The following is a 57671-nucleotide window of genomic DNA, read 5'->3' on the forward strand; positions in this document are numbered from 1 at the left end:
CTGGGGCTTCAATGGCGCTGGCGCGTAGGTTTAGCGTGCATAACTTTTGGCAAGACATACGCCAATATAATGCAACTAGTTTTGTGTATATTGGTGAGGTGTGCCGCTATTTATTAAATATGCCAGAGCAGCAAAATGATCGCGACCACCCCATTCGCGTAATGGTGGGTAATGGTTTGCGGGCAGAAATATGGGATGAATTTCAACAGCGCTTTGGTATTCGGCGAATTTGTGAGTTGTATGGCGCCAGTGAAGGTAACATAGGTTTTGTGAACGCCTTTAATTTAAAGCGCACGGTTGGTTTTTCGCCCATGAATTTTCGTGTGGTTAGCTTCGATGTAGACAACGAAACACCTATTGTTGGCGACAACGGCTACATGCAACAAGTACAGAAGGGCGAGGTTGGGCTGCTATTAAGTGAAGTTTCTAAAAAAGCCCCTTTCGACGGTTACACCAAAAAGGAAGCAAACGAAGAAAAATTGTTGCGCAATGTATTTAAACCTGGCGACTGCTGGTTTAACACCGGTGATTTAGTACGTTTGCAGGGCTTTCGCCATGTTGCCTTCGTTGATCGAGTAGGCGACACCTTTCGTTGGAAGGCAGAAAACGTTGCTACTACGGAAGTGGAAGCGGAAATACATTCTTTCCAAAACATTGTAGAAGCTGTTGTTTATGGGGTAAAAGTGCCGAACACCGACGGCCGAGCAGGCATGGCGTCGCTAATTATTGAGCAAGGCCGCCGTTTCGACCCAAGCGAATTCTATCAGCATATAAAACGTAAACTGCCTGATTATGCAGTACCGCTTTTTGTGCGCTTAAGTCAGTACCACGAAACCACCACCACATTCAAAGTTAAAAAAACCGAACTGAAAAAAGAAAGCTTTAGGCCCGTACAACCAGAAGATGCCATTTACGTTTTAATTGACCGAGCATTAGGTTACGTGCCGTTAAATGCCGAAATACTGGCCGATATAGAGTCAGGCAACATCCGTTTTTAAAGGTTGTTGCCTAACTTTATAGTTACTGCGATGGCTTTTCTGCAATGCTGAACACGCCAGGAATACGCTTATTACCGTTATAAGAGCCTATCCAAATACTGTAAATGCCAGTAGGGGCATTTTTAAACGCCATTGCGGGGTTAACGGAGTTCATATCAGCGTCGTCGTTACAATATAATTGGCCGTTTGGTGCAGCAATAATAAGCGAAGGGTCGTCGCCTTCGCGGGTCGCCTGAAAGTGCATAAACAGAGGGCTGTTACTTCCGGCCCAATGTAATTTCAAATCGGGGGCGGAAGCAGTAAAACCGACACATGGAAACAAGTTAAAAGAAAATAAGTTAACCAGCCCGCCGCCACTGATTTCTACTTTGCCTTGTTCAACTGCAAACCCTGAGGCCAGTTTTAGTACGCCATATTGTGGCTCGGCTTGTTGGTTTAAACCGCCACGAGCGTTTAGCACACTGGCTATTTCTAAGGTGCCGTCATGAATGGTACCTTCGCTATAGTTGCCAACCCAAACATCGTATTGGCCGGCGGGTGCTTGGTTAAAGTTAACTCGTGGGTTCATGCCGTCGGCGTCGTCGTTACAATGCCAACGCGAGTCGGGAGTGCTAATTACCAGCGTAGCGTCAGAACCTTGTAGCTGAGCTTTAAAAGCAACCGACAACTGGCTTAAGGGCTCGGCCAAATGAAAACGGAAGTTGGGTGCTTGCTGGGTGTAACCAACACATTCACCGCCTAAATAACTAGCGTCAATTGCGCCACCAGAGGAAGTGACATGGCGAATGTCGGCGCTAAGCGAGTTAGAATTCAAGTGAATTTCACTTTGAGATGGTGGCTGAGTAAAGTCGAGTATTTGTTGGCGCATATTACGGAATAGTTCCCAGTCGGTTACCAGCAAGCTGGGATTGTTTAACATGGCCAATACAACAGGTGCCGCGAGTATATTGCTTAGCCGCCCGCCGGTGTCGTAGTCATAATTCACGCTAGTAGGAATACCAACGAACTGGCCTTGACTATTAACCGCTAAACCACCGCTGTTACCCTGCGATATGGTGGCGTCGGTACGGTACCATAAGGGTACCCGAGTGTTATTTAAAGACTCATACCTTACCGATGCGATATTGCCGACACTATAAATTAGTTCGTTTTGGGCAAGTGCAGGGTAGCCAAAAATGGCGATTGAATCGCCTCGGTTTAAGTGAGTGCCTTGGCTTATATTTAAAGTGGGTAACTGAAAACCGTACTCGCCATTGCGTAGTTTATCGAGGCTAAACGCAGGTAACTCACTACTGGATAGGGGCAGTTGGTCGGTTTTGTGCGCTAATTCGTGCGTAAGCTCAAGGTAAGCGAAATCGTACTCCATTGAAAAGCCACGCACTTCAGCCCGGAAAAGTGCTTGTGCTGGCTTGGTAGTGTCGACTAACACCGCAACATGAACATCGGTTAAGTTTTCTACCACATGGCGGTTGGTTAACACCAAAGCTCGATTGTTACGCACAATAAGGGTGCCAGACGCCAAACCGTCGGCAACTAGCAGTTGTACTGCCGCGTGCGACAATTGGTCAACGCTATAGTCGCTAGCGTAGGCTTTCGGTGCTATAAAAACGGCAGTGATAAATGTAGCAAGCAAAAAATATAGCGTGTGTGAGTTCACGTTAGCTCCTATAGCTACCATAAGTAGGTAGCCGGATTGGTTAGTGCGATCTTTCGTCACTAAGAGTAAACTACCTTTTGTTGACTATCTACTATCAAAGGAGTGTGTAATGACGCATGTTGAACAGCATCGCTCTCATCGAGCGGGTTGGTTAAGGGCTTCGGTACTTGGCGCCAATGACGGCATTGTTTCCACCGCCAGTTTAGTAATTGGGGTTGCATCGGCGGGGGCAAGCCAAGAAAGTATACTTTTAGCGGGAGTCGCAGGTGTTGCCGCAGGGGCATTGTCGATGGCCGCGGGAGAATATGTGTCGGTAAGTTCGCAAGCTGACACGGAGCAAGCCGACTTGGCCATGGAGGCTCAGTCTTTAATTGATCACCCAGAAAGTGAACTAAAAGAATTAAAAAACATTTATATTGATCGCGGCTTACAACCAGCATTGGCTAAGCAGGTAGCGGTTGAACTAACCGAGCACGACGCTTTAGGTGCCCATGCGCGCGACGATATAGGTATTGGTGAAATAACCACAGCTAAGCCATTGCAGGCGGCTATTTACTCAGCCATTTCTTTTGTACTAGGGGCATTTGCACCATTGCTTCTGGTATGGTTCTTTAATGCCGATTATCAAGTTACAGCCATTGCCGTAGGGTCGTTGGTGTATCTTGCGGCTTTAGGTGCGCTGGCCGCGCGGCTTGGGGGTGCATCAATAATACGGGGCGCAGTGCGGGTAATGTTCTGGGGCGCGCTGGCGATGTTTTTAACAGCACTGGTTGGATATGCGTTCGATATGCTTGTTTAGCTAGGCTACTAAAATAGGTTGATATGGATATTAAAAATAACCCTTGGCACCGTATCATAGGCCCGTTAATGGTTGCCTTGGCTGCGTTGCTTATGTTTAGCACTGCAGCTTTAGCTTGGGACGACTTGAGCGTTGACGAAATTAAACAGCTAGCTAGCGAGGGCAATGTTAGTGCGCAATATCAAATGGCTGTTATGTTTCAAAACGGCACTAGGGTACCTCAGTCTTATGCAGACGCAGCAATTTATTATCGGCTGGCGGCAGAGCAGGGCAACGAATTTGCTGCCACAAACTTAGGGGTGCTTTATGAACAGGGTTTGGGGGTACCCCAGTCGGCAACCGAAGCCGCCTATTTTTATGCTATAGGAGCTGAAAAAGGGGTTGCTACTGCCCAAGCGGTCTTGGGCTTTATGTACCAAAATGGCCAAGGGGTAGAGCAAAGCGACACCCAAGCAGCACATTGGTATCAAGCTGCGGCAGAACAAGGTGACGCGGGGGCCCAAGCCAGCTTAGGTTACTTGTATCGCAGTGGCCGTGGGGTGACTCAGTCAAACCAACAAGCGGCTTACTGGTATTTACAAGCGGCTGAACAAGGGAATGCTTGGGCGCAACATAACCTTGCTTTAATGTATGACTATGGCCGTGGTGTTGAGCCTTCAGACAGCGAGGCAGTGCGTTGGTATCAAGCGGCCGCTGAGCAGGGCTATGCGCCGGCACAAAGTAATTTAGCCTATATGATTGAACATAGTCGTGGTATTGACCATGTTGCTAGCAATGCTGCCCACTGGTATTTATTAGCGGCTGAACAAGGCCATGTAGAAGCGCAAAGTAATATCGCTTTAATGTATCAGGCTGGCCGCGGTGTAACTGCTTCGAAAACAGAAGCAGCACGCTGGTTCCAGGCCGCAGCAGCAGGAGGTAGCCTGGTGGCTCAGGCCCACTTAGGAGAAGCGTACTTAATTGGTGCGGGCCTTGAGCAGTCCGACAGTTTAGCTTTTAAGTGGTTAAAGCTGGCTGCTGAGCAAGCCGATGTTAATGCGCAAGTATTGATTGCTACCATGTACGAGCAAGGCCGTGGTACAGCCGTTGATATAGCAGCCGCTGCCCACTACTACCAGCTGGCGGCAGAGCAAAACAATATAAGCGCCCAGCATAAAATAGGCACTATGTATGAACTTGGAGAGGGAGTGCCACAATCTTACAGCTTGGCTGTGCAGTGGTATAAACAAGCAGCGGAAGCAGGCTTGGTTGCGGCGCAGAATAATTTAGCGCTGTTATATGAACATGGCCATGGTGTAGAGCACTCGTTCCCTTTGGCGGCGCATTGGTATACGGCCGCAGCCGAGCAAGGCCATGTGAATGCTCAAGTAAGTTTGGCGGCAATGTTAGCAAAGGGCCAGGGCGTTGAACAAAACATGAGCGCAGCCTTAGGCTGGTACCAAGCTGCGGCAGAACAAGGGCATGTAGCTGCGCAAGCACGTTTAGGCGACTTATATAGCCAGGAAGAAGGTGTAGCAGGCAATAATACGGAAGCAGCGCGCTGGTATGCAATGGCCGCAGCACAGGGCCATATGTGGGCGCAAGCAAGGTTAGCCCTGTTCTATGAAGAAGGCCGGGGAGTTCAGTCTTCTGCCCAGGAAGCGGCCAAGTGGTATACCAAGGCAGCCGAGCAAGGCCATGTAGGCGCGCAAAATAATTTAGCCTTGTTGTATCGCTCTGGCTCAGGGGTGCAACAGTCAGACCAAGAAGCGGTTCGTTGGTATCGGGCAGCTGCAGAACAAGGCCATGTAAATGCCCAAATGAGCTTGGCCTTTATGCTTGAAAGTGGCTTAGGCGTTGCTGTATCTGAAGCCAATGCAGCAATTTGGTATGAAAAAGCTGCGGTGCAAAACCACCATGGTGCACAATACAATTTAGCTATTTTATACGAGCAAGGCCGTGGTGTGGCGCAAAACCATGAGGAAGCATTGCGTTTATATCACTTAGCTGCAGAGGCAGGCCATGCAGAGGCGCAAAATAATTTGGGCCTAATGTATTACCATGGGTTAGGTACTCCGGTGTCTGATCGCGACGCCAAACATTGGTTTTCTGCTGCTTCAGCGCAAGGCCATGAAGGCGCTTTAAATAACTTAGCTGTAATGAACAAAGCAGGTCGCTAAGCATAAGCAACATCTTATTTTAGTTTAATCGGTTATAGGTGTTGCTATTCGAAAATATAGCTGTAGAATACGTCTCGTGCTTGAAAAAGAATATCGATTTAAATCTCCATCACGTTGCAAGATGTCTACGTTCTGAAGTTCCTTAAGTTTGAATTTGTTTTTCCTGCATAACTCGGCCAAGAGTAATGTTGCTTGCGGCTTTTCAAATTAAGAAATTTCAGGATTAAAAAAATATGTCAGATACAATTACTGGTACAGTGAAGTGGTTCAACGAGTCTAAAGGTTTTGGTTTCATCGAGCGTGAAGGTGGCCCAGACGTTTTCGCACACTTCAGTGCAATTACCGGTAACGGTTTCAAAACCTTAGCTGAAGGCCAAAAGGTTTCTTTCACCGTAACTCAGGGCCAAAAAGGTCCACAAGCTGAAAACATCGTTGCTCTATAAGCAATAGTTTAAGCTAAAAGATTCTTAAGGCAGCCCAAGGGCTGCCTTTTTCTTTGCTTGTTTTTCAGTAGCCTGTCATAGTTTACCTGCCCTTTTCAATAATAAAACTCGAACCTAATTATTAACGATGGACTTGCTATGTTTCGTTTGCGCTTAATAGATCGTCTCAAATATATGATGGAACGCATGCTCGACGGCGGGCCTTTTGGGCAGTTGTTGTTAGTAGGCGCGGTGGTGGCTTTTGTTGCCCTAGGGGGTGGTGTGCTGGCATTTTGGTTTGCTCCCGCAGGCGTGCTAGCTGAAGAAGTATGGTGGTCGTTCTTAAGGCTAACCGACCCAGGTTACTTAGGCGACGATGAAGGGCTATGGCGCAGGGGTATTTCTACCTTGTTAACCGTATTAGGTTATGTGCTTTTTATGGGTACTTTAGTGGCTATCATGACCCAATGGTTATTTCGCCAAATGCGCCACTTAGAACAAGGGCACACACCAATAACATTTAAGTCGCATCGGGTTATTTTGGGCTGGACTTCGCGTACGTTACCGGTTTTACGTGAGCTGCTTGAACATGGTAAAAGCCGCGGGCCAGAAAGTCGTATTGCAGTGTTAGCCGACGATATTACCGAAGGGCCGGTGAGCGAAGTATTAAACGAGCGCTGGAGCCACTCCGAGCGGCGTCGAGTGGTGTTGCGGTCTGGCTCAACGCTTAACCCTGAACACTTGCATCGCGTTGCTATTGAACAAGCCAATTGCATATTAATACCGCGGCGAAGTAATACCAGTGAATCGGTGCTAAATGCCGACGCCGACATTATTAAAATGCTGTTGTCGCTTGATACCCAAACCGCCTATTTAAAACAGCGTCCATTTGTAGTGGCAGAGCTGCTCGACGCTAATAAAATACCAGTGGCGCTACACACCTATAAGGGCCCGCTGCAAATTATTCCAAGCGACACAGTTATTGCGCGCATTATTGCCCGTAGTGTTATTTATAGCGGTTTGCTAAGGGCGTTAAACGCGTTACTTATTGATGTAGAGCAGCCATTGCTTATTCCGCACCATTACCCCGGTTTAACTGGCAAAAGCTGGCGTGAGGTATTTAACTATTTTGACCAAGCCACTCCATGTGGGGTTATACAGGTGCAGGGCGGGCAACGCAAAACTATGCTGGCACCACCTTTAGACTATGTGTTAACCGAGCATGATCTTGTGGTCATTCTTGCTCACCGAAACGATAAACAGCAGCCATTAAACCAGCCCCAAAAAATGCTTTCGTTACAAGAGCCGGCCAAACTAATACAAAAAGCTCATGCGAGCCGTCATCGCTTACTTGTTTTAGGCTGGAATAGCCGCGTTCCTAAAGTGTTAGACGAACTAGCGCGGGAAAAAAATGTTTATTTTGACGTAACATTAGTGTCTACCGCGCCGGTAGCCGATCGTGAACAGGCTTTAACGGAGCAACTAGGCGAGAATTGGCCAGGAGTAACAAAGTGTTTGCAAGCGGATTATACCAATGAAACTGTGCAGCAAGGGTTACACCCAGAAATGTTCCATACGGTATTGTTATTTAGTAGCGACCGAGTAGGTACCGGAGAAGAAGCCGACGCGCGAAGCATTGTGGCCTTTATGGTGCTGGACTATTTATTGAGTAAGTTAGCAAAAGGGCGTGTTCGGCCTCACGTTCTGTTAGAATTACACGATCAAAGTAATGAAGTGTATGTGAGTCATTCGAATAACGATGTAATGGTAAGTTCGGTTATTATATCTCACATTTTAGCGCAAGTTGCGCTGCATCCGTACTTACGTTCCGTGTACGACGACTTGTTGTCTAGCCATGGCGCGCACCTAAGTATTCGTTTTTTACCCGAAGGTTTACACCGGGAGCTGGCAATAGCCGAAGTGCAACAATACGTTTTGGCGGAAGGAGGGGTATTGCTCGGGGTAAACCCCACGGGCAAACACGTTGAACTAAATGTACGGGCGAATAAGCGTTTTACCTTTGGGCCGCAAAGCCAGTTAATAGTTATTCGTTAATAATCAGTCTAACAGTTTATAGGAGTGGGTTATGCGTGTGTGTGCCGTTGAAATTAAAAGTAATGAAATGATTTTTTGTTTATTAGAAAAAAAAGACGGTTTGTTTCAAATTCCCGACTGTCGCCAACACCGTTTACAGCTGAGCAAAGATCAAGATGCAGAAAACTTACACAAGCTGCAATTTACCCTGAAGAAATTAGTTGAAGACTATAAAATAGACGCCTTTGTGATTAAAGAGCGCATGCAGCGAGGAAAATTCGCAGGAAGTGCAGTTGGCTTTAAAATTGAAGCGCTTATTCAACTCATAGACACCGCCGACACCTTTATTTTATCGAGCAGTGAGCAAAAAGAAATACTGAAGCGCAATCCTATTCCTGTCGACTTTGTCGACACGGGCCTAAAAAAATATCAAGAACCTGCTTTTGTCACCGGGTTTTCGTTTTTGTCTAAGCGCTAAACTAGCTATAAGGCAAGCCTATAAAGGCCAGCCCAAGGGGCTTAATTGAATTGGTCATAATACTTGAGTGATTTAGTCAAGAACTGTATAATCAGTTCATAAAGATTAGCTAGTCATGAGGTTTTAGCATGAGTGAACAAATCGAACAGGCGATTGCACGTGAGTATGAAGCAGGCTTCGTTTCTGACATAGAGTCAGACACCTTCGAACCTGGTTTAGACGAAGACGTGATTCGTCGCATTTCTGAAATGAAACAAGAGCCAGACTGGATGTTGGAATGGCGTTTACAAGCATTTCGTTCGTGGCAAAAAATGGCCGAGCCAGACTGGGCTAAGCTAGGTTATGAACCTATCGACTATCAAACTATTTCTTATTACTCTGCCCCCAAAAGCATGAAAGACAGACCAAAGTCTTTGGCCGAGGTTGATCCTGAACTTATTCGCACCTATGAAAAATTAGGAATTCCACTGCACGAGCAAGAAATGCTTGCTGGTGTAGCAGTAGACGTTGTGTTCGACTCGGTATCGGTAGTAACTACCTTCCGTGAAAAACTGGCTGAATCGGGTGTTATCTTTTGCCCTATTTCTGAAGCCATTCGCAAATACCCAGAATTGGTTAAAAAGTATTTAGGTACCGTGGTGCCTCGCACCGATAACTTCTTTGCGGCGCTAAACAGCGCGGTGTTTACCGACGGCTCCTTTGTTTATATTCCTAAGGGTGTTCGTTGCCCTATGGAGCTAAGCACCTATTTCCGCATAAACGAATTAAACACCGGCCAGTTTGAACGTACACTTATTATTGCCGAAGAAGGCAGCCATGTAAGCTACCTCGAAGGCTGTACGGCGCCCATGCGTGATGAAAATCAATTACACGCAGCCGTGGTTGAATTAGTTGCGCTAGATGACTCAGAAATAAAATACAGCACCGTACAAAACTGGTACCCAGGCGACGAAAACGGCGTTGGTGGTATTTTTAACTTTGTAACCAAGCGTGGCGTTGCTGAAAAGAATGCGAAAATTTCTTGGACCCAGGTAGAAACCGGGTCAGCCATTACATGGAAGTACCCAAGCTGCATTTTACGCGGCGACAATAGTGTAGGTGAGTTTTACTCAGTCGCATTAACCCGTTCACGCCAACAAGCCGACACGGGTACAAAAATGATCCACTTAGGTAAAAACACCACATCGACCATTATTTCCAAAGGTATTTCAGCAGGTAACAGTAGTAATACCTACCGCGGTTTAGTGAAAATGGGGCCAAATGCAGACGGCGCCAGAAACTTTACCGAGTGTGACTCGCTGCTAATTGGCGACACCTGCGCTGCCCATACCTTCCCATATATAGAAAGCGCAAACCCAACGGCCATAGTTGAGCACGAAGCAACCACGTCGACGGTAAGTGACGACCAGTTATTCTTATGTCAGCAACGCGGGCTCGACATTGAAAAAGCAATTTCAATGATTGTGAATGGTTTTTGTAAAGATGTGTTTAAAGAGCTACCAATGGAGTTTGCGGTTGAAGCAGGCAAGTTATTAGAAATTAGTCTTGAAGGTTCAGTGGGGTAAAACATGTTAAGTATTAAAAATTTGCACGCCAGCATTGAAGGCAAAGAAATTCTTAAAGGGTTAAATTTAAACGTTAAACCAGGTGAAGTACACGCCATCATGGGCCCCAATGGTGCGGGTAAAAGTACCCTAGGTTATGTATTGTCAGGCCGTGAAGAATACGAAGCAACCAGCGGCAAAGTTGAATTTGAACAGCGCGACTTACTTGAGCTCGAAGTAGACGAGCGTGCTCGTGCAGGCCTTTTCCTTGCCTTCCAATACCCAGTTGAAATTCCTGGGGTAAGTAATATGGAATTCCTAAAGGAAAGTGTTAGCGCTGCGCGTAAAGAACGGGGCCAAGAGCAACTAACCGCTGCGGAATTTTTAAAAGCAGCCAGAGCCGCCTGTGAACAAGTGAACCTGCCGGTTGAGTTTTTACGCCGTGGCGTGAACGAAGGTTTTTCCGGTGGTGAGAAAAAGCGTAATGAAATTATGCAAATGATCATGCTCGAGCCGACCTTGTGTATTCTAGACGAGTCGGACTCAGGGTTAGATATTGATGCGCTGAAAGTGGTTGCCGACGGCGTAAACAGCCAACGGGACGGTAAGCGTAGTTTTATTGTTATAACCCATTACCAACGCCTACTTGACTTTATTCAGCCTGACTTTGTGCATATTTTAGCCGATGGCAAAATAGCCAAAAGCGGCGGTCCTGAATTAGCCAAAGAAGTTGAGGCAAGCGGTTATGCATGGTTAGAAAACCATGAGGAGGCAAATGCATGAGCCAGTGGTTAGCGAATGTTATTGATCGAGCCAGCTCGGTTAATGATTGGCTGAGCCCGGTCCGGCAAGAAGCCTTAACACGATTAAAATCAACGTCGTGGCCAACACGGCGCACAGAAGAATGGCGCTATACCTCGTTGCATGCGCTGGCAAATTTAACCTTAAACGAAGCAACTAATTCTAAGGCTTTAGCTGAAGCGCCGGTAGTTTCCAACCTAAACAGCATTGATATTGTATTTGTTGATGGCGTACCAGCAACCGATTTAACCGCCTTAAACTTACCAGCAGGGTTAACAATTCACTCGTTAGCTAACGCCAGCGAAGCAATACAACAGCAAGCCAGCAAAGTGTTTAATCAAGTAAAACCAGACGCCCATTTATTTGGCTTGGTAAACGACGCGTTAGCGTTGCAAGGTGTGTTTATCAACGTAGCCGCCGGGGTTCAACTTGAACAGCCAATACGTGTTGTGAACTTGGTGAGTGCGGGTATTGAATCGCACAACCGGGTGTTAGTAAACCTTGGTGCAAATGCCCAGGCCACCATTATTGAACATGGTGCCGGCCAAGGTAATAGCATGAATACCGCCTTTGCTGAATATGTAATAGGTACTGAAGCCAAGCTTGAGCATTATCGCTTTGCGCTGCATGGCGAAGAAGCGATTCATATTGGTGGCTGCCACTTTAAAATGGGTGAGTCGTCGCGCTTAAATAGCACTATTGTTGGTTACGGTAGCCAAATTAGCCGTATCGACACGGACGTGGTGCACGCGGCAGAGCACGCACTGGCGAAAATGAACTGTATTTATTTGTTGGGCCCGAAAGAGCATTTCGACCTACACAGTTTAATTGAGCACGTGGTTCCTAATGGTACCACCGAGCAAAATGCCCGGGGTATTGTGGGCGACAAAGCTCGAGCGGTATTTAGTGGCCGTATTCTTATTCACCGCGATGCGCAAAAAACCTTAGCAGAATTACATAACCGTAACCTGCTAATGTCTCGTGGTGCACAAATTAGTACCACGCCAGCGTTAGAAATTTACGCCGACGACGTTCAATGTGCCCACGGTGCCACTATTGCCGAGATTGCCGAAGAAGACTTGTATTACCTACAAGCCCGCGGTATTTCGCGCAAGCAAGCGTTGATCATGCTGAATTTTGGTTTTATTCAAGAGTTAGTTAGCCAAATGCCGAACAAAGCGCTGGCCGCTTGGTTAGAGCCTTTACTACGTGAACGCTTTGCGACAATGGAGTCAGAATGAGTTTCGACGTATTAGCTATACGGGAACAGTTTCCTATTTTAAGTCGTGAAGTGCATGGTAAGCCTTTGGTTTACTTAGACAGCGCAGCAACGACACAAAAGCCGCAAGCTGTTATCGATGCCTTGGTCGACTTTTATACCCAGTGCAATTCAAATGTGCACCGGGGCGCGCACTTTCTTAGCGACGAAGCCACCCGCCGTTTTGAAGCCGCCCGAGACACAGTGGCCGGTTTTGTTAACGCTGCCCACCGTGAAGAGTTAATTTGGACCAGCGGCACCACGGAAAGTATTAACATTGTTGCCAAAGGTATGGCTCAGCGCCTACAGCCTGGCGACGAAGTGGTGGTTACGGAACTTGAACACCACGCTAATTTAGTAACCTGGCAGCAAGCCTGTTTAGCCAGTGGTGCAAGCTTAAAAGTAGCCCCTATAGAAGACAACGGCGCGTTAAACTTAGCAGCCTTTGAAGCCTTACTGTCGGCTAATACGGCATTTGTGGCAATGCCGCAGGTGTCGAACGCTTTAGGTACGGTAAACCCTGTTCAACAACTAATAATGCTTATTCGCCGTTTGGCACCAAAAGCTTTAGTGCTGGTAGACGGTGCTCAAGGTGTAGCCCACAGCACGGTTGATGTACAGGCGTTAGACTGCGACTTTTACGCGTTTTCTGCCCATAAGCTTTTTGGCCCAACCGGTGTTGGTGCACTTTGGGGCCGCCGCAGCGTACTTGAAAATTGGCCTGTGTGGTTAACCGGTGGTGAAATGATTGCTACTGTTACCTACCAAAATGCCACTTGGGGACCATTGCCTAGCCGTTTAGAAGCGGGCACACCGAACATTGCCGGCGCTATTGCTATGGCCGCTGCTATTAAATGGTTCCAGCAATTTAATATGGTTGACGTGCAACGCCACGAAGCCGAACTTATGGCGCGTGCCGTTGCCTTAGGTAATGAATTTGAAGGCTTGCGCTTGGTGGGTAATGCGCCCGACAAAGTGGGCGTGTACAGCTTTGTGTTAGGTGCAGGGCATCCTGCCGATGTAGGCTTTATTTTAGACCGCCAAGGCATTGCTATACGTACCGGCGACCACTGTGCACAGCCCTTAATGAAGCGTTTAGGGGTGCCTGGTACAGCACGGGCTTCGTTTTCAATTTATAACACCTTAGACGAAGTCGAGCAGTTGTTTGTCGGCTTAAGAAAAGCGCAGGAAATGCTCGCTTAATTTTTTTTAAAGGAGTGATTATGTCTGTTGAAACTTTTGTACCCCAAACGGAAGTGGTACGTTTTACCCCAACGGCGGTGAAGCATTTCGAGGCTAAACTAGCTGCTGCGCCGGGTAAACTAATTCGTTTGTCGACGAAGGAAAGCGGCTGTACAGGCTTTGCGTATGTGGTGGACTTTGCCGACCAAGCAGAAGCCGACGACATTATTGTAAACGCTAGCGACAAAGTTACTGTAGCCGTTGCACAGTCAGCCTTAGCTATTCTCGATCGTACCGAAGTTGATTACGTGAAAGAAGGCATTAATGGTGTGCTGAAGTTTAATAATCCAAACGTAACAGACGCTTGTGGCTGTGGTGAAAGTTTTAGTGTGGGCAATTAATTTTCTAAATATAGATAAGAAAGAGCAACCATGGACAAAATAGTAAGCACCACCCGCGAATGTAAAGCGCGCCGAGTTCCTACCGGGGAAATGAGAATTTTGCCGAAGGGCGAGTTTGTTAATATTACCCAAGACCTAGGTGGTAACTACACTATTACTTGGCAAGGTAATATGTGGCGTATTGATGGCACCGACGCCGATGCCATAGGCCGCAAACCAACGGTGTTAAGCTTCACGCCAACTGCCGACGGTAGTATAAACGAAGCCCATGTTTGGGAAGCGCTTGAAAGCGTATACGACCCTGAAATACCAATTAACTTAGTGTCGTTAGGGTTGATTTATAGCGTGAAAGTAAACCAAGAAACAGGTGTAGTTGACATTCAAATGACCTTAACCGCGCCTGGCTGTGGCATGGGTCCAGTGTTAGTTGGCGACGTTGAATACCGTGTTGGTATGGTGCCTAACGTTACCAAAGTAGCGGTAGAAATGGTGTTTGACCCACCTTGGTCGCGCGACAAAATGAGTGATGAAGCTTTATTAGAAGCCGGTTTGTTTTTTTAAACCGGCTTTGTGTGCTGAATTAACTGCAGTCTCTGTTAGCACACCAGCGCCGCGCTACCTGTGCGGCTTCGGTTATGTTTCTGGTGTAGGTTAATTTCTCTCGTTGTTTTTGAATACCTGCGCGGCGTAACTTCACGATAATGCGTGGTGTTAACCCTACCAAAATCATTGCTATACCCTGTTTTGCTAAGTCTTCAATTAGCGACTCTAATGCCACAATAGCGCTGGCGTCGACACTGGGTACGTCGCTCATATCTAAAATAACAATGGCAACATTGGAGTCTATTTGCTTTAACGAGCTAATGGCTTTTTCCGCTGCGCCAAAAAACAATGGCCCGTTTACGTCGTATACAGCAACGGTTTTAGGCAATGCTTCAATGTCGGCAGGAAAGCCCGCCGAGCTAGTATGGGTATATTCAGCCATACGCCGAATAAATAAGGCAGAGGCAATTCCCACGCCTACAGCTACCGCTACTACCATGTCGAAAATAACTGTTAGGCCAAAGCAGGTAATTAGTACTAACACGTCGCCAGCAGGGGCTGAGCGCACTGTATGAGCAAAATGCCGCGCTTCACTCATGTTCCAAGCCACAATAAAGAGTAAGGCTGCCAACGTGGTCATGGGTACTAGACCAAGCACGTCGGCCAGCAGGGCAACAGCTAGCAGCACCACTATTGAATGGGTAATTGCCGCCACCGGCGAACGGGCACCGCTCCGTATGCTGGTAGCGGTACGGGCAATGGCTGCGGTGGCAGTAATACCACCAAAAAATGGGGTTACCACGTTACCAATGCCCTGGCCAATAAGTTCGGCGTTAGGGTCGTGCTTGGTTTTGGTTAGGCCGTCGGCTATAACCGCACACAATAATGATTCAATGGCGGCAAGCACTGAAATAGCAAACGCAGGGCCTAATAATGCCCGAATAAGTGCAAAGTCTACTTGTAAGGGCTCGCCATTAGGGCCAGGTAAGTTCCATGGCAGTAAAAACGAAGGCGGCATAGGGGGAATACCTGCGCCCACTTTACCTTGCGCTTCCCAAGTAAAACTCGAACTAATAGTGGCGATGCTACCAGCGAATTCCTGGCCAAAAAAACCACTGTTTAACAAATATGCAATGCCCGCACCGGCAATTAACCCTATTAATGGCGCAGGAAGTGGCAATTTCGTGCGTGGCCAAAGCAGCATAAGAACTAAACTAAACAGCCCAACACCAAGCTCGTAAGGATTAGTAGTGCCAATACGGCTCATTATATGGCTAACATTATCAATAAAATGTGAGTTTTCTTCGGTAAGCAGTAAGCCCAGAAAGTCGGGAACTTGTAATACTGCAATAACTACTGCAATACCTGCAGTAAAGCCAAGCACTACCGGGTAAGGAATAAAACTGATCAGGCGCCCCATACGGCTAACACCCAGTATAATTAAAATAATACCGGCCATTAACGAAGCGATAAGCAAGCCGCCTAAGCCATACTGTTGCACCACAGGGAAAAGAATAACCACAAAGGCAGCCGTGGGGCCCGACACGTTATAGCGGGTACCGCCCGTAAGAGCGATAAGCAAGCCAGCTACAATGGCAGTATATAAGCCGTGTTGCGGGGCTACACCGGTGGCAATGGCTAGCGCCATAGACAAGGGTACAGCAACGGTTCCTACGGTTAACCCCGCAAGAATGTCGTGACGAAAATCAGTTTTTGTGTAACCAGCTTCACGCGCTAGTTTAAATCCAGTACCAATACGAAGGCGTGGAATAGACAGACGGCGACGGGCCATGGCAATTCCTTAGAATAAAGATTAAATAGGGGCTAAAGGTAATACTTCAGCATGGTATCATATATTCGTTAACGACAAGTTTCGAATTCAAATACTAGCGTTGTAATAAATAATGCTTGAATTAAATGTAGTGAGTGAAATATGAATTTACCAAGTACCGACGAAATTGTAGAAGACATTAATTTTTTAGACGACTGGGAGTCGCGTTACCAATACATTATTGATTTGGGCAAAGCGCTACCAACTATACCCGAAGCCGAGCGTTTACCTGAATTAAAAGTAAAGGGCTGTCAAAGCGATGTTTGGCTTATTGCCGACGTTACAGCCGAGCACATGACTTTTCAAGTTGACAGTGACGCAATTATTGTGCGCGGTTTATTAGGCTTGGTGATGGCGGCCTATAATAACAAAACCGCAGCAGACATTGTTGCTTTCGATATTGACGGGTATTTTGCAGCGCTCGATTTGGAACGGCATTTGTCGCCCACCCGTGGCAATGGCTTACGGGCTATTGTAGGAAAAATACAATACCTAGCCAGTGCTGCTTCAGCTAGTTAAAACATGGTTTGCAGAGCTTTGTTTAGCCTAACAGGTTAGGCAAAGCCAGCCGGGCTTAGCTGGAATGAACAGGAATGTTAGCTTGTTCTTTATGTTTGTTGTGCTGTTTCATTTGTTTTACCGCAACCTGATCCATAGTTAAGCTAGCTAGTGAAATATCATTTAAAAAGCTAGCAATGCGGTCGCTTAAGTCGGCCCATAAATTATGAGTTAAACAGCGCTCACCACCATGGCAATTCGACTTGCCCTGGCAACGGGTGGCGTCAACAGACTCATTCACCGCAATAATAATTTGCCCCACAGAAATTAGGGCTGGGTCGCGAATTAATTTATAACCGCCGCCTGGTCCACGTACGCTTTCCACCAAATTTGCACGGCGTAACTTAGAAAATAACTGCTCTAAATACGATAGGGAAATGTCTTGGCGCTCGGCAATGTCAGACAAAGGAGTAGGTTTGTCGTTTCCATACAAGGCAACATCAAGCATTGCGGTAACCGCATAACGTCCTTTCGATGTTAATCGCATAAAATTTGTCCACCTTTCGCTTTGTGTGCACGTACTATTACCCATAATTTGAGTAACGTTCAGTGGGTATGATCCCATAACTTGAGTGTTTTAGTCAAGTATATGAAAATATTGACCTAGAATAAGCTTTGCTTAAATAAAAAGCTAAAATTGTTAAAAAGCTTGCCTTTAATATTAGGTTCGTCTAATAAAGAGGTAAAGCGATAACTTGGGGCAAAAGCAATGACGGATAAAAAAATAAATAATGGACGCCGAAGCTTTATAAAACTAATGGCCGTAGGGGCTGGGGTTACAGCAACGGGTATTGGCGCGCTAACGCCTTATCGAGCTGAAGCTATTACTACCAATGCACATATTGTCATTGTTGGTGCCGGTGCGGCAGGCGTGTCGATGGCGAATCGGTTAGCCCGAGAAACCAAAGGCGCCCGCATTACTATTATTGACCGGCGTGAATTACACACCTACCAACCAGGCCTAACGCTAGTGGCCACCGGTATTTGGAAGCCAACCAAAGTAGTGGACAGCAATGCCCATTATATTCCCAACAAAGTAAACTGGATAAAAGAAACGGTTACTGAATTTAATCCAGAAGGGAATGAAGTTGTAACCGACACAGGCCAGCGAGTGGCTTACGACTACTTAATGGTGGCAACCGGCTTAGAATTAAATTTCGAGGCTATTGAAGGCATGCATGCGGGCTTAATAGGCAAGCATGGTATTGCCTGCGTATACGACAACCCAGAAAATGCCATGAACAGTTGGAATGTTATTAGCCAATTTACCGACGAAGGCGGCGTAGGCATTTTCACTCGCCCACCAGGGGCTATTAAATGCGCTGGGGCGCCACTAAAAATTGCCATGTTAACCGAGCATCAGCTGCGCACCAAAGGTAATCGCGAACGCGCGCAACTAACTTATACGGCACCAGCTACAGGGTTGTTTAGCCAACCCGACGTGAATGAGTTTTTAAAATCACACCTACCCGAGCGTGGCTTTAATATGCATTGGAACAGTCGTTTAACGGCTATTGATGCCCAAGCCAAGCGGGCCACTTTCCAAACGGCAGAGGGTATGCAGCAGGTGGAATACGACTTTATTCATGTGGTGCCACCCATGCGCGCACCAGACGCACTGAGAAATTCCATGTTGGCGGCACAAGCGGGATCTTTCGCCTCAGGTGGCTGGTTAGAGGTAAACAAGCACAGCTTGCAACACGCCCGTTTTAGTAATGTGTTTGGTGCCGGCGACTGTGTAGGCACACCTATAGGAAAAACTGCTGCCAGCGTTAAAGCGCAAGTGCCAGTGGCTGTACATAACTTACTGCAAGTTATTCAGGGTAAAGCCGCCGACGCTGCTTACAATGGTTATACCTCGTGCCCGTTAGTTACGGAAAAAGGCGAAGCTATGTTGGTCGAATTTGACTACGACCTGAAAATGGTACCGTCGTTTGGTTTTATTAACCCATTACAACGCCACTGGGTACCATGGGTAATGAAAGACTACATGCTACAAGGTGCTTATAACGCCATGTTACGCGGCCGAGTTTAAGGAGAAACACAATGAGCTTTTCATTATTAGGTATTTTCTCAGTGTTGTTTGAATCGGCTAAGCCCTTTTCAGGCATGATTTATTTCGCCTTAGCGGTAGAACTACTGGTGTGGATTGTTGTCGTTCGGGGCCGTATAATAACAGCACCTTGGCGCCATCGTGGGCTTGCTTATTTAGCGGTTGTAGTTGGGGTGTTAGCGTTTGTTTTAGCACCAACTCTCACCGGCTCAAGCCACGGCCATTTAGTTGGGTTACTCGACTATGGCGTATTATTTTTAGTATCGATAGCTGCAGGGGTCGTTGGGTATTTCTTACTCTGGGGTCCGTGGTTACTTTTTGGAAAATCTAAATAGCTCAAGGGGGCTAAATGTTAAAAGTAAAGTTAAAGCAGGTAGCAGTAGTTAGTGCGGTTCTTTCTGCATTAGGTATTTCTGGTGCCGTAGTTGCTGATGACGAAAAAACATTCTTTCAAGTGTTAGCACGTGCGCAAGTAGAAATGGTTAACGCTTCTGGAGATATTCCAGATTTAACCGGCGAAGACGGTTTTCACATTACCGACGCATGGGGAAATGGTCGCCCAAATAGCCATAACTGGAGCGGTTTGTTTCTCGATGCAGGGCACAAAATAACCGATGGTTTAGAAGTGTTTGGTCGTTATTCATTTAACTTTAATATGGACGGTTTACCAGACGGCCGAGCCAAATATCGTGACAATTATATTGGTGTTCGCGGTGACTTTGGTGCCGTACGTGCGGGTCGTTTAGAGTCTCCATATAAACTAGCCGGCCTAGGTTGGGACCCAATGAACGCCACGTCGCTGCAGGCGCGCATGAACGCAGGGCGTTCGGGTGGTGCGTTGGGCCATGGTGGTTTCCATAACGACAGCGTTGACTATAACGTTACTATGAACGGCATTAAGTTTAGTGCGTTCTATTCGAGAGGCGACGGCGGCCCGTCAGGTCCAAATCAAAACTCAATGTATGCGGGTTCGATTATGGTACCAGTGGGCAACGTAGAGCTTTTGCTAGCGCATTTTGACGCTGACGATCGCGGAGCGGGCAAGCGCGACGGTACTAAGTTAGGCGCACGCTACCAAGAAGGGGCATGGACTTTTGCCGGCCAATACGAATTCCGTGGTACGGGTGTTGATAACGGCGACTACTTGTTCTTAACCGGTGCTTACAAAGCGGCTATTGGCCAGTTGTCGCTTAGCTACGGTCGCTTTATGGACGACAGCATTGCTAAAACCGACGGTGACTATGTTGCTGCTGGTTTAATGCGTCGTTTGTCACCTAATTTTGCTTATCACGCAGGTGTGCGTTACACCGACCGTGACAGCATTGGTTCTGAAACCTTAGTTGGTGTTGGTTTCCGCTTTACTTGGCAAAACCGCATGTCTTGGTAAGCTATAGAGCTTTGTTTAAAGGTAATTAGCTAGAATTTAACGCAATAAAAAACCCGGGCTTGTAAAAGCACCGGGTTTTTTATTATTAACGACTACAGTGTTGGCTTTATTGCGCGCCAGGTTGCGCGTAGCTTTCCATCCAACGGCGTACTTCGTGGTACCAATACACCGAGTTGTTTGGCTTTAGTACCCAGTGGTTTTCGTCTGGGTAGTAAATTAGGCGAGAATCAACACCGCGGCTTTGTAACGTGCGGAATAACTCAAAGCTTTGCCCTACAGGCACTCGCAGGTCTTTCTGGCCGTGAATAATCAATGCTGGGGTGTCGAACTTGTCGGCGTAGTAGTGCGGTGAAATGTCGCGATAAATTTCTGGCTTGTCCCAGTAGTTTCCGAAACGCTCGGCATGCACTGCAAAGTCGGCCGACATTTGTGAGTACATATTGTATACCGGAGCATGAATAAGTAAGGCTTTAAATGGGTGCTCTTTGCCCAATAAAATACTACTTAAATAGCCACCATAGCTACCACCACCTGCCACCATGCGGTCGCTGTCGATCCAGTCTTTTTCTTTAAACCATTCTGTAGCCGCAATAGTGTCGGCATAAGGCGCAGTAATCCAGTCTGGGTTAATGGCGTCGGTAAACTCTTGGCCAAAGCCACTTGAGCCATGGAAGTTATGCCAAGCGGTAACATAGCCCCAAGAAGCAAAGGTTTGTGCGTTCCAGCGGAAGTGGAAACCGTTGGTAATGGCACTGTGCGGGCCGCCGTGGATAAGTAAAAACAATGGATACTTTTTGCTTTTATCAAATCCTGCAGGGTAGTGAACCCACATTTGAATGTCTTTACCGTTATGGCCTTTATAGGTAACAGACTCGTAGGTGCCTAGTTCAACATCGGCCAATAGGTCGTCGTTAAAGGTGTCTAAGCGAGTGGTGCGGCCGTTACGGGTATTTACTGTAACCAGCTGGGCTGGGTGCATAAAGCTTTCATTGGTGGCAACCAGTACGCCATTGTTTGAAATGCTTAAACCACTGTAGTTGGTTTCGCCAGTTATTGCTTTAACGTTGCCGTTGCGGGCATTAATATAATAAACCCGCGAGGTGCCCGCGTCGTCAATCGCGCCATAAAAACCGCGACTATTAGCTGTCCAAACAAGGCCACGAACGGAGCGATCCCAGTCGCTGGTCATAACCTCGGCGGTGCGCTTTTTCATGTCAAACAACACCAAGTTTACGTTGTCTGCATAAAAGCCGGTAATAAGCTGACGCTGAAAGGCTAAGGTGTCGCCATTTGGGCTGAACATGGGTGCATGGTCGCTGCCACGGTTGTCGGCGGTAATATTAGTGGCTTCCGTGCCACCAATAGCGGCCAAGAAAATATCGTTGTCGGGGCTAACACCGTCGTTTAAGCTGTCTGACACAAACGCAATCCAACGTTCTTTTGGATCAATGTCGTAGCTGCTTGCACTTTGCGACGAGCGTGGCAATTGCATATTCAGCGGCTGGGTGACGGCTTCTACTTCACCACCTGCAGCTGGAATACGAAACACGTGAGCTTCACGGTTCTCGTCAAGCCAGTGGTCAAACTGCGCATAAGGTAGGGCATTCCACTGGTGGGCTGAAACTTTAGTGTCGGCTTTGGCTTTTACTTGTTGGGCAATGTCGTCCCAGCTTTTGTTTGGCCACACATTACTGATGAAGTAAATGTGCTCGCCGACCCACTTAATACCATAAGCACCTGTGGGTACATTAGTTAAACGAGTAGCTTCGCCCGGTTGGTTCATCGGTAATATATATACTTGACCAACATCGTCTTTATTACGTTGGCTAATAAAGGCTAGCGCGTCGCCGGCTGGGGAGAAGGTGGGCTGGCTTACCCGTAAACCTTCAGCGGTAATAGGGCGTTGTACTTTACCGTCGGTAGAAAACAGCCACAGTTGGGTTTCACCTTTGTCGGTATCAAGGTTATAGCGAGTAACAGGGGCAATAATATGATCGCCCTTAGGGTCAATTTGTGGCGCGCCTATGCGGCTCAGTTGCCAAAGCAACTCAACCGACAAGGGTTTGCTTTCTTCAGCTTGGGCTTGAGGCAGCACCAAAGCAAAAATCAGCAAGCACAATGCAAAGCCAAGTTTTTTCATTTTGTTCTCCAAAAAGTATAAGTCGTATAAGTATTGCAACGAACATATTGGCCTAATTCAGCCGCCGCTGCCAGAGTTCGCGGCTTATAAACCAAGATTCACGATAAAACACTAATATTAACCCTTACTACTAAAGCATAGTAGTTATGGCGTAGCCCTTAGATTGAAAAGTAAGGCTTATTGTGGCATAATTCGGCACCAGAATTTGAGCATATTTTCTCACGATACACCGCTATGAACAGGGTGATTTCACGAATAGGAATGACTATGTCAATTGAAAAATCAACCATTATTTATACCGAAACAGACGAAGCACCGCGCTTAGCTACGTATTCTTTACTGCCAATTATTCAGGCCTTTACCAAAGCAGCCGGCATTTCTGTTGAAACCCGTGACATTTCACTTGCGGGCCGTGTTATTGCCTTATTTCCAGACTATTTAAAAGAAGAACAACGTATTGCCGACGCTTTAGCAGAACTAGGCGAATTGGCCAAAAAGCCTGAAGCGAACATTATTAAATTACCCAATATTAGTGCTTCTATTCCGCAGCTTGTGGCCACTATTAAAGAGTTACAAAGCCAAGGTTACGCTATTCCAGATTATCCGTTTGATCCACAAACCGACGAAGAAAAAGACGTGCGTGCCCGTTATGCACGAGTGCTCGGTTCTGCTGTAAACCCGGTGTTGCGTGAAGGCAACTCAGACCGCCGTGCACCGGCGTCGGTGAAAAACTATGTGAAAAACCATCCACACCGCATGGGTGCATGGGCAAGCGACTCTAAAACTCATGTGGCGCACATGGACGACGGCGACTTTTATGCCAGCGAGCAGTCGAAAACCTTTGCTGCAGCAGACGATTTAAAAGTAGTGCTTAACCACAACGGCCAGCAAACCGTATTGAAAGAGTCGACCAAAGTATTGGCTGGCGAAGTAGTTGACGCTGCAGTAATGAGTAAAAACAAGCTGCAGGCATTTTTTGAACAGGCCACTACAGACGCGAAAAAAGAAGACGTGCTGCTTTCACTGCACTTAAAAGCCACCATGATGAAAGTGTCTGACCCAATTATGTTTGGTCATGCGGTACGGGTGTATTACAAAGACATTATGCAGAAATATGCCACCGAGTTAGCCGACATTGCCTTCGACGCAACCAACGGTATTGGCGACTTGTACGCCAAGCTAGACAAACTACCGACAGAAACAGCAGCGGCTATTGAAGCTGACATGAAAGCGGTGTACGAGAAAAACCCAGCATTAGCGATGGTTAACTCAGACAAGGGTATTACCAACCTACATGTGCCGAGCGACATTATTATAGACGCTTCGATGCCAGCCATGATCCGCGATTCGGGTAAAATGTGGACCCCAGATAACACCCAAAAAGACACCAAAGCAATGATTCCAGACCGTTGCTATGCGGGTGTTTACCAAGAAACTATTAACTTCTGTAAAGAGCACGGCGCCTTCGATCCAGCAACTATGGGTACAGTACCGAACGTAGGCTTAATGGCGCAAAAAGCTGAAGAATACGGTTCGCACGACAAAACCTTTGAAATTCCAGCAGCAGGTGTGGTGCAAGTACTCAACCAAGCTGGCGATGTGATTTTTGAACACAACGTTGAGCAAGGCGATATCTGGCGCATGTGTCAGGTAAAAGACGCACCAATTCGTGACTGGGTAAAACTAGCTGTAAATCGTTCACGTTTAAGTGGTATGCCAGCTGTGTTTTGGCTTGACGCCAACCGTGCCCACGACAACCAGTTAATCGCTAAAGTAAATGAGTACTTGCCAGAGCACGATACCAGCGGCTTAGACATTCAAATAATGAGCCCGGTGGAAGCTACTCGCCACACACTTGAGCGGGTGAAAGCAGGTAAAGACACTATTTCGGTTACCGGTAACGTACTACGCGACTACTTAACCGACTTGTTCCCAATTTTAGAGCTAAACACGTCGGCTAAAATGCTGTCTATTGTGCCGCTGATGAATGGTGGTGGGTTGTTTGAAACGGGTGCTGGTGGTTCTGCACCGAAGCACGTGCAGCAGTTTGTACAAGAAAACCACTTACGTTGGGACTCGTTAGGCGAGTTTTTAGCCCTAGCAGCTTCGCTTGAGCATTTAAGCCAAGTAACCGGCAATGCCAGTGCTAAAGTACTTGCCGAAACGCTTGACCAAGCAACGGCCATGTTCTTAGAAAACGACAAGTCGCCTTCACGTAAGGCCGGTGAACTCGACAACCGTGGTAGCCATTTCTACCTAGCTATGTACTGGGCCGACGCCTTAGCGAAGCAAACTGACGACACAGAGCTTGCCAAGCGTTTTACTGCTTTAGCCAGTGTGTTAGCTGAAAATGAAATGGCAATTGTTGACGAATTGAACAAGGTTCAAGGCGTAGCTGTAGACATTGGTGGTTACTATCAGCCGAATGTAGACTTAGTATCTAAGGCGATGCGGCCAAGCCAGTTGCTAAACGAAGCTTTAGCTAGCTTATAAAACTATGTAAAGGCGCCCAAGGGCGCCTTTTTTCATAACTAAAAGCTATTGCCATTCTGATTTGCTCAACGTATTGTTTGAGCCTTAATAGTAGATGATGACTAAATTATGAACTACGAAGCATTGCTAGATGTTGCGTTAAAAGAAGCGCGCAAAGGGTTTGAAGAAGAGGGTGTTCCCGTAGGGGCAGCTTTGTTTGATGCTGACGGAGGGTTATTAGGTCGGGGCCGTAATCGCCGAGTACAAGATAACGACCCGTCTGCCCATGCTGAAACCGATGCCTTTCGGAAAGCGGGTAGGCAAACAAGTTATCGCAATACTATTTTGGTTACTACGCTGGCCCCATGTTGGTATTGTTCGGGCTTAATACGCCAATTTAATATTGGTACTGTGGTGGTGGGTGAATCAAAAAACTTTCCTGGCCATTTAGACTGGCTGCGTGAAGCAGGTGTGAATGTGATCGAGCTAAATGACGACCGTTGTATTGAGCTCATGGCCTATTTTATTGAACGTTTTCCAGATGTTTGGAACGAAGACATTGGCGTGTGTAAGCAAGCTTAAACAGCAGCTTTTCACTGCGGGAAGCATTAGTAACAGCTTGTTACAATAATATTTCCATGGTAATGCATATTTACCCTACACTAATGGCCTAACACCAAAAAAACAATAAAGCTAACCAAAAGGCGAAATATGAAATTCTTAAAAAAGTTGTTTGGTAAATTAGGTGCAGGGCTTTCTGCTCTTCGCCGTTATGTGGCGCATATTTTAACCCTGGTAGTGATTATTGCAGTGCTATCATCGCTTTTTAGTGGCGACAAAGGTCCTCAGGTACCTAAAAACAGCTTGCTAGTGCTAAGCCCTAGCGGCGTTTTGTCTGAGTACGAGCCAGAAGTTGACCCTATTGATGCTATCAGCGCCGAGTTGTTGGGTAGCGCTGTAACTAGTGAGTCTGTATACGAACTGATAGCTATTATTGAACACGCCAAAGAAGACGAGCGCATTAAAGGCATGGTACTTAGCCTAAGTAATTTCGCTGGTGGTGGTATTAATAAAATTCAATTGTTAAGCGACGCCATTGCCGACTTCCGTAGCAGTGGAAAAAAAGTATATGCCAGCGCCGACTATTACAGCCAAAGCCAATATTTATTAGCCAGCCAAGCCGATGAAGTTTATATGAACCCGTTAGGTAGCGTAGTGCTAGAAGGCTTAAGCACAGAACGGGCTTATTACAGTGAAGCACTAGAAAAACTAAAAATAAAAATAAACGTGTTTCGGGTTGGCGACTATAAGTCGGCAGTTGAACCTTATTTATTAACCGGCATGTCAGACGCAGCTCGTAGTAACCTAGAAGGCTGGCTCAATGAACAGTGGCAACAATACTTGGCCACGGTGCAACGTCACCGGGCTATTAACCCGCTAATGACCTCGGGCTCGCTAAGCGACTTTATGGGCGCGCTAGAAAGTGCCAACCATAATATGGCTGCTATGGCGGTGAACATGGGCTTGGTTGACGGTTTAATGCAGCGCCATGAGTTTATTAGCTACTTAAGCGCTGAAGTAGGTCGCGATGAAGAAAAGCATACATACCGACATATTACCCATAGAAATTATTGGAAAACCTTACCTGTGTCGGTACGTGACGTAAACTTAAAAGCCAAAATGAACGAGTCGCAAGTGGCTGTTATTATGGCGGTAGGCACCATTGTAGACGGCGACGGTGCAGCTACTGAAATTGGTGGTGACCGTTTGGCCCGTGAGCTTCGCGACGCCCGCAATAACGATAAAGTAAAAGCGGTGGTGTTACGGGTAGACAGCCCAGGCGGTAGTGCCTTTGCTTCAGAAATTATTCGTCAAGAAATATTGCAACTTCGTGCTGCAGGTAAGCCAGTTATCGCTTCTATGAGTTCTGTTGCTGCTTCAGGCGGTTATTGGATTTCTGCCGGCGCCGATAAAATTGTTGCAGCACCAACCACCATTACCGGCTCTATAGGTGTGTTTGGTTTAATTCCTACCTTCGACGAAACCTTTGCTAGTGTCGGCGTGTATTACGACGGAGTAAGCACCACCGAGTTACCAATTATGTCGGTTAATAAACCGATGACAGAAACCCTAGGCCGCGTTATTCAAGCCAGTGTAGACGCCATTTATGAAGACTTCCTTGACCTTGTTGCTAGCGCACGAGGCATGGACCGCGCTGCGGTACACGCTGTTGCCCAAGGCCAGGTGTGGTCTGGCGAACGGGCCTTAACATTAGGCTTGGTCGACGAGCTTGGTACTATCGACTTAGCTATTAAGCGGGCTGCCGAGCTAGCTGAACTAGACGATTACGCTGTACGTTGGCCGAAACGGGAAAAAAGTTTTGCGGAAACGATGCTAGCCGAACTAGGTATAGGTCAGTCGTCTATTAATCTGCAAGATGTCGACCAATTACGCCATGTAATTGCACCGTTAATGTTTTTACGTGAATACAATGACCCAGTAAATGTGTATGCTCGTTGTATGGAATGTGAAGTGCGTTAATTGAAACTAAAATGCAGCTAATATATAAAGCCGGCGGTTGCCGGCTTTATGTTTCATGCTTTATTTAATAAGTAAAATGAACTTATAAATTACAACTACGTATAATAACCTGAAATTACTGTTCAAGTTCGAGGTAGATAAATGTTAGCGAAGCGTATGACAATTATGTTGGTTGTTACGGGTGTGGTGTTGGGCCTTATTTTTGGCTACAAAGCGGTTGGTAATTATTTTATGAACCAATATTTTGACAACATGCCAGTGCCTACTATTAGCATTACTGAAAATGTTGTCACAGAACAAGAGTGGAGCCGTTCACTAACCACCATTGGCACCTTTAAACCAAAAAATGGTGCCATACTGACTGCGCAAGCTACTGGTATTTTACACCACATACATTTCGAAAATGGCCAGCAGGTAAAGCGTGGAGAACGCCTATTTAGCCTCGACACCGAAGTAGACGACGCCGAGCGGTTACGTATTGCGGCGGTTTTAGAAAACGCCCAACGTGAACTGCGCCGCTTAGAGCCTTTAGTTGATGAGCAAAATGTGTCACAAGCAGACGTTGAGCGGGCCCAAAACCAAGTTAATCAAGCGCAGGCGGCGTTAGCTGCACAAGACGCATTAATACGCCAAAAAACACCGCGGGCGCCCTTCGACGGAGTGTTAGGTATTCGCCAAGTAAACATTGGCCAGTTTATTACGGCAGGCACCGAATTAGTTTCTATCGTTTCGTTCGATCCGATATTTTTACAGTTTACCGTGGTAGAAAAGCAGCTAAGTAATGTGTACGTAGGTATGCAAATTACTGCGGCGGCCGACGCCTACCCCAACCAAATTTTTAATGGCCAAGTGGTAGCTATTGAGCCTAGTGTGCGCGAGTCTACGCGCACCATAGAAATTCAAGCAGAGTTTCCTAATGCTGAGCATTTATTGCGCCCGGGCATGTTTGCGCGAGTGAACCTGCCTTTAGGCGAGGCACGACACGTAACAGTAATTCCGAAAACATCGGTGCAGTTTAACCCATTTGGTAATTTGGTTTATCTTATTCAGGCTGAAGGCGACAGCTTAAAAGTTACCCAGCGGCTAATTCGCACCGGCCAAGAGCAGGGCGATATGATAGAGGTACTAGATGGCTTAGCAGTAGGCGATCGCATTGCTTCTTCTGGTTTATTGAAGTTGCGAAACGGTAGTGCAGTGCGTATTAATACCGACCCCTCGGTACAGCCAACCACAAACCTTCACCCAACCCCTGAAAACCGCTAAGGAATAACTACTGCCATGAAGTTTACCGATATATTTATTCGTAAGCCGGTATTAGCCACAGTTATTAGCTTACTTATCGTGCTAGTAGGTTTGCGTGCCATGGTGGACTTAAACGTTCGCCAATTTCCAGAAATTAAAAATGCCGCGGTTACCATAACCACCACCTATATTGGTGCCGATGCCAACTTAGTGCAGGGCTTTATTACTACCCCCTTAGAGCGCGAGGTAGCTGCCGCCGAAGGTATAGACTACATAGTGTCGTCTTCCTCTGCTGGGGTTAGTGTTATTCAGGCCTTCTTGCAGCTGAATTACGACTCGAACGCCGCCCTTACCCAAATTGCGGCTGAAGTAAATAAAATGCGCTCGGAATTGCCTGAAAACGCGCAAGAGCCAGTGGTACAGCTTTCCGTTGGGCAAGACGTAGCGGCCATGTATTTAACCTTCTACAGTGAAATACTCCAAGCCAACGAAATTACCGACTATTTGGTGCGAGTGGTAGAACCGCAGCTAGCCACAGTGGCGGGGGTGCAGCGGGCACAAATACTGGGTGCGCAAACCTTTGCCATGCGTATTTGGCTCGACTCCCAGCGGATGGCCGCTTTAGGTGTAACTGGCTCCGACGTGATGCTGGCCCTAAGAAACAACAACGTACTTTCAGCTGTTGGCCGTACTAAAGGCCAAATGACCGCCATTGACATTACTGCTGAAACCGACCTGCGCAGCGTGGAAGAGTTTGAACAATTAATAGTGCGCGCCGACGGCGATTCCTTTGTGCGCTTAAGCCATATTAGTGACATTCAGCTAGGCTCGGAAAGTTATGACTCAACGGCCACCTATAATGGCCAGCAGGCCACCTTTATTGGCGTGGAAATAGCACCCGACGCCAACGCTTTAGATGTTATTTCTCGCGTGCGAGAAGTATGGGACAACGACATTATCCCGCAATTACCTGAAGGTATGAGTGCAAGTATTCCTCACGACTCAACGGAATATATTAAAAACGCTATCGACGAAGTAGTTATTACCATTGCGTTAGCTCTGGTCATTGTCCTAGCGGTTATTTATGCATTTTTAGGTTCTTTCCGTTCGGTTATTATTCCTGCCGTAGCAGTACCGCTGTCGCTCATTGGTACGTTTTTTCTCATGCTTATGCTGGGTTTCTCAATTAACCTTCTCACCCTGCTAGCCATGGTGTTAGCCATTGGTATTGTGGTCGACGACGCCATTATTATGCTGGAAAACATACAGCGCCATGTGGAAAGTGGTATGTCGCGGTTAGATGCTTCACTGTTGGGGGCACGGCAATTAACCGGGCCCATTATTGTTATGTCGACAACCCTAGTGGCGGTATTTATTCCCATTGGTTTTATTGGTGGGCTAACCGGTACCTTGTTTGTTGAATTTGCTTTTACCTTAGCGGCTACGGTGGTCATTTCAGGTGTAGTGGCATTAACACTCTCTCCCATGATGTGCTCAAAGCTTCTACGTTCACGCAGTAAAGGTGAAAAAGCACCTAAATTTGAAGTGTGGTTGAATGACCGTTTTAATGCCTTACGCGATGGTTACCAACGTTGGTTGCACAATTCGCTGGAAACTAAGTCGGTCATGGCTATATTTGGTGTGATAGTTCTGACCAGTTGTTACTTCTTATTTATTAGTAGTTCGTCTGAGTTAGAACCCCAGGAAGACTTAGGTTTTGTGTTTGTTATCGCGCAAGGCGACAGTTACGCCACACTCGACTACATCGAGCGTAATTCGGCAAAAATGAGTGAGCTACAAGAAAACGTCGACGAAATATCTATGGCCTTTGTCATTAACGGCATGCTTGGCCCAGGTAGTGCGGGTACAGGTATAGGCCTAAAACCTTGGAGCGAACGCACCCGTTCAACTCAAGAAGTGCTAGATCAGTCGATTCAGCCTTTTGTGAGTGAAATTCCGGGGCTACAAATATTTGCTTTAGTGCCGCCGTCGTTACCCACGCCAGGGGGTGGCTTGCCTATTGAATTTGTTATTAGCTCTACGCAATCAATTGAAAACTTACGAGAAATGGCCGCCGACATTACCGCCGAAGCTATGTCGCGTGGGCGCTTTATTATGCTCGACACCGACTTGCGTATAGACCGACCACGACAAACGGTTATCGTTGATCGTGACAAAGCAGCCCTTATGGGCGTTGAAATGTCGCAGCTGTCGGCAGACTTAGCATCAATGATGGCAGGTGCCTATGCAGGCCGTTTTGCCATGGAAAACCGCTCTTATCGGGTCATTCCGCAAGTGCAACGCACCGAACGCTTATCGCCCGAGCAATTGAAAGACTTCTATACCCGTAACCGTGACGGGGAATTGGTGCCCATGTCGGCTTTAATTCATTTGGAAGAGTCGGTACAGCCACAGCAATTAAAGCGTTTTCAGCAGCTTAACTCGGTAACTATTTCAGGCATACCACGCCCAGGTATACCTTTGGGCGACGCCTTAGGCGTACTTGAGGAAATTGCAGCAGAACGTTTACCTGCTGGGGTAGTGGTGGACTATGCGGGGCAGTCGCGGCAGTTTAAGTCGGAAGGGCAACAGTTAGTCGTTACCTTCTTCTTTGCTTTGCTGATGATTTTCTTGGTGCTAGCGGCGCAGTTTGAGTCGTTCCGCGACTCGGTTATTGTGTTGGTAACGGTGCCTATGAGTATTTGTGGGGCGCTTATCTTTGTTAGCTTAGGGTTTACCTCTATTAATATTTATACCCAAGTTGGCTTAGTAACTTTAATTGGCTTAATTGCTAAGCACGGTATTCTTATTGTGGAATTTGCTAACACCCTGCAAGCAGAAGGAAAGTCGAAACGAGAAGCAGTGGAAGAAGCAGCTGCTATTCGTTTGCGGCCCATTCTTATGACCACAGCTGCAACAGTACTGGGAATGTTGCCATTGTTGGTGGCGTCTGGGCCGGGTGGGGCGTCGCGCTTTGCCATGGGCTTAATTATTGTCAGTGGCATGACCATAGGTACCTTATTTACCTTGTTCGTGCTTCCTGCAGTATATGTGTACTTAGCCAAAGATCGGGCGCCAGAGGTGGCAACAGCATAAGTGCGCCTGTGGGCCAACAAAAAAGGCACTTCAGTTGAAGTGCCTTTTTATTTAACTCGCAAAAATCTTAGTGGTCAACGCCACCTGGACCATGCACATGGCCATGGTCGAGCTCTTCTGCGGTGGCATCGCGCACGTCAACAACCGTTACTTCAAATGACAGGTCAAGACCCGCCATTGGGTGGTTGCCGTCAACAGTTACTTCATCGTCGGTTACTTCAACAATAACCACCGACTGCTCACCATTGTCCGTGGTGGCACGGAATTGCATGCCCGGAGTTATTTCTTGCTCACCAAATAGGTTTCTCGGCACCGATTGGATTAAGCCTTCATGACGCTCTCCATAGGCTTCAGCCGCAGGCACTACTGTGCTTAATTCGTCTTTAGCTGCTTTTCCTTCAAGGGCTTTTTCAAGTCCAGGAATAAGCATGCCACGGCCAAAAATAAAGGCTAGTGGGCTGTCTTCAGACGATTGATCAAGCGTTTCGCCGGCTGGGTTTTTAACCGCATAATGAATTGTTACGGCTTTGTCTTGGCTGATAGTCTCACTCATGACTAGGATTCCATTTTCTGTGTATCAGGGCAGAGGGTGAATTGGCTGTCGTCCTGCCCTTGCATGCGAAACAAGTCTGTTGGCTCAAGGTCTATTGGACCCACAGCGAATAACGCGACGACGTTGTCATGATAACGCACTGCGGAAAGAACTGCACCCGACCTACGCCAGTTTTCACCAACTTTCTTTTCTAATAAATCACCTGTTTCTGGCAGTTGCCCACAGTGGCCGACAAAACAATGTGTTACCCGTTTATTTTGGCCTTTGTAATGCATGCGGGCGACTATTTCCTGGCCGATATAACAGCCTTTTTTATAGTTCACACCGTGGTTGTCGTCTAAATTAAGCATTTGCGGAATATATTCAGCTGCTTTTGCCGCCGGTACGTCTACCCAACCATGCTCTAACATAGCTGCATGCCACCAGCTTGCAGGCATTAGGGGGGCATTTTGGGTGTCGTGTTTACCACGAATAAGCACCAAGTCATCGGCAACTTGCAACAGTAATTTTTCGCCATTTGCAGCGCAGTGCGAAAGCTGCACGCTGTGGCTGTCGGCAAAGCCTAATTCGGCCGCTGCCTGCTTACCCCAAAAACCATACAAAGGGTGCTCACTGGTTACGTCGGTTATTGTAACCTTACTAAATACCGCATATTTTTTAAGGTTGGTTAAGGTGTCGGCTATGCTTTCTTGGGCCATAAACAATAGAATCCGCTCAGCGTCACCTACCATTCTGAAGGTTGACCATAGTTTTCCTTTCGGGTCGCAATAGCCACCGGCTAGCCAATGTTGCCAACTGGCGGCTTTTACGTCGCAGGTGAGCTGGCCTTGTAAAAACGATTGCGTGTCGGCGCCCTTGATTTCTAGCACGCCAAGGGTACTAAGCTGAATAAAGCAGGGGGGGTGTTGAGCTTGTTGATTAAAATGCAAAGTAGACACATTTCCTCCGAACGAACTTGATGCGTAAGTATTGGCATATAATACCCTATTTTGTTGTATATCACCGACAAAGTGCAGCCTAAACTGGCATTTTAGTCGACCCTTAAGGCAATTAATTTGTTAAACTAAAGGTCTGTTTCATATTCAACACGCCTATATTCTGCAGAAGGTACTCGTTATGGAATTTATTCGTCAGGCTGAAGGGCCCTTAAAAGACAAACGCCGCTTACGTTGGGCCTGTCGCCGTGGCATGTTAGAACTCGATGTGTTGTTTGCCCCTTTTGTGGAAGAGGCCTACGACGACTTGCCGGAGCATGAAAAGGCGGTGTTTAGGCGCTTAATAACCTGCGACGACCCCGACTTATTTGCTTGGTTTATGGGCCACCAACAGTGTCCCGATCCTGAACTGGCGGCCATGGTTGCCTTTATGCTAAGTCGGGTAAAAGTCTGATTCAGCCATATATGCAGCGCTGGCAAGTCAGCGTTGCCCCTTCGGTTTGGTTTCAACAGGTGTGTTTTGCAGTAACTTTGCTGGCCTTGGCGTTACTGTTTTTGGGCATGGTTTGCGACCACTTTAGTTGGCTAATGGCAGCTGTTGGGCTGTGTGTGCTGGCTCTTACAGGTCAAAATCAGCGCTACCAGTTTTTCACTCTTGATGCCAATGGGCAAGGCCATTGGGGGCCTGCACATATTCCATTTATGCTTGCTTCTCCAGTATTAAGCACCCCCTGGTTGCTTATGTTGCCAGTACGTTTACCTGCGCAGCAGCGTTGGGTGTTTATTTGGCAAGATAGTGTCAGCGAAGACAACTGGTGTCGCCTTCGCCGTATTACAAACGCTATTACTTTAGTGCGCGAGTTGCCGCCGGAACTAAAATAGTAGGCTGTGGGTTGGCTAACAACTCAGGGTAGTCGAGGGTATAGTGCAAGCCGCGGCTTTCTTTACGCTGCTGCGCACTAGTAATAATAAGTTGCGCTACCTGGGCTAAATTACGGAGCTCAAGCAAGTTATTGGTTACCCGGAAATTAGCATAATAGTCGTGTATTTCCTGCTGTAGTAATTCCACTCGGCGGGCGGCCCGCTCCAGCCGTTTGTCGCTACGCACAATGCCCACATAGTCCCACATAAACAGCCGTAGTTCGTGCCAGTTATGCTGAATAATAACTTCCTCATCAGAATCGGTTACCTGGCTTTCGTCCCAGTCGGGCAAATGCTCTGCCAATGGAGTTTCAGCCATAAGGGCGGCCATTTGCGCTGCTGCAGCGCGGGCAAAAACTACACACTCTAGCAAGGAATTACTAGCCATTCGGTTGGCACCATGAAGGCCTGTGTAGGCAACTTCACCAATGGCGTATAAGCCAGGAATATCGGTTTGCGCCTGTAGATTTGTTACCACCCCACCGCAGGTATAATGAGCCGCAGGCACTATGGGCATTGGTTCGCGAGTAATGTCAATACCTAAGCTTAAACACTTTTCATAAATGGTAGGAAAGTGATGAATTATAAAGTCGGCGGGTTGGTGGGAAATATCTAAGTACATGCAGTCGGCGCCAAGGCGTTTCATTTCATAGTCTATGGCGCGGGCGACTACGTCGCGTGGTGCCAGTTCGGCAGCGGCGTGAAAGCTTGGCATAAAACGGCTACCGTCGGGGCGTTTAAGTACCGCACCTTCACCCCGTAACGCTTCAGTTAACAAGAAGTTGTGTGCCTTAGGGTGGAACAAGCAGGTAGGGTGAAATTGATTAAATTCCATGTTGGCTACGCGGCAACCTGCCCGCCAAGCCATAGCAATACCGTCGCCACTAGCAATGTCGGGGTTCGAGGTATATTGGTACACCTTACTAGCGCCACCGGTACATAAAGCGGTAAAGCGGGCGCTAACGGTTTGCACAATACCCTTGGTGTTATTCCAAATATAGGCACCAGCACAACGGCGGGCATCGCCTTCGCCTTGTAAAATAAGGTCTATAGCATTGTAGTGTTCAAGCACGGTTATATTCGGGTGGGCTAAGGCTTGGCTTACCAAGGTAGACTGCACCGCTTTGCCGGTGGCGTCGGCGGCGTGCAAAATTCGCCGGTGGCTATGGCCGCCTTCACGGGTAAGGTGGTATTTGGCTGTGCCGTCGGCAGCGGTTTCTTGGTCGAAGTCTACCCCAAGCTCAATCAGCCATTGCAGGCTGCTTTTAGCATGCTGTGCGGTGTATTCCACCACCTGGCGTTCGCATAAGCCAGCCCCCGCCCGTAGGGTGTCTTCCACGTGCGACTCAATGCTGTCGTTTTCATCAAACACAGCAGCAATGCCACCTTGAGCGTAATAGGTAGAACCTTCCTGCAGGGGGCCTTTACTTAATACAATAACACTGCTGGTTTTAGCCTGTTGTAAAGCTAAAGAAAGACCAGCAGCACCGCTACCTATAATTAGAACATCGCATTGGAGCATAGCGCTATTAGCCATGATGATATATCGTAGTCCGTTGAAAGTTGTGCAGGGATTTTACCCTTGTTTATAAAAAAAATGCGAACTTTTCATAAATAGAGCGGTCTAGTACTTACAGAATGCGTTCGAGCCAACCTAACAAGTTCTTAGTAAGTGCTCTTTAATAGTTCTTAGGAAAAGTAATCACGCAGTATTTGGGAGAGAGTAGGCTCGAATGACAGAACAAGAAATTGATCAGCAGCTGGTTGAGAGAGTACAGCAGGGTGATCAACGAGCATTTGACGTGCTGGTAAAAAAATATCAACACCGAATAATGGCCCTGGTTGCGCGTTATGTGAAACAACCAGGCGATGTGGCGGATGTCACCCAAGAAGCGTTTATAAAAGCCTATCGGGCCTTGCCTAATTTTCGTGGCGACAGTGCATTTTATACCTGGCTGTACCGTATTGCAGTCAACACAGCAAAAAACTATTTGGTGTCACGCAGTCGCAAACCACCTGGTTCAGACATAGACGCCCAAGACGCCGAGTTTTTAGACGGGGCCCAAGGTTTAAGAGACATAGCAACACCGGAACGATTATTACTAACAGAAGAATTAAAAACAGTGCTTATGAACGCTATTGATAATTTGCCGGAAGACTTAAAGCAAGCCATTACTTTGCGCGAGCTGGAAGGTCTTGGGTACGAAGAAATAGCCATTACTATGGATTGCCCAATAGGTACTGTACGCTCACGAATTTTTAGAGCGCGTGAAGCGATTGAAGAAAAACTACGTCCATTGCTCGAACCTTAAGTAACATTAAGTAACAGCTAGGCTAATTGAGGAAAGTAATATGACCGACAACCAGTATGAGTATATGTCTGCATTAATGGACTCAGAGTTGGAACAACAACCTGTGAATGCAGAAAACTTAAACGCTCTGGTTCGGAACGACGACATGCGCACCCGCTGGCAACATTACCATTTAATTGGTGCCATGCTGCGTAATGAAGCAAAAACAGCTATGCCAATGGACATTTCTGCGGCAGTTGCCGAACAAGTTGCTGCTGAGCCCGTTATTATTGCACCTAAACATGGCCTATTGCGCAAAGCCCAGCTTAAATCGTGGCTGAAACCTGCTGCTAACATAGCTATAGCGGCCAGTGTGGCGCTGGTTACGGTATTAGGTGTTACCCAGTATCAACGTGTCGACGACGGCAGCATGGTGGCAACAGAGCAAAGTAGCCGTGGCTTTCAGCCAGCATTACAAACAGTTCCTTTAGGTGTAGTTGGTAACCCATTAAGCTATAATGCTAGCCAAGCACAGCCCACAGCAGCACAAGAGTCGCTTTCGGCACAGCAACAGGCACGGTTACAAAGCCAAGTGCAGGCCTTTATGGTTGACCACCAATTACAGCTGCAGTGGCATACCCCGATGACAATTTCCGAGCAGGTAAAGCCGGCAGAGAAAGAAATACATCCAGAAAACGAGGAACCACTAAAGCCTCGTCCGCAGTAATTAGGAAATAGGAACGTGAGCGCATGAGTCGGTATATCGTAGGAGTTATTGTAGCTTTCGGGCTGAATGCGTTCGTACCCAATATCGCGCAGGCATTACAAGGCCAAACGAATTCATTTATTACCGAGCAAATAGAACAACAGCAAGCCTTAGCAAGGGCCTCGGCCGAAGGCGAACAATGGTTTAAACGCATGCAAGAAGCGCTCAATAGCTTAAATTACCGAGCGTCTTTTATTGCCATGCAACCTAGCGGTTTACAAGCTTACCGCTGGCTGCATAGTGTTACCCCAGCTGGAAATCATATCGAAGTAATTGAAGGCTTAAACGGGCCTCATAATCAAGCCATTCGAATTAATAGCCAAGTAACGTACTTGTCGTCGGTAAGCGACGCTTATTCTGTTCTTTCTAACACCTTGTCTAGCCCCATTTTAAGTGGCTTGTACGGCGAATATAGTGCTATAAGCCATGCCTATAACGTGGTTGCCGTAGGCGGCGACCGTGTAGTAGACAGAGACGCGCAGCATTTACGTATTATTCCACATGCTCGCGACCGTTATTTATATAGCGTTTGGGTTGATCGCGAAACAGGGCTATTGCTAGGGGTGAATACTTATTTGCCAAGTGGCGACATTGTTGAGCAAGTACTACTTACTTCTATTCATGTGCAAGCAGAACCCTTAACCGAGCTTGAACAGCTAGAGCAGCAGTGGGATAATTTACCTACTAACCAAGGGCCTGTTGCTACACCTGCTACAGCCACAAAATGGCAGTTTGGCTGGTTGCCGCCAGGCTTCAGGCTTGAACGCCAACAGCGGGTGCGGGTGGCTATGAATGGCCCTGTTGCAGAGCATTTTATGTTTAGCGACGGTATGGCTAAATTTTCCGTATATATCAGCGAAGGTAACGATCAAGTTGTGCCGGTACAATATGAAAACTTAATGTCGATGGTATCGGTGAAGCATAATAATTATGCGGTAACAGCCGTGGGCAAAATACCCTTGAAAATTGCTCAGCAAGTAACCGCTGCAGTTAGGTTAACGCCATGATTCGTGAACTAGGTGTAGTAACCGCCATTACGCCACATTCGGTGCAAGTGTCTACTCAGTTAAAAACCGGTTGCAATGGTTGCCAGCACCAAAACCATTGTGGTGCTGGCTTGCTGGCGAAAGCTTTTCCACACCGTAATGGCACAATAGAGCTAGCAGGTAACTATAACTTTAGCGTGGGCGAACAGGTTGAGCTGTTAATGCCAGAAAACGCCATGGTACGCTTTTCATTACTTTTATATGGGGTGCCAATTTTAGCTATAGCGATAGCTGCTTTAATAGGGCAGTGGCTATGGCCCAGCCAAGAACTTGCTGTCATTGCTTTTACCATAGTGGCAGGAACTATTACCGTTTATGCTTTGCGTTTACTGTTTCGTAGTAAAGACACCCAAATACGCAAGGCATTGCAGATCCAAACACTGGCTAACAGTGACGCCTGATTGTGAAAAGGTGTAAAAACCAGTAAAATCCCCCGAGTTAGTGAGTCGCTTCATCTATACGCAAGCGTATAGCGACTTTCCTTTTATGTTTTTGAGGTATCCATGAGCCAAAACGGCGTAGCTAAAGCCAATATTCGTAACTTTTCTATTATCGCCCACATTGACCACGGTAAGTCGACGCTCTCCGATCGGCTTATTGCTTATTGTGGTGGGTTAACTGAACGTGAAATGGCCGCACAAGTGCTTGACAGCATGGATATTGAACGCGAGCGTGGTATTACCATTAAGGCACAAAGTGTAACTTTGTACTATGACGCCGACGACGGTGAACGCTATCAGCTTAACTTCATTGACACCCCAGGCCACGTAGACTTTTCTTACGAAGTATCTCGTAGTTTAGCCGGTTGTGAAGGGGCGTTATTAGTAGTAGACGCCGCCCAAGGGGTGGAAGCACAAACCCTAGCCAACTGCTACACAGCTATTGAAATGGACCTCGAAGTAGTGCCTATTTTAAATAAAATAGACCTGCCACAAGCAGATCCATTGCGGGTAGCTGCAGAAATTGAAGAAATTGTGGGTATTGAAGCCATTGACGCGGTGCAATGTTCAGCCAAAAGCGGCATTGGAATTCGCGACGTGTTAGAGCGTATTGTGCGCCAAGTACCTTCGCCCAAAGACGCCGCCGACGATAATGCACCATTGCAAGCACTTATTATTGACTCGTGGTTTGATAACTACCAAGGTGTTGTGTCGTTGGTACGCATTAAACATGGGGTTTTACGGGTTGGCGACCGCATGAAGGTTATGTCGACTGATCAAGTTCACTTAGTTGATAAAGTGGGCATTTTTACCCCAAAACAAACAGAAACGGGCATTTTACGGGCGGGTGAAGTGGGCTATGTTATTGCCGGTATAAAAGACATTCACGGCGCCCCCGTAGGCGACACCTTAACCGACAGCAAAAAGCCAGCCGACAAAGCATTGCCAGGCTTTAAAAAGGTTCAGCCGCAAGTATATGCGGGCATGTTCCCAATTAGTTCAGACGACTATGAAAGTTTTCGCGATGCACTCGATAGGCTAAGCTTAAACGATGCTTCACTGTTTTTCGAGGCTGAAAATTCCAGTGCGCTAGGTTTTGGTTTTCGTTGTGGCTTCCTTGGTATGCTGCACATGGAAATTATTCAAGAACGCTTAGAGCGTGAATACGACATCGACTTAATTACCACGGCACCCACGGTGGTGTATAAAGTGGAAACAACCAAAGGCGAAGAATTAAGTGTAGACAACCCAGCCTCTTTACCTGCGGTAAATGAAATTGAACAAATTTACGAGCCAATTGTAGAAGCTAATATTTTAGTTCCCCATGAATATGTGGGTAACGTTATTACCCTGTGCATTGAAAAGCGCGGTGTGCAAAAAGACATGACCTATCATGGCAAACAAGTGGCTTTACGTTACGAACTGCCTATGGCTGAAGTGGTGATGGACTTTTTCGACCGTTTAAAATCAACCAGCCGTGGTTATGCATCACTTGACTATCACTTTATTCGTTTCGAGCCTTCCGACATGGTGCGGGTCGATATTCTTGTAAACGGTGAGCGGGTTGACGCCTTAGCAATGATTTGTCACCGAGGTATTAGCCAAGGGCGTGGCCGCGATGTAGTGGAAAAAATGCGTGAGCTAATTCCACGGCAAATGTTTGACATTGCAATTCAGGCGGCTATTGGCAACCAGGTTATTGCCCGCGGTACGGTGCGTCAATTACGTAAAAACGTAACCGCCAAATGTTACGGCGGTGACATCAGCCGGAAGAAAAAACTATTGCAGAAACAAAAAGAAGGGAAGAAGCGCATGAAGCAAATAGGTAACGTAGAGTTACCACAAGAAGCGTTTCTTGCAGTATTGAAAACGGGTAAATAATAACGCAAGGGTGCTTGGTACATGACAACTTTCTATTTTTCGTTGTTGCTAGTGGTAGCAACTATTTTTACCGGGCTAGTGTGGCTGATTGATCATTGGTTGTTTAGGCCTAAGCGTGTATTAGCGTTAGCTAAAATGGAACAAAAAAGCGGTGTTAAACTCACTGAAGAAGAGGCACGGCGTGTGGCGCCCGAATCGAGTTTAGTGGAGTTTTCCCGTTCTGCTTTCCCGCTTATTGCCTTTATTCTGATACTGCGTAGCTTTATTTATGAACCCTTTCGCATTCCGTCGGGTTCTATGATGCCCACGTTGTTGTCGGGCGACTTTATTATTGTAGAAAAATTCCGTTATGGTTTACGCGACCCGGTTTTTCGTAAACAACTAATAAAAACCAGCTTACCTAAACATGGCGATGTGGCTGTGTTTAAATACCCGCTTGAGCCCGACCTAGACTACATTAAACGGGTAATAGGTTTACCTGGCGACCGGGTGGTGTATCACGACAAGCAATTTTATGTTGAAAAACAATGCGCGCCAAACTGCACAGGTGAAAACGAAATAGCTATAGAACAAACTTTTATGGCTGAAGGCGACTATTATGCTGGCCGTATTCCGCAACGAACTTTCAGCGAAACCCATGGTGAACATACCTATAATGTATTGGTAAACCCCGCGGCAGGATCGCAAATAAGTAGCTTTTATAACCAAAGCAACAGCCGTCGTGGCGAATGGATTGTACCGGAAGGTTATTATTTTATGATCGGCGATAACCGAGACAATTCACGCGACAGTCGGTTTTGGGGCTTTGTGCCAGAAGAACACCTAGTTGGGCGGGCAGTATTTGTTTGGTTAAGTTTAGACTTTGACCACGGGCCCGACTCGCGTATGCCTACATGGTTACCGGCACGAATTCGATTTGAACGAATCGGGAGTATCCGTTGAAACTAAACGAGCAACAACGCCGTTTATTAAGCAAAGCTCTTGGTTATGAAATAAATAATCAAGAGCTACTGGAACAAGCACTTACTCATCGTAGTGCTTCTGCTAAACATTACGAACGGTTAGAATTCCTTGGCGACTCGCTACTTAGCATGTTTATTGCTGAAGCCCTTTATTTACAATTTCCAAACGTGCAAGAAGGCGACTTAAGTCGTATGCGCGCCACCCTAGTGTGTGGCCCAATGTTGGCTGAAATAGCGTTAGAATTTAATTTAGGCGACTTTTTACAGCTAGGCCCAGGTGAACTGAAAAGCGGAGGCTTCCGCCGCGAGTCAATTCTATCAGACGCGGTAGAAGCTCTTATTGGTGCTATTTATTTAGACAGCGACATAGAACAGTGCCGCAATATAGTACTGGCTTGGTATCAAAGTCGATTAAGCGACATTGAACCAGGCGTTTCACAAAAAGATCCAAAAACACAGTTACAAGAAATTTTACAAGCTCGGCAACAACCCGTGCCAGATTACGAAGTCGTAGAGCTTACGGGAAAATCTCATAATCAGCGATTTACCGTAAGTTGCACCCTAACACTATTAAACGAAGCGATGATAGGTACCGGTACAAGCCGTCGAAAAGCCGAGCAAGACGCCGCCGCAAAAGCCCTTCAAGCGCTCGATTCATTAACCGAAGAGAACGCTTCATGACAAACGAACTAGAAACACAAAGTGGCTTTATTGCTATTGTTGGCCGACCAAACGTTGGCAAGTCAACCTTACTGAACCAAATACTAGGTCAAAAAGTAAGTATTACTTCAAAAAAAGCACAAACAACTCGCCACCGTATTTTAGGTATTGACACGGAAGGTAAATACCAAACGGTTTATGTAGACACGCCAGGCTTACACATGGACGAAAAACGCGCCATTAACCGCTTAATGAACCGGGCGGCAAGCTCGTCTATTGGCGACGTTGATATGGTGCTGTTTGTAGTTGAAGGAACGCACTGGACCGAAGACGACGAAATGATTTTAAACAAGTTGCGCTACGCTAACCGCCCAGTCACTTTGGTTATAAACAAAATTGATCAGGTTAAAGACAAGTCGATACTGTTACCGCATATTCAAGAGCTAAGTAAGCAGTTCAACTTTGCCGACGTTATTCCATTATCGGCAAATTCGCCTGAGCAAATACCAGCGCTAAAGAAAATAGTGCGGGGCTACTTAACTCCAGGCATGCATTACTTCTCGGAAGACGCCATTACCGACCGTTCAATACGCTTTATGGCCGCTGAAATAGTGCGCGAAAAGCTTATTCGCTATACGGGCGAAGAACTGCCTTATTCAACCACGGTTGAAATTGAAAAGTTTCAAGACCAACCGTCGGGCGTTACCCTTATTCATGCCTTAATTTTGGTTGAGCGTGAAGGGCAAAAGCGCATGGTTATTGGTAACAAAGGCAGTAAGCTAAAAACCATTGGCCAAGAAGCACGGCGCGACATTGAGCGCTTAATCGACAACCAGGTAAACTTGCAGTTGTGGGTAAAAGTGAAGTCGGGTTGGGCCGACGACGAACGAGCCTTGCGTAGTTTGGGGTACGGTGAAGAGTAATGACCTCGGCCTTTATTCTGCATCGCTGGCCGTATCAAGATCACAGTTACATAGTCGAGCTTTTTACTGCAGAATTTGGTCGTAAGCGTGTTTTAGCAAGGGGTGCGCGCAGCGCTAAAAATAAATGGCGCGGCGCCCTTGAACCTTTTAACCATATCGACGTGCAATGGCAAGGGCGGGGCGACCTACCCAGCTTAACACAGGCTGATGTGGTTACTTCTTACCCTTTAAAAGGGCATTACTTATACAGCGGCTTTTATACCAACGAGCTGCTACAACGCCTTCTTCCTGAACACTACCCAGCGCCTGAGTTATTTAATGATTACTGTAATACCTTAACCTTATTAAGTGAGCAGGCGTTGCTTGAGCCCGTATTACGCCGCTTTGAATGGCAATTGTTGTCGCGTTTAGACTTAGGTTTTTCCTGGCTTACCGACGCAGTAACAGGCGAACCAATAGCCGCGGAACAGCTTTATGTTTTTTATCCTGAACAGGGCTTTGTAGCCGTGGCTAGGCAACCAAGCCAAGCCTTAGTGTTAACCGGGCAAGAGCTATTTGCACTGGCCGACTTTAAACTCGACTCTGAACTACGGCTGAAGCACTATAAACACATTATGCGTGCTGCACTGCGGCCTCATTTAGGTAATAAACCGCTGCAAAGCCGAAGCTTATTTCGCCTAACCTAAGTTAGAACCATTACTTATTTTAAGAGGGAATTAAATGAAGCCTTTATTTCTTGGTGTAAACATTGACCATATTGCCACGGTGCGTAATGCACGTGGTGTAAACTATCCAGATCCAGTACAAGCGGCAGCCGTTGCTGAACAAGCGGGCGCCGACGGTATTACCATTCATTTGCGGGAAGACCGCCGCCACATTACCGATCGCGATGTCGACTTGTTAGCGGAAACCATACAAACCCGCATGAACTTTGAAATGGCCATGACTGAAGAAATGATAGCCATTGCTAAGCGCATTAAGCCCACTTTTGTTTGCTTAGTGCCAGAAAAGCGTGAAGAACTAACCACTGAAGGCGGTTTAGACGTGGCCGGCCAATTGTCGCGCTGTAAAGACGTGGTGGCAGAATTAACCGACGCGGGCATTTTAGTGTCCTTATTTATTGACGCCGATAGTAAACAAATTGAGGCGGCTAAAACCGTAGGGGCGCCATACATAGAAATACACACGGGCCACTACGCAGAAACCACTGGTGTAGCCCAACAGCAGGCGTTACAACTTATTCAGCAGGGTGCAAAAGAAGCCAGTAACTTAGGTTTAAGTGTAAATGCTGGCCATGGTTTGCATTACCATAACACCCAAGCTATTGCGGCCATTCCAGAACTTTACGAACTGAATATTGGCCATGCCATTATGGCTCGTGCCATGTTCTCTGGGTTAGACCTTGCCGTACGCGACATGAAAGCCATTATGACAGCAGCGCGGCGGGCGTGAACGTGCGGGGTATTGGCACCGACATTGTGCAAATAAAGCGTATTGCCACGGCGGTTGAGCGGCAAAAAGGTTTTGCCGCTCGTATTCTTACCCCGAACGAGCTCGAGCAATTTAACGTTGCCCGCGAGCCAGCTCGCCTATTGGCAAAACGCTTTGCTGCCAAAGAAGCCTGTTTAAAAGCCTTAGGTACCGGCTTAGCCAAGGGCATGTCATGGCAAGACATTGAAATAACCCATACGGACTTAGGCCAACCGTTGCTGGTACTATCTGGGGCTGCAAAAATTCGCGCTGAAGCATTAGGTGTTCAGCAAACCAATGTGTCAATAAGCGATGAAATGGATTACGCCATCGCTTTTGTAGTATTGGCGTAAATAAAACTCAAAAGACTATAAATGGCGTTGACAGTAGCGGGAGTTTTTCGCATTGTCGACACATGGTAATTAGTATTTAGTAAGAGACTGGAGAGCTAGGTTATGGTGCAGGTTAGAAATGTTCACGTGGACAAAGAGCACGATGAACACAGTAACTGGCTTGCCGCAGTCGTTACCGAAAAAGAGCGTGCCGGGTTGCTTACACTCGATCAAAGCCTTGCTGCGCTGCTAACCCAAAAAGGTGACAAAAAAGGCAACCAGCCAAATGACGGGAAGCAAGAGTACCGTTTTAAAGGGCGTGAAATGGTTGAAATTCTGTCGGCCCTAAACTTAGACCGTAATGGGTTACATGCCGCATTAATTTTGCCTTACTTTGAAGCGTCCATAATCAACCATGAATGGTTAGAGCAACAATGCAGTAAAGACATCGCCCAGCTCGTAATCACCACCCACCAAATGCAAAGTATTAGTGAACTACAGCATTTTCGCCGTGGCAAACCCAGTGAAACACAAATAGATACGGTACGCCGTATGCTATTGGCCATGGTGGAAGACGTTCGAGCGGTTTTAATTAAGTTGGCTGAGCGTATTTGCTTTTTACGCCTAGTAAAAAATGCCGACGAAGAAGAACGCGTTCTAGCGGCCAAAGAATGTAGTGAAATTTATGCTCCTTTGGCCAACCGTTTGGGTATTGGCCAGCTAAAGTGGGAATTAGAAGACCTTGCTTTTCGTTATTTACATCCAGACATTTACATGAACATTGCCAAGCAGCTAGATGAAAAACGGCTGCAGCGGGAAAGTTATATTGAAACCTTTGTTACCAATTTGCGCACCGACTTAGCCAATAACGACATTAAAGCCGAAGTGTATGGTCGGCCTAAGCACATATTTAGTATTTGGAAGAAAATGCAGAAAAAAAGCCTGCGTTTCGATGAGCTCTACGACATACGGGCCGTGCGGGTTGTTACCGAAAGTTTAAAAGACTGTTACGGTGCCTTGGGTATTGTGCACAGCCAATGGCGCCATTTGCCGGCGGAATTCGACGACTACGTGGCCACCCCAAAAGCCAATGGCTATCAGTCTATTCATACGGTGGTAATAGGCCCAGACCATAAAAATGTAGAAATTCAAATTCGCAGCCACCAAATGCATGACGACGCCGAACTTGGTGTGGCCGCCCATTGGATGTACAAAGAAGGCCAAGCCACCGCCAAAGCACAAGGCTACGAAGACAAAATTGCCTGGCTACGCAAACTACTTGCTTGGCACGAAGACATGGCGGAAAACGAAGAGCTGGTACAAGAAATTCGCAGCCAAGTGTTTGAAGACCGAGTTTATGTATTTACCCCCAAAGGCGACGTAATAGACTTACCCATGGGCTCTACGCCCCTCGATTTTGCCTACTACATTCATAGCCAAATTGGCCACCGCTGTATTGGCGCTAAAGTCGACGGCCGCATTGTGCCCTTTACTTACCGCCTACAAAACGCCGAGCGGGTAGAAGTACTTACGCAAAAAGAGCCCAACCCGAAACGCGACTGGATGAACCCGCAGCTAGGTTACTTATCGTCGAGCCGCGCCCGTAGTAAAGTACATACTTATTTTAAAAAGCACGATCGCGATCATTACTTACAACTAGGCCGCGAACAACTAGACACCGAATTACAACGCCATAATTTAACCTTTGCCGACGCCGCACCGGCAGTGGAAAAGTTTAATATGCAGCACATGGACGACTTGTTAGTTGCCATTGGTGCTGGCGACGTGCGGTTGCATCAGGTGGTTAACTTCTTGCGCATTGAGCCTGCCGACGAACAAGAGCAGCTAGAACGCTTGGCGTCGCGGCGTAAGCCACAAAAAGGCAGTAAAAAAAGCCCTGACGGCGTGAAAGTGGCAGGTATAGGTAACTTAATGATGAGCTTTGCTAAGTGCTGCCAGCCGTTACCAGGCGACCCAATTTTGGGTTATATAACCAAAGGCCGGGGGGTGTCGGTGCATCATCAAGACTGCGACAACTTACAAAACCTGCTGGAGCAAACCCCAGGCCGCGGTATTGATGTGGAATGGGTAACTGATCAGCAGCAGTCTTATGCCACCGACCTAAGTATTATTGCCCTTGATCGTGCCGGTTTATTGCACGACATAACCACTATATTAACCAACGAAAAGTTAAACGTACGGGGTGTACACACCCAGCAAGACAAAGACGGCCAAGTATTTGTTAATTTAACTATTATGGTGCAACACCAAGACGATATGCAGCGTTTAATAAGCAAGCTACAGCAGGTGTCGCATGTTATTCGTGTGCAGCGGAAGTCTTAAGGTGGCGTGCGAAATGACAAACCAAGTAATGCATGGGCAGAGTCTTTTTAAAACACCTTTAGACAGTACTACGCCCATGCAGCAAGCGCTTGAAATTCAACAACGGGCGGCTTTAGTTGGTTTCGACTGGCCTACGGTAGCGCCCGTACTGGACAAAGTACGAGAAGAGCTCGATGAAATTTATCAGGAATTAACTGCCCAACAAGTAAATCCTGCACGAGTACAAGAAGAAGTAGGCGACTTACTCTTTGCCGTGCTTAACTTGGTTCGGCATGTGCAAGTACAACCTGAACAGGCCTTGCAGTTGGCCAATGAAAAATTTATGCAACGCTTTCAAGCGGTGGAAGCGGCAGTGCAAACTGGAAAGGGTAATTTTAACGACTACTCCCTAGAGGAACTCGAAGCGTTTTGGCAGCAGGCAAAGCAAAACAGGTAAAAGGTATATGAGGCGTTGTTGAAATGGCATTGCTAGCGTATACTTTTACCCCGTCTTAATTACTTTTCCTATTCAACATTCACCCTGACGCAGCAAGGTTATGCATGGCGACTAAATATATTTTTGTAACCGGCGGTGTTGTTTCATCGCTGGGGAAAGGTATTGCGGCGGCTTCTTTAGCTTCAATTCTTGAAGCACGTGGCTTAAAAACCACCATTATGAAGCTCGACCCATACATAAACGTAGATCCTGGCACTATGAGCCCCATTCAGCACGGTGAAGTATTCGTGACCGAAGACGGCGCAGAAACAGATCTCGACTTAGGCCACTACGAACGCTTTATTCGCACCCGCATGACGCGGAAAAACAATTTCACCACCGGCCGTGTTTACGAAGACATTATTCGTCGTGAACGCCGTGGCGAGTTCTTAGGTGCAACCATTCAAGTTATTCCACATATTACCAATGAAATTAAACGCCGTATTATCGATGGCGCTGAAGGCTTTGACATTGCCTTTATTGAAATTGGTGGCACCGTGGGCGACATTGAATCGCAACCTTTTCTTGAAGCAATTCGCCAATTAGGCACAGAAGTAGGGCGCGAGCGCACCTTATTTATTCACTTAACGTTGGTACCTTTTTTGGGTGCCGCAGGTGAAGTGAAAACCAAACCAACCCAACACTCGGTAAAAGAATTACGCTCAATTGGTATTCAGCCCGACGTGCTAATTTGTCGTTCAGACCGGCCCATACCAGTAAGTGAACGAGCAAAAATATCGTTGTTTACCAACGTACCTGAACGCGCGGTTATTTCGCTAAAAGACGTGGACAGTATTTACAGAATACCAGCCATTTTAAAAGCTCAGGGGGTCGACGAACTGGTTGTGCAGCGCTTTAATATCGACTGCCCAGAAGCCGACTTAGCCGAATGGGAGCAGGTGCTATATTTAGAGTCGAACCCCAGCGGTGAAGTAAATGTGGGCATTGTAGGTAAATATGTTGAACTGCCCGACGCTTATAAATCGGTGAATGAAGCTTTAGCTCATGCGGGTTTGCACAACCGTTTAACGGTAAATATTCGCTATATCGACGCGCAAGACCTAGAAACCAAAGGGCCGGCTAAACTTGCCCAGTTAGACGCTATTTTAGTACCTGGTGGTTTTGGTAAACGTGGTGTGGAAGGCAAAATTATTGCCGCCCGTTATGCCCGCGAAAACAATGTGCCGTACTTAGGTATTTGCTTAGGCATGCAAGTGGCGTTAATTGAATTTGCACGCCATTGTGCGGGTATGAAAAACGCCAATAGCACCGAGTTTGATGCCGACACGCCATATCCGGTAGTTGGCCTGATTAGCGAATGGCTTGACGAGTCGGGTGAGTTAGTTGAACGTTCAGCCGACGACGACTTAGGTGGCACCATGCGCTTAGGTTCACAGCTTTGCCATGTAGCGCCGAACACCAAGCTACATGAAGCCTACGGCAGTAACGAAATTTATGAACGACACCGCCATCGCTATGAAGTGAATAATAATTTGCGCGAGCAAATTGCTACCGCAGGGCTAACCTTTAGTGCCTTGTCGGCCGACAAATCATTGGTAGAAGCCGTTGAACTGCCGAATCACCCGTGGTTTGTTGCGGTACAGTTTCACCCTGAATTTACCTCGACACCACGCGACGGCCACCCGTTGTTTACGGACTTTATTGCTGCCGCAGGTGCGTATCAAGACACGATTAGACATAAATAGGTATGAGCATGAGCCACATTAAAAAAATAATTGGACGCGAAATCATGGACTCGCGTGGTAACCCAACGGTAGAAGCCGATGTTTGGCTAGCCGACGGTAGTTTTGGTCGCGCCGCGGCCCCCAGCGGTGCCTCTACAGGTAGCCGTGAAGCGCTAGAACTGCGTGATAACGACAAAAGTCGTTACTTAGGCAAAGGCGTGTTAACGGCGGTTGACCATATCAACACGTCAATTGCTAATGCCTTAATGGGTAAAGACGCACTGAACCAGCAAGCAATTGACGACGTTATGCTGGCGTTAGATGGCACAGAAAACAAAGAAAAATTGGGTGCTAACTCCATTCTAGCCGTGTCGCTAGCGGTAGCCAAAGCTGCTGCTGTGTCGAAAGGCATGGAGCTTTATGAGCATATTGCCGAGTTGAATGGCACGGCGAAGCAATTTAGCATGCCATTGCCAATGATGAACATTTTGAATGGTGGTGAACACGCCGACAATAACGTCGACATTCAAGAGTTTATGATTCAGCCCGTGGCGGCAAAAAGCTTTGCTGAAGGCCTGCGCGTTGGGGCGGAAATTTTCCATGCGCTAAAAGCAGTATTAAGCGAGCGGGGTTTAAGCACGTCGGTAGGCGACGAAGGTGGTTTTGCGCCAAATTTAAAGTCGAACGAAGAAGCCCTTGAAGTTATTGCCGTAGCAGTTAAAAACGCCGGTTATACCTTAGGTACCGACGTAACCTTAGCGCTCGACTGTGCCGCTACTGAGTTTTATCGCGACGGCAAATACCATTTAAGCGGTGAAGGTAAGTCGTTTACTGCAGAAGAGTTTTCAGACTACTTGGCAGGCTTATGCGAACGTTATCCAATAGTTTCTATTGAAGACGGCTTAGACGAAAGCGACTGGGCCGGTTGGAAGTATTTAACCGAGCGTTTAGGCGACAAGGTACAGCTAGTAGGCGACGACTTGTTTGTTACTAATACAAAAATACTGCAGCGGGGCATTGATGAGCATATTGGCAACTCAATTTTAATTAAGTTTAACCAAATTGGCACCTTAAGCGAAACCTTAGCAGCAATACGAATGGCCCATGCGGCAGGCTTTACGGCGGTTATTTCGCATCGTTCGGGTGAAACGGAAGACGCCACTATAGCCGACTTAGCAGTGGGTACCGCAGCAGGGCAGATAAAAACAGGTAGTTTATGTCGTTCTGACCGTGTGGCTAAATACAACCAGCTGCTGCGCATTGAGCAAGCACTGGGTACGGTGGCGTATCGTGGCTTAGCTGAAGTGCGCGCCGCGGCCAAATAGTAAGTTCTGCGGCTATGCAGGCTGATATTTTTCACATGCAACAACACAACTCGGTTCATGCCGAGTTGTGTAACGCCATTTACGAGCGTGAGCTAGCACTATTAACCTATGCCAACGACGACGCCGATCGTCTGCGGCGCAAGTTACGCAGCTTACCTTTTTATGTGAAAAAAGCCGCCTGGTGGCTTATTTACACGGAATCTCCCTTGGTGCTTGATCAGCAAAATGCCAGTTGGCAAAGCAATCAACGTACCAAACCTCCTAAGCAAATAACTGCCACAGCAATGGCTAAATGGATTGATCTTCATGTGGCGCCAGGCCTACCTTTACCAGTATTAGTAACAAATGACGAGTTTGTGCAAGTACGGTTAGACTCGGTAGATAGGGTCGACTATGCTGGGCAACGGTTACATTTAAACCGTTGGGGTTGGTGTTCATTTAGCGGTGAAACACTGTCTAACGAGTCTATTTTACTGTTAAAGCCAACCCCCACTATTGTTGCTGCTGCCTGTGCTGGGCATCGCTGGAACGAACAAGGCCGCTTAGCGCCTGGGGCGTTACCGTTACGGGAATTATTGCTTACGGCGCTGCTTAGCTGGCCAAACTTCACCAAAGCAAAGCAACCTCTGCAAATTGGTTAGGCAAAATTGCCAACGATTCTGCTACGCGGGTTTTTAATTCTGGGCGAACAGGTCATAATAGCTCTATTCATTTCATTAGCGAGGTATTAGCTTATGCGCTTGCTCACCCTATGCATGATAGGCGTGGTGATATTGCTGCAGTACCGTATTTGGTTTGGCCAAAATGGGGTAAGTGAATATCAACAGTTAAGTAGTGAAGTGGAACGCCAAACTGCCTCCAATGCTACCTTAAAACAACGTAACCAACTTATTTATGCCGACATACGCGACCTTCGTGAAGCCAGCGAAGCAGTTGAAGAGCGGGCTCGGAACGAACTAGGTATGGTGAAGCCAGCAGAAACATTTTTCCGTTTAATAGAAAAGGATACCAACCCCTTGTGACTGTGATAGCTATTATTCCTGCCGCAGGTATTGGCCAACGCATGGAGCAAGACATACCAAAGCAATACTTAACTTTGCTGGGTAAAACAATTTTAGAACTCAGTGTGCAAGCGTTGTTAGCCGACCCACGGGTTAAACAGGTGTACGTTGGTTTACAGCAACACGACAGCTATTTCCCTACGTTAACATTAGCCAACGACCCACGTATTATTCAGGTGCAAGGTGGCGCCAGCCGCGCCGAAACAGTAACCAACGCCTTATTAGCGGCAGCAACTACCCATGCCGACACTACCTTAGTGGCAGTGCACGACGCAGCCCGACCAGGCTTGTCAGCAACATTTTTGGCCCAGCTATTAGCCGTTGCCCAACAGCAGCCGGAACAGGGCGCGCTAGCAGCCGTGCCAGCCTGGGACACCATGAAACGCAAAACCGCAAGTGGCCAGCTAACCACCGTTGATCGCAGCGAACTTTGGCATGCCTTTACCCCGCAAGTATTTCAGCTCGGCCCTTTATTGCGGGCATTACAACAGGCGGCCGCACAAGGTTTACAAGTAACCGACGAAGCTTCGGCCATGGAACTGCAGGGCATAACCCCTGTTTTAGTAGCCGCAGAACAACAATTACGCAAAATAACCTGCCCAGCCGACCTTATTATGGTGCAGGCCTTAATGTTAGCGGCGCAACAAGAATTAACTTTGGAGTAGTTTTTATAATGAGAATTGGGCAAGGCTTCGACGTTCATAAATTTGGTGGTGAGGGCCCCATTCGGCTTGGTGGAGTGGATATTCCTTACGAGCAGGGCTTAGTGGCGCACTCCGACGGCGACGTGCTATTGCACGCCTTAACCGACGCTTTTTTAGGAGCTATCGGCGAAGGCGACATTGGCGTGTGGTTTCCCGATAACGACGCCAGCTTTAAAGGCGCCGACAGTGCCGTACTGTTGCAAAAAGTGTATGCGCGCGTACAGCAGTTAGGTTGGGCGCCCACCAACCTCGATCTAACCATTATTTGTGAAGCACCCAAAGTAAACCCGCATCGGGCAGCTATTCGTAGCCGTATTGCCAGCTTACTTGAACTAACGGAAGCACAAGTGAACGTAAAAGCTTCAACCACCGAAAAGCTTGGCTTTACCGGCCGTAAAGAAGGCATTGCTGCTATGGCGGTGGTGTTGTTGGTGGCCGTGTGAGTAACAGCGAAACAGCTGCGGCTGCTGAAATAATGCTGAACGAAACCTATGCCTATGGCAAGCCACAGGTGCAGGCCAGCTTTAAACAAACCCCAACCGACTTCCAAGTGAATGAAATTTTAGGCTTCGAGCCTGAAGCCGACGTCAAAGGCCAGCACCATTGGCTACAAATTGAAAAATCCGGCGTTAACACCGACCATGTGGCTCGAGCCTTAGCCCAGTTTGTCGACATTCAAGCCCGCAATGTTAGTTTTTCAGGCATGAAAGATCGCCATGCGGTTACCACGCAATGGTTTTCAGTTGAATTACCCGCTACCAAGTTAGTCGACTGGAATGCATTTGCTGAACCTGGGGTGCGCATTTTACAAGCAGTAAAAAGCAACCGTAAATTACGCCGCGGTACCCATAAATGGAATGAATTTAGTATTACCCTGCGCGATGTTAGTAACGTAAATGAATTATTAGCTCGGGTGGAAAAAATTAAGGCGGGCGTGCCCAATTACTTTGGCGAGCAACGCTTTGGCTACCAAGGCAGTAATTTAACCAAAGCCGAAGGCATGTTTGCCGGGCGCCGCATTAAAGACCGCAACCTACGTAGCATTGTGCTTTCTGCTGCGCGGTCGTATTTGTTTAATCAATATGTTAGCACCCGCTTGGCGCAACATGGCACGGCATTACTGGCCGGCGATGTGATGCAGCTAACCGGTAGCCATTCTTTTTTTGTTGCCGAGCATATCGATACCACAGTGCTACAGCGTGTGGCAAGCGGTGATATTGAAGTAACCGGGCCAATGCCAGGCCGAGGCCGTTCGCCAGTGCAGGGCGCAGCGCAAGAATTTGAAGAAGCCCTATTAGCACAATTTAAGCCATGGCTTGAAGGTATTGAACGCGCCGGGGTAGACCAAAGCCGCCGCGCCATGTGGTTACAGGCAGAAAACCTAGTGGTCGACAGCGAGCAAAACGTGGTTAGGCTACGTTTTAGGCTTACTACCGGGAGTTTTGCTACCTCGGTATTGCGAGAATTAGCACAAGTAACAAGCTAGCCACAAGATATGAATAACGTTGTAATATGAGTGTAATGAATGAAAATATTATTAAGTAACGACGATGGCGTACGCGCACCAGGGTTAGCCGCGCTGCATAAAGCACTAATAAAAAAAGCAGAAGTAACGGTAATCGCGCCCGATCGTAATTGTAGTGGCGCCAGTAATTCGTTAAGTTTGCATAACCCTTTGCGGGTTGAACGTTTAGCCAATGGCTTTTATTCGGTAAATGGCACCCCAACCGACTGTGTGCATATTGGTACTAATTCGCCCCTTGGCACCACCCCAGACCTAGTGGTGTCGGGAATTAACGACGCTCCCAATATGGGCGATGACGTGATTTACTCAGGTACGGTTGCAGCAGCTACGGAAGGGCGCCACATGGGTTTACCTGCCATTGCTGTTTCCATGGGGGCTGCAGGCCATGAATGGTACGACACTGCAGCACGGGTGGTAGCAGACTTAATTGGGCAATTAAAGCGCGAACCACTTAGCCCTGAATTTGTGTTAAATATAAATGTACCTTATATGGCGTACAGCGAACTAAAAGGTATTCGATTAACTCGGCTTGGCCGCCGGCACAAAGCAGGTGCTATGATTCGTGGACGTGATCCGCGGGGCCAAGAAATTTTCTGGTATGGTCCTGTTGGCGACGAGCTAGACGACGGCCCCACCACTGACTTCGCGGCGATTCAAGACGGTTACGTTTCGATTACGCCACTTACGGTAGACATGACAGCTGGTAAAAGCTGGCAAAAAGTAGACGACTGGTTAAAAAAGCATGCTTAAAAACTATCAAGGACAAGCACGGAAGCTCGCTCAGCTATTACAACAAGCTGGTATTGTTGATACGCGGGTATTACAAGTAATGGAGTCGACCCCTCGGCATTCTTTTATGCCAGAATCACTGACTCATAAAGCCTATGAAAATACCGCCTTGCCTATTGGTAATGGGCAAACCATTTCGCAGCCATTTATTGTGGCGAAAATGACCGAGCTATTGCTGGCAGCTGAACGGCCCATGGTGAATGTATTAGAAATTGGCACCGGCTCAGGTTACCAAACCGCAATACTAGCCCAATTAGTGCAGAAGGTTTATTCCGTAGAACGTATCAGTAGCTTGCAGTATCAAGCTAAACGGCGCATGAAACTGCTCGACTTGCATAACATTCAAATGAAACATGGCGACGGTTGGGAAGGGTGGCAAAGCAAGGCGCCCTACGACGGCATTCTTGTTACGGCGGCTGCTAGCCGTGTTCCCGAAGCATTATTAAGCCAGCTTGATCCAGCAGGCGGGCGGCTTATTATACCTGTGGGCGACAGCCAACAAGAGCTAAAAATAATTGAACGTTATGGTGACGAATACCGTCAACAAACCAGTGGCGGTGTACGCTTTGTACCCCTGGTTCAGGGCGAACTTGCCTAAGTCATAACACATAAGGTTCTGCATGAAGGTATTGTTTGGTCGGCTGTACATCTGGTTATTTACGCTGGTGCTTATATTATTAAGCGCTTGCGCAAGCCGACCTGAGCCAGCCCCCGTGTCGACAGTATACCGAGGACCTACCTACCATGACTACGAGCGGGCCTCTTGGGCTGAAGACACCTACACCGTACGTGCCGGCGATACCCTTTATTCTATTGCCTTTCGGGCCAATATGGACGTTCGAACCATTGCCCAGCTGAATCAACTAGCGGAACCTTACTTGCTTTTCCCCGACCAAATACTGCAACTTAAAAGCCCATCTCAAGCCCTCAAACCGACCACTGATACAGTTAGTAATATCGCCGAAAATCAGTCGGTTACAGTAGAACGCGCAGAACCAGTTGTTAGTTATGCGCAGACAAGGTATGGTGAAAATGTAAGCGAAGAGGCTGAAGTTCGTACCGCTACAACGGCAGGCACTGTGGCAATAGCAACACCTTTACCTTCAGTACGTCCGCCTCAGGCGCAGCCTTCGCTGCCAACACCCAGGCCACGGGAACGGGTTATAGCTAGCGCCGATATTCGTTGGCAATGGCCAACCAGTGGCCCGATAGAAAAACGCTTTTCCACGCGCGAACCAATGAATACAGGGCTTGAGTTTAGCGGCCGCAGAGGCGACGCAGTAGTGGCAGCAGCAGCAGGTAAAGTGGTTTACGTAGGAACAGCATTACGCGGTTATGGGCGTTTAGTTATTATCAAACATAACGACGATTACATTACCGCCTATGGCCATAACGACAGCGTGCTGGTTGCAGAGCAACAGTGGGTTGAAGCAGGCCAACAAATAGCAACAATGGGAAGTAGTGGCCGCGATAATGTGCGGTTACGCTTTGAGCTGAGGTTACGTGGTAACTCGGTAAATCCGGAGAATTACTTGCCTCGCTCACGATAAGTGAATGCCTAAGCTGCAGGCAAGGAGTGGAGTATGACTAATAACCGAGATACACGCACCGACCAGAATAACAAAGCGAATAAAATAACAGACAATGCTGAGCTTAAAGCGCGTACGCAAACCGATGCTACCGAATTCGGTAACGACGAGCTTGAAGATGTATTAGCCAAACAAGAAAAACGATACCGAAACTTAGACGCCACGCAAATGTACTTGAGTGAAATAGGTTTTTCCCCTTTACTCACAGCAGAAGAAGAAGTTTACTACTCGCGCAAAGCCTTAAAAGGCGATATGAAGTCGCGCCAACGCATGATAGAAAGCAACTTACGTTTAGTGGTTAAAATTGCCCGCCGTTATAATAATCGTGGTTTAGCGCTGCTTGATTTAATTGAAGAAGGCAATTTAGGCCTTATTCGAGCCGTAGAAAAATTTGATCCTGAACGTGGTTTTCGCTTTTCAACCTATGCTACCTGGTGGATAAGGCAAACCATCGAGCGAGCTTTAATGAACCAAACGCGTACCATTCGCTTGCCTATTCATGTGGTGAAAGAGCTAAATATATACTTACGGGCCACCCGTGAGTTGTCGCAAAAGTTAGAATATGAACCCACCGCTGAAGACATCGCCGCCAGCCTAGAACGGCCGGTGGAAGACGTGAATAAAATACTCCGCTTAAACGAACGCACCACCTCTATTGACGCCCCCCTAGCCGGCGACACGGAAAAGGGCTTGTTAGACATTATTCCCGACGATAAAACCGGTGGGCCTGAACACATTTCTCAAATTGACGACTTAAATGCCCGCGTTCTCGAGTGGCTCAATGTTCTTAATCCTAAGCAAAAAGAAGTTTTAGCCCGGCGTTTTGGCCTGCTTGGCTACGAGCCAGCAACGCTTGAGCATGTAGGCAAAGAAATAGGCTTAACGCGTGAACGGGTACGGCAAATTCAGGTAGAAGCCTTGCTAAAACTACGCGATGTATTAAGCCAGCAAGGGTTAAATATAGAGTGCTTATTTTCAAACCATTAAAGGCCCAACACCTACCGTAGGCATTGGGCATAAGGGCGTAACAAAGCTTTACGTTTTGGTAAGGCTATACAGCATGTCAAGCGCTTGTTTAGGAGTTAACTCGTCGGGGTTAATAGTATCAAGCAAGGCCAGCCGTGGGTCGGTCGGCTCGGGCGCATAAAAAGGTAACTCGGTTTGCTGTGCAACCGGCTTACCAGTTGTTACTAAGCTATTTTTTTGTTCTAAAGCTTGTAGTTTTTCCCGCGCATTATTAAGTACCTGTTCAGGCACGCCGGCTAACTTAGCCACATGAATACCAAAACTACGGCTTGCCGGGCCTTCTTTCACCTGGTGTAAAAAAGCAATTGACTCGCCTTGCTCAATGGCGTCTAAGTGTACATTCACCGTACCTTCAAGCTCTTCTGGTAATAAG

The 57671-nt window shown here is 47.2% G+C and carries 55 protein-coding genes (2 of these 55 cut by a window edge); 47 read left to right on the forward strand and 8 right to left on the reverse strand.

Going from position 1 to position 57671, the window contains the following annotated elements; genetic code table 11:
• A protein-coding gene (locus M1L23_RS03520) for a long-chain-acyl-CoA synthetase (RefSeq protein ID WP_252625714.1) crosses the window boundary here: on the forward strand, positions 1 to 998 show its 3' portion. Its footprint begins 847 nt before the window's first position; only the last 998 of its 1845 coding nucleotides appear in the window; its start codon lies off the left edge, out of view; its stop codon occupies positions 996 to 998.
• A 22-nt stretch (positions 999 to 1020) separates the two neighbouring features.
• Here M1L23_RS03520 and M1L23_RS03525 read toward each other — a convergent pair whose 3' ends face one another.
• Complete coding sequence (locus M1L23_RS03525) at positions 1021 to 2655, reverse strand: S1 family peptidase (RefSeq protein ID WP_252625715.1); 1635 nt, start codon at positions 2653 to 2655, stop codon at positions 1021 to 1023.
• Positions 2656 to 2764: 109 nt separating this feature from the next.
• On the opposite strand from M1L23_RS03525, the gene M1L23_RS03530 reads away from it, so the two are divergent.
• The 11 genes from M1L23_RS03530 to sufT all read left to right on the forward strand — a co-directional run bounded on the left by M1L23_RS03530 (position 2765) and on the right by sufT (position 14294).
• Entirely contained in the window at positions 2765 to 3454 is a 690-nt protein-coding gene (locus M1L23_RS03530) for a VIT1/CCC1 transporter family protein (RefSeq protein WP_252625716.1), read from the forward strand.
• A gap of 23 nt (positions 3455 to 3477) precedes the next feature.
• Complete coding sequence (locus tag M1L23_RS03535) at positions 3478 to 5613, forward strand: tetratricopeptide repeat protein (protein ID WP_252625717.1); 2136 nt, start codon at positions 3478 to 3480, stop codon at positions 5611 to 5613.
• A 233-nt stretch (positions 5614 to 5846) separates the two neighbouring features.
• On the forward strand, positions 5847 to 6056 hold the full coding sequence (locus tag M1L23_RS03540) for a cold-shock protein (RefSeq protein WP_252625718.1): 210 nt from the start codon (positions 5847 to 5849) through the stop codon (positions 6054 to 6056).
• Between the two features lie 138 nt (positions 6057 to 6194).
• A complete protein-coding gene (locus M1L23_RS03545; protein WP_252625719.1) occupies positions 6195 to 8090 on the forward strand; it encodes a CASTOR/POLLUX-related putative ion channel in 1896 nt (631 codons plus the stop codon).
• A 31-nt stretch (positions 8091 to 8121) separates the two neighbouring features.
• Positions 8122 to 8547: a DUF3010 family protein gene (locus M1L23_RS03550; RefSeq protein ID WP_252625720.1), complete on the forward strand. Its 426-nt coding sequence runs from the start codon at positions 8122 to 8124 to the stop codon at positions 8545 to 8547.
• A 128-nt stretch (positions 8548 to 8675) separates the two neighbouring features.
• Positions 8676 to 10112: a Fe-S cluster assembly protein SufB gene (sufB, locus tag M1L23_RS03555; RefSeq protein WP_252625721.1), complete on the forward strand. Its 1437-nt coding sequence runs from the start codon at positions 8676 to 8678 to the stop codon at positions 10110 to 10112.
• Positions 10113 to 10115: 3 nt separating this feature from the next.
• Positions 10116 to 10874, forward strand: a complete 759-nt coding sequence (gene sufC / locus M1L23_RS03560) for a Fe-S cluster assembly ATPase SufC (RefSeq protein WP_252625722.1) — start codon at positions 10116 to 10118, stop codon at positions 10872 to 10874.
• A complete protein-coding gene (sufD, locus tag M1L23_RS03565) occupies positions 10871 to 12133 on the forward strand; it encodes a Fe-S cluster assembly protein SufD (RefSeq protein ID WP_252625723.1) in 1263 nt (420 codons plus the stop codon). The genes sufC and sufD overlap by 4 nt, the downstream gene beginning before the upstream one ends.
• Complete coding sequence (locus M1L23_RS03570; RefSeq protein WP_252625725.1) at positions 12130 to 13353, forward strand: aminotransferase class V-fold PLP-dependent enzyme; 1224 nt, start codon at positions 12130 to 12132, stop codon at positions 13351 to 13353. Before sufD ends, M1L23_RS03570 begins: the two co-directional genes overlap by 4 nt.
• A gap of 20 nt (positions 13354 to 13373) precedes the next feature.
• Positions 13374 to 13733, forward strand: coding sequence for a HesB/IscA family protein (locus M1L23_RS03575; protein ID WP_252625732.1), 360 nt, complete (start codon positions 13374 to 13376; stop codon positions 13731 to 13733).
• 30 nt (positions 13734 to 13763) lie between these two features.
• On the forward strand, positions 13764 to 14294 hold the full coding sequence (gene sufT / locus M1L23_RS03580) for a putative Fe-S cluster assembly protein SufT (protein WP_252625733.1): 531 nt from the start codon (positions 13764 to 13766) through the stop codon (positions 14292 to 14294).
• A gap of 19 nt (positions 14295 to 14313) precedes the next feature.
• Here sufT and dauA read toward each other — a convergent pair whose 3' ends face one another.
• Entirely contained in the window at positions 14314 to 16068 is a 1755-nt protein-coding gene (gene dauA, locus M1L23_RS03585; protein ID WP_252625741.1) for a C4-dicarboxylic acid transporter DauA, read from the reverse strand.
• A gap of 141 nt (positions 16069 to 16209) precedes the next feature.
• Here dauA and M1L23_RS03590 point away from each other — a divergent pair, with 141 nt between their 5' ends.
• Positions 16210 to 16626 (forward strand): SufE family protein, encoded by a 417-nt coding sequence (locus M1L23_RS03590; RefSeq protein ID WP_252625743.1) that lies wholly within the window; start codon positions 16210 to 16212, stop codon positions 16624 to 16626.
• A 55-nt stretch (positions 16627 to 16681) separates the two neighbouring features.
• Here M1L23_RS03590 and M1L23_RS03595 read toward each other — a convergent pair whose 3' ends face one another.
• Positions 16682 to 17152: a Fe-S cluster assembly transcription factor gene (locus tag M1L23_RS03595; RefSeq protein ID WP_252625744.1), complete on the reverse strand. Its 471-nt coding sequence runs from the start codon at positions 17150 to 17152 to the stop codon at positions 16682 to 16684.
• 222 nt (positions 17153 to 17374) lie between these two features.
• Between M1L23_RS03595 and M1L23_RS03600 the strand changes: the two genes are divergently transcribed.
• From M1L23_RS03600 to M1L23_RS03610, 3 genes are read left to right on the forward strand one after another with little or no spacing between them, the layout of a single operon-like run.
• A complete protein-coding gene (locus M1L23_RS03600; protein WP_252625746.1) occupies positions 17375 to 18700 on the forward strand; it encodes an NAD(P)/FAD-dependent oxidoreductase in 1326 nt (441 codons plus the stop codon).
• An 11-nt stretch (positions 18701 to 18711) separates the two neighbouring features.
• The gene (locus tag M1L23_RS03605; protein WP_252625747.1) at positions 18712 to 19053 is read left to right on the forward strand and encodes a hypothetical protein; all 342 of its coding nucleotides are present in this window, start codon (positions 18712 to 18714) and stop codon (positions 19051 to 19053) included.
• Between the two features lie 14 nt (positions 19054 to 19067).
• The gene (locus M1L23_RS03610; protein WP_252625749.1) at positions 19068 to 20105 is read left to right on the forward strand and encodes a porin; all 1038 of its coding nucleotides are present in this window, start codon (positions 19068 to 19070) and stop codon (positions 20103 to 20105) included.
• A 106-nt stretch (positions 20106 to 20211) separates the two neighbouring features.
• On the opposite strand, the gene M1L23_RS03615 is transcribed toward M1L23_RS03610, so the two are convergent.
• Positions 20212 to 22245: an alpha/beta hydrolase family protein gene (locus M1L23_RS03615; protein WP_252625751.1), complete on the reverse strand. Its 2034-nt coding sequence runs from the start codon at positions 22243 to 22245 to the stop codon at positions 20212 to 20214.
• Between the two features lie 267 nt (positions 22246 to 22512).
• Here M1L23_RS03615 and M1L23_RS03620 point away from each other — a divergent pair, with 267 nt between their 5' ends.
• The 5 genes from M1L23_RS03620 (at position 22513) to M1L23_RS03640 (ending at position 31596) form a co-directional block, all read left to right on the forward strand.
• The gene (locus M1L23_RS03620) at positions 22513 to 24738 is read left to right on the forward strand and encodes an NADP-dependent isocitrate dehydrogenase (protein WP_252625753.1); all 2226 of its coding nucleotides are present in this window, start codon (positions 22513 to 22515) and stop codon (positions 24736 to 24738) included.
• A 108-nt stretch (positions 24739 to 24846) separates the two neighbouring features.
• Positions 24847 to 25299 (forward strand): nucleoside deaminase, encoded by a 453-nt coding sequence (locus M1L23_RS03625; RefSeq protein ID WP_252625755.1) that lies wholly within the window; start codon positions 24847 to 24849, stop codon positions 25297 to 25299.
• A 129-nt stretch (positions 25300 to 25428) separates the two neighbouring features.
• Positions 25429 to 27258, forward strand: a complete 1830-nt coding sequence (sppA, locus tag M1L23_RS03630) for a signal peptide peptidase SppA (protein ID WP_252625757.1) — start codon at positions 25429 to 25431, stop codon at positions 27256 to 27258.
• A 141-nt stretch (positions 27259 to 27399) separates the two neighbouring features.
• The gene (locus M1L23_RS03635; protein ID WP_252625758.1) at positions 27400 to 28521 is read left to right on the forward strand and encodes an efflux RND transporter periplasmic adaptor subunit; all 1122 of its coding nucleotides are present in this window, start codon (positions 27400 to 27402) and stop codon (positions 28519 to 28521) included.
• Between the two features lie 15 nt (positions 28522 to 28536).
• A complete protein-coding gene (locus tag M1L23_RS03640; RefSeq protein WP_252625761.1) occupies positions 28537 to 31596 on the forward strand; it encodes an efflux RND transporter permease subunit in 3060 nt (1019 codons plus the stop codon).
• A 67-nt stretch (positions 31597 to 31663) separates the two neighbouring features.
• On the opposite strand, the gene M1L23_RS03645 is transcribed toward M1L23_RS03640, so the two are convergent.
• Together M1L23_RS03645 and ygfZ are read right to left on the reverse strand one after the other, a co-directional pair.
• Positions 31664 to 32149: an FKBP-type peptidyl-prolyl cis-trans isomerase gene (locus tag M1L23_RS03645; RefSeq protein WP_252625762.1), complete on the reverse strand. Its 486-nt coding sequence runs from the start codon at positions 32147 to 32149 to the stop codon at positions 31664 to 31666.
• Positions 32150 to 32151: 2 nt separating this feature from the next.
• Positions 32152 to 33087 (reverse strand): CAF17-like 4Fe-4S cluster assembly/insertion protein YgfZ, encoded by a 936-nt coding sequence (gene ygfZ / locus M1L23_RS03650; RefSeq protein WP_252625763.1) that lies wholly within the window; start codon positions 33085 to 33087, stop codon positions 32152 to 32154.
• 178 nt (positions 33088 to 33265) lie between these two features.
• Between ygfZ and M1L23_RS03655 the strand changes: the two genes are divergently transcribed.
• Positions 33266 to 33538, forward strand: a complete 273-nt coding sequence (locus M1L23_RS03655; RefSeq protein WP_252625764.1) for an FAD assembly factor SdhE — start codon at positions 33266 to 33268, stop codon at positions 33536 to 33538.
• A gap of 11 nt (positions 33539 to 33549) precedes the next feature.
• Positions 33550 to 33966 (forward strand): protein YgfX, encoded by a 417-nt coding sequence (locus M1L23_RS03660; protein ID WP_252625765.1) that lies wholly within the window; start codon positions 33550 to 33552, stop codon positions 33964 to 33966.
• Here M1L23_RS03660 and nadB read toward each other — a convergent pair.
• Positions 33929 to 35542, reverse strand: a complete 1614-nt coding sequence (gene nadB, locus M1L23_RS03665; protein WP_252625766.1) for an L-aspartate oxidase — start codon at positions 35540 to 35542, stop codon at positions 33929 to 33931. The two genes, M1L23_RS03660 and nadB, sit on opposite strands and share 38 nt — an antisense overlap.
• 196 nt (positions 35543 to 35738) lie before the next feature.
• Between nadB and rpoE the strand changes: the two genes are divergently transcribed.
• From rpoE to rpoS, 24 genes are all read left to right on the forward strand, one after another.
• Positions 35739 to 36317 carry an RNA polymerase sigma factor RpoE gene (gene rpoE, locus M1L23_RS03670; protein WP_252625767.1) on the forward strand — a complete coding sequence of 193 codons (579 nt, stop codon included), beginning with the start codon at positions 35739 to 35741 and terminating at the stop codon, positions 36315 to 36317.
• A 40-nt stretch (positions 36318 to 36357) separates the two neighbouring features.
• The gene (locus tag M1L23_RS03675) at positions 36358 to 37023 is read left to right on the forward strand and encodes a sigma-E factor negative regulatory protein (RefSeq protein ID WP_252625768.1); all 666 of its coding nucleotides are present in this window, start codon (positions 36358 to 36360) and stop codon (positions 37021 to 37023) included.
• A gap of 23 nt (positions 37024 to 37046) precedes the next feature.
• Positions 37047 to 38069, forward strand: coding sequence for a MucB/RseB C-terminal domain-containing protein (locus M1L23_RS03680; protein WP_252625769.1), 1023 nt, complete (start codon positions 37047 to 37049; stop codon positions 38067 to 38069).
• Positions 38066 to 38509, forward strand: a complete 444-nt coding sequence (locus tag M1L23_RS03685; RefSeq protein ID WP_252625770.1) for a SoxR reducing system RseC family protein — start codon at positions 38066 to 38068, stop codon at positions 38507 to 38509. Before M1L23_RS03680 ends, M1L23_RS03685 begins: the two co-directional genes overlap by 4 nt.
• Before the next feature lie 102 nt (positions 38510 to 38611).
• Positions 38612 to 40429, forward strand: a complete 1818-nt coding sequence (gene lepA / locus M1L23_RS03690; protein WP_252625771.1) for a translation elongation factor 4 — start codon at positions 38612 to 38614, stop codon at positions 40427 to 40429.
• A gap of 21 nt (positions 40430 to 40450) precedes the next feature.
• On the forward strand, positions 40451 to 41371 hold the full coding sequence (gene lepB / locus M1L23_RS03695; protein ID WP_252625772.1) for a signal peptidase I: 921 nt from the start codon (positions 40451 to 40453) through the stop codon (positions 41369 to 41371).
• The gene (gene rnc / locus M1L23_RS03700) at positions 41368 to 42072 is read left to right on the forward strand and encodes a ribonuclease III (RefSeq protein ID WP_252625773.1); all 705 of its coding nucleotides are present in this window, start codon (positions 41368 to 41370) and stop codon (positions 42070 to 42072) included. The genes lepB and rnc overlap by 4 nt, the downstream gene beginning before the upstream one ends.
• Positions 42069 to 42974, forward strand: a complete 906-nt coding sequence (era, locus tag M1L23_RS03705) for a GTPase Era (protein WP_252625774.1) — start codon at positions 42069 to 42071, stop codon at positions 42972 to 42974. Before rnc ends, era begins: the two co-directional genes overlap by 4 nt.
• Positions 42974 to 43660, forward strand: coding sequence for a DNA repair protein RecO (recO, locus tag M1L23_RS03710; RefSeq protein ID WP_252625775.1), 687 nt, complete (start codon positions 42974 to 42976; stop codon positions 43658 to 43660). Before era ends, recO begins: the two co-directional genes overlap by 1 nt.
• 34 nt (positions 43661 to 43694) lie before the next feature.
• On the forward strand, positions 43695 to 44426 hold the full coding sequence (gene pdxJ, locus M1L23_RS03715) for a pyridoxine 5'-phosphate synthase (protein WP_252625776.1): 732 nt from the start codon (positions 43695 to 43697) through the stop codon (positions 44424 to 44426).
• Positions 44423 to 44797, forward strand: a complete 375-nt coding sequence (acpS, locus tag M1L23_RS03720) for a holo-ACP synthase (protein WP_252625777.1) — start codon at positions 44423 to 44425, stop codon at positions 44795 to 44797. The genes pdxJ and acpS overlap by 4 nt, the downstream gene beginning before the upstream one ends.
• Before the next feature lie 102 nt (positions 44798 to 44899).
• The gene (gene relA, locus M1L23_RS03725) at positions 44900 to 47119 is read left to right on the forward strand and encodes a GTP diphosphokinase (RefSeq protein WP_252625778.1); all 2220 of its coding nucleotides are present in this window, start codon (positions 44900 to 44902) and stop codon (positions 47117 to 47119) included.
• Between the two features lie 13 nt (positions 47120 to 47132).
• Positions 47133 to 47555 (forward strand): MazG nucleotide pyrophosphohydrolase domain-containing protein, encoded by a 423-nt coding sequence (locus M1L23_RS03730; protein WP_252625779.1) that lies wholly within the window; start codon positions 47133 to 47135, stop codon positions 47553 to 47555.
• Positions 47556 to 47659: 104 nt separating this feature from the next.
• A complete protein-coding gene (locus M1L23_RS03735) occupies positions 47660 to 49300 on the forward strand; it encodes a CTP synthase (RefSeq protein WP_252625780.1) in 1641 nt (546 codons plus the stop codon).
• 8 nt (positions 49301 to 49308) lie between these two features.
• Positions 49309 to 50604 (forward strand): phosphopyruvate hydratase, encoded by a 1296-nt coding sequence (gene eno, locus M1L23_RS03740; protein ID WP_252625781.1) that lies wholly within the window; start codon positions 49309 to 49311, stop codon positions 50602 to 50604.
• Between the two features lie 14 nt (positions 50605 to 50618).
• Positions 50619 to 51245, forward strand: coding sequence for a hypothetical protein (locus M1L23_RS03745; protein ID WP_252625782.1), 627 nt, complete (start codon positions 50619 to 50621; stop codon positions 51243 to 51245).
• Positions 51246 to 51338: 93 nt separating this feature from the next.
• Positions 51339 to 51626 (forward strand): cell division protein FtsB, encoded by a 288-nt coding sequence (ftsB, locus tag M1L23_RS03750; protein WP_252625783.1) that lies wholly within the window; start codon positions 51339 to 51341, stop codon positions 51624 to 51626.
• On the forward strand, positions 51623 to 52330 hold the full coding sequence (ispD, locus tag M1L23_RS03755; RefSeq protein WP_252625784.1) for a 2-C-methyl-D-erythritol 4-phosphate cytidylyltransferase: 708 nt from the start codon (positions 51623 to 51625) through the stop codon (positions 52328 to 52330). Before ftsB ends, ispD begins: the two co-directional genes overlap by 4 nt.
• 8 nt (positions 52331 to 52338) lie before the next feature.
• Positions 52339 to 52812: a 2-C-methyl-D-erythritol 2,4-cyclodiphosphate synthase gene (gene ispF / locus M1L23_RS03760; RefSeq protein WP_256473583.1), complete on the forward strand. Its 474-nt coding sequence runs from the start codon at positions 52339 to 52341 to the stop codon at positions 52810 to 52812.
• A complete protein-coding gene (gene truD, locus M1L23_RS03765; RefSeq protein WP_252625785.1) occupies positions 52809 to 53855 on the forward strand; it encodes a tRNA pseudouridine(13) synthase TruD in 1047 nt (348 codons plus the stop codon). The genes ispF and truD overlap by 4 nt, the downstream gene beginning before the upstream one ends.
• 39 nt (positions 53856 to 53894) lie before the next feature.
• Positions 53895 to 54644 (forward strand): 5'/3'-nucleotidase SurE, encoded by a 750-nt coding sequence (gene surE / locus M1L23_RS03770; RefSeq protein ID WP_252625786.1) that lies wholly within the window; start codon positions 53895 to 53897, stop codon positions 54642 to 54644.
• Positions 54637 to 55281: a protein-L-isoaspartate(D-aspartate) O-methyltransferase gene (locus M1L23_RS03775; protein WP_252625787.1), complete on the forward strand. Its 645-nt coding sequence runs from the start codon at positions 54637 to 54639 to the stop codon at positions 55279 to 55281. The genes surE and M1L23_RS03775 overlap by 8 nt, the downstream gene beginning before the upstream one ends.
• 22 nt (positions 55282 to 55303) lie before the next feature.
• Entirely contained in the window at positions 55304 to 56233 is a 930-nt protein-coding gene (locus tag M1L23_RS03780) for a peptidoglycan DD-metalloendopeptidase family protein (protein ID WP_252625788.1), read from the forward strand.
• A gap of 33 nt (positions 56234 to 56266) precedes the next feature.
• A complete protein-coding gene (rpoS, locus tag M1L23_RS03785; protein WP_252625789.1) occupies positions 56267 to 57259 on the forward strand; it encodes an RNA polymerase sigma factor RpoS in 993 nt (330 codons plus the stop codon).
• Between the two features lie 48 nt (positions 57260 to 57307).
• Here rpoS and mutS read toward each other — a convergent pair whose 3' ends face one another.
• Positions 57308 to 57671: the final stretch of a DNA mismatch repair protein MutS gene (gene mutS, locus M1L23_RS03790; RefSeq protein WP_252625790.1), read on the reverse strand. 2186 nt of this gene lie beyond the right edge of the window; the window shows 364 of its 2550 coding nt (coding positions 2187-2550); its start codon lies beyond the right edge, outside the window; the stop codon is at positions 57308 to 57310.

It is taken from the genome of Aliidiomarina quisquiliarum, from assembly GCF_023922585.1.
Taxonomy (GTDB): domain Bacteria; phylum Pseudomonadota; class Gammaproteobacteria; order Enterobacterales; family Alteromonadaceae; genus Aliidiomarina; species Aliidiomarina quisquiliarum.

Coding starts and splice junctions, on each gene's coding strand:
- rpoE (WP_252625767.1), top strand. CDS start 35,739: ATGACAGAACAAGAAATTGATCAGCAGCTGGTTGAGAGAGTACAGCAG.
- M1L23_RS03780 (WP_252625788.1), top strand. CDS start 55,304: ATGAAGGTATTGTTTGGTCGGCTGTACATCTGGTTATTTACGCTGGTG.
- sufC (WP_252625722.1), top strand. CDS start 10,116: ATGTTAAGTATTAAAAATTTGCACGCCAGCATTGAAGGCAAAGAAATT.
- M1L23_RS03685 (WP_252625770.1), top strand. CDS start 38,066: ATGATTCGTGAACTAGGTGTAGTAACCGCCATTACGCCACATTCGGTG.
- M1L23_RS03640 (WP_252625761.1), top strand. CDS start 28,537: ATGAAGTTTACCGATATATTTATTCGTAAGCCGGTATTAGCCACAGTT.
- M1L23_RS03615 (WP_252625751.1), bottom strand. CDS start 22,245: ATGAAAAAACTTGGCTTTGCATTGTGCTTGCTGATTTTTGCTTTGGTG.
- recO (WP_252625775.1), top strand. CDS start 42,974: ATGACCTCGGCCTTTATTCTGCATCGCTGGCCGTATCAAGATCACAGT.
- M1L23_RS03595 (WP_252625744.1), bottom strand. CDS start 17,152: ATGCGATTAACATCGAAAGGACGTTATGCGGTTACCGCAATGCTTGAT.
- ftsB (WP_252625783.1), top strand. CDS start 51,339: ATGCGCTTGCTCACCCTATGCATGATAGGCGTGGTGATATTGCTGCAG.
- dauA (WP_252625741.1), bottom strand. CDS start 16,068: ATGGCCCGTCGCCGTCTGTCTATTCCACGCCTTCGTATTGGTACTGGA.
- sufT (WP_252625733.1), top strand. CDS start 13,764: ATGGACAAAATAGTAAGCACCACCCGCGAATGTAAAGCGCGCCGAGTT.
- M1L23_RS03535 (WP_252625717.1), top strand. CDS start 3,478: ATGGATATTAAAAATAACCCTTGGCACCGTATCATAGGCCCGTTAATG.
- nadB (WP_252625766.1), bottom strand. CDS start 35,542: ATGGCTAATAGCGCTATGCTCCAATGCGATGTTCTAATTATAGGTAGC.
- M1L23_RS03600 (WP_252625746.1), top strand. CDS start 17,375: ATGACGGATAAAAAAATAAATAATGGACGCCGAAGCTTTATAAAACTA.
- sufD (WP_252625723.1), top strand. CDS start 10,871: ATGAGCCAGTGGTTAGCGAATGTTATTGATCGAGCCAGCTCGGTTAAT.
- M1L23_RS03660 (WP_252625765.1), top strand. CDS start 33,550: ATGCAGCGCTGGCAAGTCAGCGTTGCCCCTTCGGTTTGGTTTCAACAG.
- M1L23_RS03680 (WP_252625769.1), top strand. CDS start 37,047: ATGAGTCGGTATATCGTAGGAGTTATTGTAGCTTTCGGGCTGAATGCG.
- M1L23_RS03550 (WP_252625720.1), top strand. CDS start 8,122: ATGCGTGTGTGTGCCGTTGAAATTAAAAGTAATGAAATGATTTTTTGT.
- M1L23_RS03610 (WP_252625749.1), top strand. CDS start 19,068: ATGTTAAAAGTAAAGTTAAAGCAGGTAGCAGTAGTTAGTGCGGTTCTT.
- M1L23_RS03540 (WP_252625718.1), top strand. CDS start 5,847: ATGTCAGATACAATTACTGGTACAGTGAAGTGGTTCAACGAGTCTAAA.
- pdxJ (WP_252625776.1), top strand. CDS start 43,695: ATGAAGCCTTTATTTCTTGGTGTAAACATTGACCATATTGCCACGGTG.
- M1L23_RS03530 (WP_252625716.1), top strand. CDS start 2,765: ATGACGCATGTTGAACAGCATCGCTCTCATCGAGCGGGTTGGTTAAGG.
- relA (WP_252625778.1), top strand. CDS start 44,900: ATGGTGCAGGTTAGAAATGTTCACGTGGACAAAGAGCACGATGAACAC.
- M1L23_RS03620 (WP_252625753.1), top strand. CDS start 22,513: ATGTCAATTGAAAAATCAACCATTATTTATACCGAAACAGACGAAGCA.
- M1L23_RS03730 (WP_252625779.1), top strand. CDS start 47,133: ATGACAAACCAAGTAATGCATGGGCAGAGTCTTTTTAAAACACCTTTA.
- sufB (WP_252625721.1), top strand. CDS start 8,676: ATGAGTGAACAAATCGAACAGGCGATTGCACGTGAGTATGAAGCAGGC.
- M1L23_RS03775 (WP_252625787.1), top strand. CDS start 54,637: ATGCTTAAAAACTATCAAGGACAAGCACGGAAGCTCGCTCAGCTATTA.
- era (WP_252625774.1), top strand. CDS start 42,069: ATGACAAACGAACTAGAAACACAAAGTGGCTTTATTGCTATTGTTGGC.
- M1L23_RS03745 (WP_252625782.1), top strand. CDS start 50,619: ATGCAGGCTGATATTTTTCACATGCAACAACACAACTCGGTTCATGCC.
- sppA (WP_252625757.1), top strand. CDS start 25,429: ATGAAATTCTTAAAAAAGTTGTTTGGTAAATTAGGTGCAGGGCTTTCT.
- M1L23_RS03590 (WP_252625743.1), top strand. CDS start 16,210: ATGAATTTACCAAGTACCGACGAAATTGTAGAAGACATTAATTTTTTA.
- M1L23_RS03570 (WP_252625725.1), top strand. CDS start 12,130: ATGAGTTTCGACGTATTAGCTATACGGGAACAGTTTCCTATTTTAAGT.
- M1L23_RS03645 (WP_252625762.1), bottom strand. CDS start 32,149: ATGAGTGAGACTATCAGCCAAGACAAAGCCGTAACAATTCATTATGCG.
- M1L23_RS03655 (WP_252625764.1), top strand. CDS start 33,266: ATGGAATTTATTCGTCAGGCTGAAGGGCCCTTAAAAGACAAACGCCGC.
- surE (WP_252625786.1), top strand. CDS start 53,895: ATGAAAATATTATTAAGTAACGACGATGGCGTACGCGCACCAGGGTTA.
- M1L23_RS03735 (WP_252625780.1), top strand. CDS start 47,660: ATGGCGACTAAATATATTTTTGTAACCGGCGGTGTTGTTTCATCGCTG.
- M1L23_RS03635 (WP_252625758.1), top strand. CDS start 27,400: ATGTTAGCGAAGCGTATGACAATTATGTTGGTTGTTACGGGTGTGGTG.
- lepA (WP_252625771.1), top strand. CDS start 38,612: ATGAGCCAAAACGGCGTAGCTAAAGCCAATATTCGTAACTTTTCTATT.
- M1L23_RS03575 (WP_252625732.1), top strand. CDS start 13,374: ATGTCTGTTGAAACTTTTGTACCCCAAACGGAAGTGGTACGTTTTACC.
- M1L23_RS03545 (WP_252625719.1), top strand. CDS start 6,195: ATGTTTCGTTTGCGCTTAATAGATCGTCTCAAATATATGATGGAACGC.
- lepB (WP_252625772.1), top strand. CDS start 40,451: ATGACAACTTTCTATTTTTCGTTGTTGCTAGTGGTAGCAACTATTTTT.
- M1L23_RS03675 (WP_252625768.1), top strand. CDS start 36,358: ATGACCGACAACCAGTATGAGTATATGTCTGCATTAATGGACTCAGAG.
- ispF (WP_256473583.1), top strand. CDS start 52,339: ATGAGAATTGGGCAAGGCTTCGACGTTCATAAATTTGGTGGTGAGGGC.
- M1L23_RS03625 (WP_252625755.1), top strand. CDS start 24,847: ATGAACTACGAAGCATTGCTAGATGTTGCGTTAAAAGAAGCGCGCAAA.
- rpoS (WP_252625789.1), top strand. CDS start 56,267: ATGACTAATAACCGAGATACACGCACCGACCAGAATAACAAAGCGAAT.
- M1L23_RS03605 (WP_252625747.1), top strand. CDS start 18,712: ATGAGCTTTTCATTATTAGGTATTTTCTCAGTGTTGTTTGAATCGGCT.
- eno (WP_252625781.1), top strand. CDS start 49,309: ATGAGCCACATTAAAAAAATAATTGGACGCGAAATCATGGACTCGCGT.